Origin of the sequence: Paenibacillus taichungensis (genome assembly GCF_013359905.1) — a bacterium.
GTDB lineage: Bacteria > Bacillota > Bacilli > Paenibacillales > Paenibacillaceae > Paenibacillus > Paenibacillus taichungensis.
The window spans coordinates 173015-230685 of the sequence record NZ_JABMCC010000121.1; the positions used below are offsets into that span (position 1 = coordinate 173015).

Genomic DNA, 57671 nt, shown 5'->3' on the forward strand with positions numbered 1-57671 from the left:
CATTGATCTGAAGCCAAACGCCAAGCTGATCGGTGGATTAAGTCTGGAAGGCAAGATTGAAACGCTACGCAAGGAGAAAGCGACGGTCGTTCCCACGCTGGCGGTCATGCGAGATCAGGATACGGCATATGTGATGCTGGATCAGGGCAACGGGCAATATGTACAGCAGACGATTCAAACAGGCATCGAGACAGATGACAAGACTGAAGTATTGAATGGCTTGAAACCAGGAGATATTGTTGTGCTTCCATAAAAAAATAGCATGAGAATATGCTATGTCAATTAGCTCATCACGGGAGAAAAGCCCGCGATGAGCCTTGTTTATGGCTTGGGGAGGCACAACTCAGAATTCCTGCCTGATTTATGGAATTAAATATAATAATTTTTAATAAATTCAATTTACAGTAATATTTACATGGGTTATAATCGATTCATAAGGAGGTGGACACGCGATGTGAGGTTTGTATCGAGAGTAAGCCTTTTTTTAAATCTCTAAAAGTAAGCGCTTACTTCATTTAAGTCTGAGCAATGCCTTGAAAGCCGTTCACCAAAGATCACCCGCACACACCTACAGATGTTATTCCCCTTGCTTTGTCACTTAACCTCAGTGTAAGACACCATTTCTGATTCTTGTTTCACACCTTATTGTTGTTGACCTGGCTTGACCCAACTGAACTACATTCATGGAGGTGAAGTTCCTACAGCTCATCCATACGTTCTCTACCGTGCATAGCATCTTGCCGACACAGAGGATCAGACATGAGTATATACCCAATCCAAGTACAGGAAAGGTGGAACCCTAATGACAAGATCGAAAACCTTATCGAAAGGCGGAAAGGTGCTTCGCAGAAGTGTAAAACAAATGCTGGCAGCAACGCTGCTCGCGGCGGGAATCTTCCCGGGCATGGCTCCAGGAGTGAGTCAGGCGGCTGAAGCGCATGTGGATAATCCTTTTGTCGGAGCTACAGCGTATTTAAACCAGGATTATTCCGCTCTCGTGGATACGTCCATTGCTCTCACCAGTGATGCTTCATTAAAAGCCAAAATGGAAACGGTCAAATCCTATCCAACGGCAGTCTGGATCGACCGTATTGCCGCCATTAATGGTGGAACAGACAATGCCGGACGCAAAAGTGTGGAGCAGCATCTGGATGCCGCCTTGGCACAAAAGAAGGCAGGTACTCCAATTACCGCTTCTTTCGTTATCTACAACTTGCCTGGGCGGGATTGTCATGCGCTTGCATCCAATGGTGAACTTCCACTAACACAGGCGGCACTGCAGACGTATGAAAATGATTATATCAATGTAATCGCCGATATTTTTGCAAAGCCCAAGTATCAGGACATTCGTATCATCGCCATTATTGAGCCGGACAGTCTGCCCAATCTGGTAACTAATCTCAGTACACCAGCTTGTGCCCAGGCGAGTTCAACAGGCATCTATGAAGCTGGCGTGAAATACGCCTTGGAAAAGCTGCATGCCATTCCGAATGTGTACAACTACCTGGATATTGGTCACTCCGGCTGGCTTGGTTGGGATAACAACCGTACAGGCGCAATCTCGCTGTATACCAGCGTTGTCCAAGGAACAGCAGCAGGTCTGAGCAGCGCGGATGGCTTCATTACGAACACGGCGAACAGCACACCGCTGAATGAACCGAATCTGCCTAATCCGGATCTGAACATCGGCGGACAACCGATCAAGTCTTCCAAGTTTTATGAGTGGAATCCTTACTTCGACGAAACCGATTTCACTGCGGCACTGTATAGCGGATTTGTACAAGCTGGCTGGCCAGCCAGCACAGGCTTCCTTATTGATACCAGCCGTAATGGATGGGGCGGGGTGAACCGTCCAACGTCTGCTACAGGCAGTGATATTAACACGTACGTGAATTCCGGGCGTGTGGATAAGCGTGATCACCGGGGGAACTGGTGTAATAACAGTGGAGCAGGTATAGGTGAAGCACCTAAAGCAGCACCAGGACCAGCCCATCTGGATGCCTATGTATGGGTCAAACCTCCAGGGGAGTCTGATGGCTCCAGCTCGGAAATTCCGAACAACGAAGGCAAAGGTTTCGACCGGATGTGTGATCCAACGTTTACAACTCGTGATGGTGTATTGACGGGTGCGCTACCTAATGCACCAGTGTCAGGTCACTGGTTCCATGACCAATTCGTCATGTTGGTGCAAAACTCATTCCCTGTTCTTCCTGCCAGCAATGGTGGAGGGGGTGGAACGACAGCTCCAGCGGCTCCGGCAACACTGTCTGCGACAGCAGGTAACGCACAGGTTTCCCTGAGCTGGACAGCCTCCACAGATGCGAACAGTTATAACGTGAAGCGGGCGTTGAGTGCATCGGGTCCATTCACTACGGTTGCTGCGGGCGTGACCGGCACATCGTATGCCAACACAGGTCTGACCAATGGAACAACCTATTATTATGTAGTTAGTGCCGTGAACGCTGCGGGTGAGAGTGTGAATTCGGCAGTACAAAGTGCTGTGCCGGTTGCAGGCGTAACCGCTCCTGCCGCACCAACAGCTCTGACAGCTACGGCAGGTAATGCGCAAATCAGCTTGTCCTGGGCGGCTTCGCCAGGAGCAATAGGTTATAACGTGAAACGGGCGTTGAGTGCATCAGGTCCATTCACTATGGTTGCTGCCAATGTGAGCGGCACATCTTACATCAATACGGGTCTGACCAATGGAACGACCTATCATTATGTGGTTAGTGCCGTGAACGCTGCCGGGGAAAGTGTCAATTCTGCCACAGCTTCTGCAACACCACAAAGTGTAGTTGTTCCGACCAGTGATCTGGTTCTGCAATATCGTGCGGGAGATACCAACGCGGCAGATAACCAAATCAAACCGTATTTCAACATCAAAAACGTAGGTAACACGGCTGTAAATCTGAGTGATCTGAAAATCCGTTATTACTTCTCCAAAGAAGGTACCGCAGCGATGGACTCTGCAATTGACTGGGCTCAGGTCGGTGGTGATAACATCCAGCGCACGTTCACCGATTCCTATGTGGAGCTGAGCTTTACTTCTGGAGCAGGTGCGATCCAGGCAGGCGGACAGTCGGGGGATATCCAGCTCCGCATGTACAAAACGGACTGGAGCAACTTTGATGAAACGAATGATTATTCCTACGATCCAACCAAAACATCCTATCAGGACTGGAACAAGGTGACCCTCTACAAAGGCGGTACCCTGGTCTGGGGCATTGAGCCTTAAAAGGAGCGAATACGTAACAGGGACGTTTCCCAGTCATGAACATGACTGGGAAACGTCCCTTTTTTCAATTTTTACGAATGGAGTGTATCTTATTTCGTGAAATGGAGCTGCTGCAGTGTTTTAACGAATCGTATACACGTTATTACCAGGTTTTCGCCCTGTGTTCATTCTGTTTTCGCTGGTTTTTACCAGATAACGTACCGGAGTTCGTTAGTTTTTCTAATGCCAGCTAATCTTCGGAATAAGGTGTGCTCGTTTCAATAGAGTCCTGAACAACACTGAATATTGATCGTTTTGGACGGATATTTGCCTATGTCACAGCAGGTGGGATGTCTATAATAATACCCGATGGGCAGGATGAAGCTGCTCTGATGGAGAGAGATTGGAAGGGGGACAGAGTCAAAGAAGTCTGTTCAGGAGAGTTATTCATTTATATTATTGTAAGCGCATTCAGTTAAATTTGAAGGATATGAACGTCTGTATGGATTGACGGATGTCGCCTCGATCCAAGCACAGCCATAAGCATCACCCATTCTGTCTCAAGGAGAGTGAAGGTCGATGAAATCCAAAATAACAGCGCCGATACATAAGGGATCGGTTTCAGGTATGCACTCCAATCGCAGGAAGGTGCGTATGCCACTTGCAGCCAAAATGCTGTCTTCGGCACTAAGCGTTGCTTTGCTCGTTGCGGGAACAGCGGGTGCGAGCGGAGCAGCAGCTTCCAGTGAGAACAGCGCGGCAGAGGCCAGCGTGCAGTCACATAAGGGGGGGAGTTCTTTGAAAGACATTCAGCTTGAGTATCTTGATCGCGGTCTGGTTGCGGCGTCTACTTCCGAGGGTGTTTTTCTCAGTTGGAGGTTGCTTGGTGACGAGGCTACAGGGTATAGCGATAAAGGTCTGACAGGCACGGATTTCAACGTATATCGTGATGGCAAGAAGATTGCTACGGTCACCGACAGCACCAACTATGTTGATGCCTCAGGCAAATCGTCGTCCCGTTATGAAGTGGCAGCAGTAAGCAATAAGGGCAAGGAGAGCAAACGCAGTGCAACTGTCAAACCTTGGGCGAACGGCTACGTCGATATTCCTTTGCAAAAACCGGTCGATGGTGTGACGCCAGTGGGAGAAGCCTACTCGTATTCTGCGAATGACATGAGTGTGGGTGATGTGGATGGGGACGGTCAGTATGAGTTTTTTGTAAAATGGGACCCTTCTAATTCCAAGGATGTCTCGCAAAAAGGCTACACCGGTAAAACTTACGTGGATTGTTACACGCTGGACGGACAATTGTTGTACCGGATCGATCTCGGGGTTAACATCCGTTCGGGTGCTCATTATACACAAATGCTCGTTTATGATTTTGACGGGGATGGTAAGGCTGAGTTGATGTTCAAGACCGCACCGGGAACCAAGATTATCAATTATAACAAAAAAGGAAAGGTCACTTCCGAGAAATACATCACCCTTCCGAAGCAGGATCGCAAGGCAGGATACTCCAACGAAGATGATTACCGTTTAAGTGCAGATGGTTACTATGATCATGTCGTGGATATGTTCAAAAACTGGCATAAACATGAAGAGGTCGTGAAGGGCAACTGGCCTGCTACATTGGAGGAAGCTTTTGGGATTGAGAAAAAGTATAGTTATCCATTGTCTCAGAAGGATGCTGAGAGGTTGGCCGATTACTTCATCGATGTGTATGCACCAAGCCGCAGTGACAAGAATGAGCTGCGCAAGTTCGAAGGTTTTATCGTGGATGGACCTGAGTATGTAACGGTGTTCGAAGGAGAGTCAGGCAAAGAGCTGGAGACCATTCCTTATGAACCGGGACGGCAGGATGATGGGTTGATGTGGGGCGATTACGCAATGGCGCGTATTGAAACAGCGAACCGGGTAGATCGTTTCCTGGCAGGCGTGGCATATCTGGATGGAAAGAAACCGTCTGCGATCTTTGCACGCGGATACTACACACGTTCGACCATGGTGGCCTACAACTGGGATGGCAAAAAGCTCAAACGTGAATGGAAAGTCGACAGTGGCTGGACACCGATGAAGAACCCGTTCAATGACGGTCCGCATGGTGTGGACGGTACAGATCCGGTGTATGGCTCAATTACAACGCAAGGCGCACATTATTTCAGTGTCGCTGATGTGGATGGAGACGGTAAACAGGAGATTGTTTACGGCTCCGCCACGATTGATCATGATGGCAGTGTGCTGTATAGCTCCAAGGACCTGATGCCTGCGGAAAGTGCTGCTCCGGGAACGATTGCACGTCTGGGCCATGGGGATGCGCTTCATGTAGCGGATATCGATCCGGATCGTCCAGGGCTGGAGATCTTCATGGTGCATGAGGGTGGCCCTTGGGCGCCATATGGATATTCCCTGCGGGATGCGAAGACCGGGGAAGTGATCTATGGCGGGTATACGGGCAAAGATACCGGACGCGGCATGATCGGTGATGTGGACCCGACTCGCCGCGGCTTGGAGACATGGGCTGTGGGACTGTGGACAGCCAGCGGTGAGAAAATAAGCGATAAAGCTCCTGGCACGAATATGAATATACGCTGGGCCGGCGATATGACAACTCAGATTGTGGACGGTGCCATCGATGTCACACCTACGATTAAAGATTGGAATCGAGGCACGCTGCTGACCGCGACCGGAACGTTGACTAACAATTATACCAAAGGTACGCCATCTCTCGTTGCGGATATCTTCGGGGATTGGCGGGAAGAGATGCTGGTGAGAACTGAGGACAGCTCGGCGATCCGCATCTACCTGAGCACCGAGAAGACTGACCGAAAACTGTACACGCTGATGCACGATGCGATGTATCGTGTCGGCATTGCTGGACAGAACAGTGGATACAATCAGCCGTCCTACCCATCCTTCTACATGGCATCGGATATCGATTGGTCGAAAGTTACGCTGCCCAAGTTCCACACGCCCAAGTCGGGTAAGGGTGAAAAGTGAGAAGTAATAGGCGATAGGTTTTCAAAAGTACTATTTCTTTATAGGAAGTGTTTACTATTGTATTAAAGTGAAGCTCTGGAGTAACCTCAGTGCGTTTAGCGTACGGGAGGTTACCCGGAGTTTTTTGATATGGCTAAACGAAGCAACATACGGCTTCATCCTTCCAAATGTGATATGGATGCAAAATCTTGAATGGTGTACTTCCCGTTTCCATAAATCAATGTGGTGATGGAGCATTCGGGAATCAACTGACTTTGCATCGCGATAAAATCAGGATGCCAGACGTTAAGTTCATGCTCTGGGAATGTGTTTACGAGAAAATCTGTAATTAACCCTCCATGAGTAACGAGAACGATATAGCTGTCTGGTGGCTCTACACTCGTCAATTCCGTTATTAAAAAGGCCAAACGTTCGCCTGCTTGCTTAGAGGAATCACCTACGGATGGGAGATAGTCTGGATCACTTGTGCATCGGTCCCACATCGCGATGAATTCTTCAAAGGTTTGTTCAGGCAGGTCACCCCAGTTGGCGCGTTCCCGCAGACGCGAGTTTTCAGTCACTGTAATGTTTGTTTGGAGAGCAATATGCGCCGCAGTGTCGATCGCTCTTTGAAGTGGGCTTGTAATGATTTTGGTGACAGGTACGTTAGCTAAATGAAGTGCTGTTGATTTAGCTTGTACTACTCCCTCGGATGTGATGGGAACATCACCGATGCACTTTTCTTTTAATGCATGCCTCACCAAAAAAAATGTAGTTTTCATAGTCTCAAGACCTCCTGGCTATAGATTGGATGAAAATAAAATAAATTAGAATAATATCTAATTATATTATTATCTAATTTAAAATCGCAATGTTTTTTCTTTTGCACGGGTGAAATACATCACCCAGACTTGCTACAATGGAGAAAAGTGAGGATCGTTGCAGCAACGGAGGTGCAGGCATTGGAAGCAAAACATTGGACAGGCAGTCTGTTTCAGGAGAAACTGCGTACTGAGGACTATGGACCGCGTTTCTACGCGTATTATTACAAGCAATGGGACAACTACCAGATGTCCTATCATGATCATGATTCCACGGAGATCATGTACATTATTTCGGGAATGTGCCGGGTCGATGTACAGATGCAGGATGGCAGCTCGGAACAGGCAGTATTGAAAAAAGGGCAGTTCATTCTGCTGGACGCGGGGGTTCCACACCGTCTGCTGGTGAAGGATGGCGTACCGTGCCGCATGCTCAATGTGGAATTTGGAGTTGCCCGTTCGGAGCCAGGGCATCCATCCATTCGCCAGCTCGCGCTGGAAGAGGAAGAAGTCCATGCTTTTCTATCCCATGCCTCGCCTTATCTGGTTTTGCCTGACCCGGAAGAGGTGTACCACATTATGAAAAGCCTGGTGCTGGAGCTGGATCAGCGTGGACTGATGGAGCAGGGACGATCTTCTGCACCCATGCGGATCATTCCGCCGGAGGAACGCTCGCATCATCGCGAAGCCCGTGATCTGAAGTCGCCTGAGCAAGGTACGCTGGTACGCACGTTGTTTATCCAACTGCTGGTTCGGGTCGCAAGACTACGCGGGGAAATCAACCGAAGTGCGCTGGATCAGACAGAGCTGTACGTAAAACGGACGATTGAATTTATGCATCACAATATGGATCGCAATATTAAAATGAAGGATATCGCAGCAGCGGTGAATCTGCATCCAGGCTATTTGCACCGTATTTTTCGCCAGCAGACGAAGCGCACGCCTACCGATTATCTCACGATGCTCCGAATGGAAAAGGCGAAGATGCTGCTGCAGCAGACCAATATTCCAATCTCTGAAATTTCCGATTACGTGGGCGTGGGGAGCAGACAATATTTTCATATGTTATTCAAGAAATATACAGGCCGAACTCCGGTTGAATGTCGTTCTTCAATGGAACGACATGTCAGTCATTATCCCGCTGAAGAATAAATCGTGCAGTTTATCTGGAAAGTACGGCGGTTGAAGCAAAAGTGAGGATTTTTGACAACCTCGCTGCGAAGAGGTCATGATTTTGATAACGCTTCCTTACAACCCGTTGCTACAATGATTTCATGAAGTGAGATCATTAACCGGGGCGAATATACTCGGATTACGGGAGGAACTGTGCATGTCGTTTAAAGTGGCATTTATCGGGGCGGGCAGTATCGGATTTACACGGGGGTTGCTGCGGGATTTGCTCGCGGTACCGGAATTCAACAATATTGAGATAGCGTTCTGTGATATCAATCAGCACAATCTGGACATGGTTACCGAGCTGTGTCAGCGCGATATTCGCGAGAATGGACTGAATATTCAGATTCAGCCGACAACAGACCGGAGAGAAGCGCTCAAGGATGCGAAGTATGTGCTGTGTACAATCCGTGTGGGCGGGTTGGAAGCTTTTGCAACCGATGTAGATATTCCGCTCAAATATGGGGTAGATCAATGTGTCGGCGATACATTGTGTGCAGGTGGGATTATGTATGGACAGCGTGGAATTGCCGAAATGCTCGACATCTGTAAAGATATTCGTGAACAGAGCACACCGGATGTGCTGCTCCTCAATTATTCCAACCCGATGGCTATGCTGACATGGGCCTGCAACAAGTATGGCGGTGTTCGCACGATTGGACTATGTCACGGGGTACAGCATGGGCATCACCAGATTGCGGAAGCGTTTGGACTGAAAATGAATGAAGTGGATATCGTATGTGCCGGAATTAATCATCAGACCTGGTACATCAAAGCATCCCATGAAGGTAAAGACCTTACGGGTGATTTGCTCGAAGCCTTCGAGAAACATCCAGAGTATAGCCGTACCGAGAAAGTGCGGATTGATATGCTGCGCCGATTTGGTTATTACAGTACGGAATCGAATGGTCACCTTAGCGAATATGTGCCTTGGTATCGCAAACGTCCGGAAGAGATCAAGGACTGGATTGATCTGGACAGCTGGATTAACGGCGAGACGGGCGGGTATCTGCGTGTATGTACAGAGGGAAGAAATTGGTTTGAGACTGATTTCCCGAATTGGATGAAGGATGAGCCAATGCAATTTGCCCCGGAAAAACGAGGCGGAGAACATGGTTCCTACATTATAGAAGGGCTGGAAACGGGACGCGTATACCGCGGACACTTCAATACCGTCAATAACGGTGTGATCTCCAACCTGCCTGATGATGCGATCATCGAAGCACCGGGATATGTGGACCGTAACGGCATTTCGATGCCACATGTAGGCGACCTGCCACTCGGCCCGGCTGCCGTGTGTAATGTGAGCATTTCCGTACAACGACTTGCGGTGGAAGCTGCGGTACATGGTGACGACAAACTATTGCGTCAGGCGTTCATGATGGACCCACTCGTGGGTGCCGTATGTAATCCAAAAGAAATCTGGCAAATGGTCGACGAGATGCTGGTCGCCCAAGCCGAATGGTTGCCACAATATGGTGATGCGATTGCCGCGGCAGAAGCAAGACTTGCTGCAGGCAACCTGATTCCAACGAAGGAATATGAAGGTGCTGCACGTCTCAAAGTGAAAACCGTTGAGGAGATGCAGCAGGATCGCGATGCCGCCAACAAAAATGCGGGCGAATCGGATAAAGGGAAAGATCGCGAGAAAGTGCAGCAATAGAACAAAATGAGTAGGGCCTCTCCAAAATTGGAGGGGCCTTGTTTGGGTCTATTTTTTTTCGACACCACGGATTACGAAGGCAAAAGAGGTATCACCCAAGGAAACCTGCGAATTTTTTGGGGAAGACCAGCCGACAAAGGCTCCATAATAATGAGTACCTTTTTCCTGTGCAAACTGGAATGATCCTTCTCGCAAAGAGATGGGACGTGCCTCCCCGTTCACATATTCAACCAGAGTGAACTCGTTAGGTGGTACATCCGTACTCAAGTGAATAGATATGTTCTCGCCCACCAAAACCGAGACAGGTACTTTACCTTCAAGCAATTCCACATCACCCGCATAGTCAGCACACATACCTCCCCAGCAATAACTGCCCTGTATAGCAGGAATAGAGATGCCGCTTTCGCTCTGGATAGTTGGCGTAGGCAGTTCTTGAGGTAAGTTGGACTCCACTTCCTGAGCGTTCTCCTCTAGTGAACCCACTTCGGTTTCCTTTGTATTGGGCGATGGGAAAGAGGGAGGTTCGTTTGTGCCGTTGCTTGGAGTAGGATTACAGCCGGATAATATCAGCAAAGTTGTAAGGAACACGAGTGAAGCCAACGTTCTCACAGTAATGAAGATTTTTATTTTATCCACCTCCCTAATATCTTCCAGACGAAGAACAAGAGAAGAATGTTGCTCATTGTCATAAGCTTGTACAGAACTGAAGACGCCTCAGGAACCTGGGGAGTGGGATATATCGGTGCGTAAGAAGCTGGTAGAGCCTATGAAAGTGAAAGCAGCTTTTTCACAAATTGTTGACAATTAAGCTGGTTCTAAGATAAGGAAAAGGTAAGAGGCTCGACTCTTCTCCTATGCTATGTTATTATAAGACTCTGATAACGTGGTAACGAACTAAAGCGTTTGGGTTTTGGTTATAGACATGGAGGGGTTAGAGAGATGAGAAAACAAGCGATATTTCTATTATTGATCAGCATATGCATGATTGTTGTTGCGGGATGTTCCAGCTCGGGAAGCAAAGATGATAATGCCATTATTGTTGGGATAGATGATAAATTTGCTCCAATGGGCTTCCGGGATGACAAGAATGAAATTGTTGGTTTTGATATTGATTATGCCAGAGCGGCAGCGGAGAAAATGGGTAAAGAAATTACGTTCCAGCCCATTGATTGGTCTTCCAAAGAATCGGAGCTGAACAGCGGCCGAATCGACCTGATCTGGAACGGGTACACGATTACGGATGAGCGGAAAGATAAAGTGCTGTTCACGAAGCCGTATCTGGAGAACAGCCAGGTTGCAGTCACACTCGCGGACTCACCGATTACGAAGCTGGATGAACTGGATGGCAAAAATGTAGGATTGCAGGCCTTGTCCTCTGCGGCAGATGCACTCGCGGCAAGTCCTCTGAAGGATAAAGTGAATGCTTCCGAATTCCCGGACAATGTACTGGCCCTTACCGATCTCAAGACGAAACGTTTGGATGCTGTCATCATCGACGAAGTGGTCGCGAGATATTACATGTCCAAGGAAGAGGGAACGTTCAAACTGCTGGATGAATCCCTTGCTCCGGAACAATACGGCATTGGTGTGAAAAAAGGCAATGAAGAACTGCTGAATCAGCTGCAAAAAGTGTTGGATGAGCTGAATGCCGATGGCACAGCAGCCGAGATTTCCACCAAATGGTTTGGTGAAGATGAAGTTTTGAAATAGGATCAGGCCACTTGCCTGACATATGTAGTAAACAACATGACCCCGGATTCCAAAAAGGAGCAAGTCTCCTGCGGAATGCGGGGTTAACAGATTAGAGGAGCCGATTGCGATGAGCTGGGAGTATTTATTGGGCATCATGAAGCCCATGCTTGAAGGGGCACAGACCACGATCTTTTTATTTTTGTTGGCCATTATAGTGTCAGTACCACTTGGATTTGGAGTAACCTTATTGATGAAAAGCCGATTCAAGCCGTTGGCATGGATCGCTCATACGTACGTATATGTGATGCGGGGAACGCCGCTGATGCTTCAGCTGTTGTTCTTTTGCTTCGGTCTGCCGCTGCTTCCAGGCGTAGGGGAGTATCTTGTATTTGACCGTTTCACGGCGGCAGCACTAGCTTTTATTTTGAATTATGGTGCCTATTTTGCCGAGATTTTCAGAGGTGGATTGCTCTCGATTGATAAAGGACAACATGAAGCTGCACAGGTACTGGGCCTAAGCAAATGGCAGACAATGACGAAAGTCATCATCCCGCAGATGATCCGGGTTGTACTGCCTGCGACGGCGAACGAGTCCATTACGTTAATTAAAGATACGGCGTTGCTGTATGCAGTTGCTGTACCCGAGTTGCTGCATTATGCGCAGGCCGCAGTAAACCGGGATTTCCGTCTGACACCGTTTCTGATTGCAGGTATTATTTATTTGTTGCTGACCATGGTACTCACCTTGTTCTTCAAGGCACTGGAGAAACGTTATACATTTGAGTAAACGCGCACGGAACAGAAGTTAATGAAGTTATCCAATCTCATCAATTAAAGGACTGTCTGCATATGACACATATTATAGAAGTGAATCAATTAAGAAAATCATTCGGTACACTTGATGTGCTGAAGCAGGTATCGTTCAACGTGGAGCCTGGTGAAGTCATTGCCGTAATCGGGCCTTCCGGTTCGGGTAAAAGTACGATGCTGCGCAGCCTGATTCATCTTGAGGATATTTCGGGTGGCACCATTCGTATCCAAGGCCAGGCGCTGGCTGAGAACGGATCGTATGCAGGTGCCGCGGATATTCGGAAGATCACGGATCGCATGGGCATGGTCTTTCAGCACTTCAACCTGTTTCCGCATTTGACGGTACAGGCGAATTTGGAACTGGCACCGAAGACGTTGAAAAAAGAAAGCTCAGCGATCATCCGGCAGCGCAGTTTGGAATTCCTCGGTAAAGTAGGGCTGTCTGACAAGGCGGATGCTTATCCCGCTAACCTGTCCGGTGGACAGAAACAGCGCGTAGCGATTGCACGCGCACTGATGATGCAACCCGAAATTCTGCTGTTCGACGAGCCGACCTCGGCACTCGATCCCGAGCTGACCGGAGAAGTGCTGCGTGTCATCAAGCAGCTGGCACAGGAGAATATGACGATGATGATCGTCACCCATGAGATGAGCTTTGCCCGCGATGTCGCTGACCGCGTCTTCTTCATGGATAACGGCGAAATCGCCGAGGCGGGTCCGCCGGAGCAGATCTTTGGCAATGCCAAGCTGGAGCGCACGCGCACGTTCTTGCAGCGGGTGGAAGTGGAAGGGTAAGCAAACATAGAAATTTTTATAATACGTGATGTTACATCCAAATGTAGCATCACGTATTTTTTTGACTAAGTTTCATTCAAGAGATGTAACCGTCAAATAGCCAATTTCCTTCTGGGGAACGGACAAAAGAGAACTCATATGCGATATTTCCTTCCGAACCCTTTGTCGTGATGTATTTGGCTATGAACAGCATGAAGTGGTCCGCATCCTTTTGGTCATAACCTCTAAATTCGAATTCATCCCACTGTATGCCTTTAAGGAAATCGACTTCATAGGAGTGGCCTGCATTATAAATAATCATGGTACTGCTGTTTTTGGAAATAACTACATTGGGGGAAGATACCGACTCAATATACGCAATATCACCAGACTCCATGGCATCGATCAGTTTAAACGTCATGTTTAGAGTTTCTCTTAAATTGTTTCTGAGCTCCTCGCTATGTACGTTCTCTTGAAGTTGAATGATCTGTTCCTGAAGACGAGCGTTTTCTTCACGTAGTTCCTTGATAGTTTGGATATTTTCCTCATGAAGCTCTACCGACTTCAAAGCATCGGACGATTTATCCGTTTCACTACAACCCGTCATCAGAAAAGTAAGCGACAATAGAAAAGGCGCAAATTTATACATAATAAACCTCCTTATCCTTAAAATAGAATATCATAATTCCTGTGTTCTTAAATGCTTCGTGTTTCCGGACAAATAAGTAAATAAATATAATAAAATCGGAATATTTACAAATAATGGAGCATGTTTTTCCAGTTAATCAAGTATAATAAGACTACTTAATAAACAGGGAGGATTTACCTTTGAATCAACGTCACAATGATGTGGACCGTTATTATAGCGATCCGCTTCCGCCACCACCTTATGTAGTACCAAAAACCAATAGCAAGTCTATTGCAGCTCTTGTCTTGGGGATTTTGTCGCTCACCATACCATACTTGGGATTTTTTATTGGTATCGTAGCTATCATATTTGCGTCGCTGGCACTGAAAGAACTCAGAATTCGTATGGAACAAGGGAAAGGTTTGGCCATTGCGGGTCTCGTCTGTGGAATTATTGGGACGGCTCTCTATGCTATTCTCATTATACTTGTCCTGCTATTTACAGTTGTGGTAAGTACCAATGTTACTTCTACATACTAAGTGTTTGAGCAGTTTACTACCTCTTTTTCTTCATGATCAAAAAAAGCAAGGCCGTGTATAAGCAAACACCCGCTGTTGTTGTGGCGGGGACGTTGCTTGTAACACGCCTTGCTTTTTATTTTTCCATCCCTACACGCGAAGCACTGCCTCACTATTTACTTCTTCTACCTCATTTGTGCGATGCATCATGAAATAGGTAAAGGTAGCTGCCAGACCAATCACCGCAAAGATACACAGAATTCCGATCTGATCCCATGCCACATTGAACTGTCCACTCGAAATAACAGCTTTATACCCGGTTACCGAATAAGTCATCGGCAGCCATGGATTGAAACCTTTCAGCCAATTCGGAATGAGCTCCAACGGGAACGTACCTGCACTGGTGGTCAATTGGAAGATTAACATGAGGATCGCCAGGAAGCGGCCGGGATTCTCCAACCAAGTAACCAGAGCCTGAATGATGTACATGAAGGTCAGGCTGGTAACGAAACTGAATAAAAGGAACAAAGGCACGCTTTGAACTTCCAGTCCCAAGCCAGACAAGACAAGCCAGGAAGCGAGCAGGGACTGCACGGCACTCATGATCGTGAAAGCCAGCGTTCTGCTCACAAAACGATTCCAGCCACTCGCATCGGTAACCGAGCTGCTGCGAGTTGGTACAACCAGCGTTGCAATCAATGCCCCGACAAACAGTCCCAATGACAGGAAGTATGGCGAAAATCCTGTACCATAGTTGGGCACTTCATTGTGTTTATGTTCATCCACCTGAACAGGCTCTGCATACATCGTTACGAGCTCATCCGTCTTTTTCACACTACCTGTTTGATCGGCGGCATCATTCAGTTTGGTGGCTAGCTCACCAGAGCCGTCGCTCAACTTGGCAGTACCTTCTTTTAAATCTCCTGCGCCGTTATCCAGCTTGCGGGAACCGTCGGCAATGGTGGTGATCCCATCTGAAAGTTGGTTCAACCCATCAACCAGTTTTCCTGCACCTGCGTTTAATTGACTCGAACCCTCTGAAAGTTTGGCTCCGCCAGCGGCAGCTTCAGACAACTTGGCGTTGAACTGCTGCAGGCCAGTCGCAAGCTGCACCTGTCCAGCGGATAATTGCGTTGCTCCTTCCAGAAGCTGCTGCTCACCCTGCACTAACTGGCTGCTGCCTTGATGCAGCTGCTGTTGAGCAGCTTGCAGGTTTTGGCTGCCCTCAAGCAATTGCTGTCCACCTTGATATACCTGTTCGCTACCAGCGGCAACAGCCTGGCTTGCTGCCAGCAACTGTTGTACAGCCGGGTTAGCAGCTAACTCTGGACTGGCTTCAGCTAATTGGGCAAGACCTTGCGCAACGGCCTTGGCACCTTCACTTACTTTGCCACTGCCTCCGACTGAAGTCTGCAATCCAGCGGTCAGCTTGGCACTGCCTTCCTCGGTTGCAGCCAGTCCAGCATCCAATTTTGCGACTCCTTCCTGAGCAGATTGAATCCCAGCCTGTAACTTTTTGCCGCCAGCTTCAGCCTGTGCTGCTCCGTCACCAAGCTTCGTACCTGCTACCGCCAATTGGGACAAACCCTTGGAAAGGGAGCCGGCTCCTGTATGAAGCTCATCAATACCCTGAGCTAAGGTGTTCGTGCCTTCTTTTAACGGGGTAATGCCTGTTTCGAGTTTGTTGGTTCCATCGGCCAGTTTGGATAGGTTCTCTTTCAGCTTGGAGGCACCTTCATCCAGCTTAACCGCACCCTCGTTGATCTGACCTGCGCCGTCTCCGGCATCTGCCAAACCGCTAGAGATTTTCTCTACCTGATCCAGCAGGGTTTCCGTATATGATTCCGTCACTTTCGCAGAGACTTTAGATCTGATCTGTTTGACCGCTGTCCCGCCAATCTGACCCGCAAGGAAGTTGTATCCTTCATTGGGTTCATAGATAAGCTCTGCCGGTTGTGGGTGGTCATCCATCAGAGTGGTTGCTTTCTCGGAAAAATCCTCCGGAATAACAATCGTCATGTAAAATGTGTTGTCTTCCATGCCTTGCTCGGCTTCTTCTCGGGTCACAAATTGCCAGTTGAAGTCATCACTTTTTTTCAATTCATCGACCAGATTCTGTCCGACTTCCAGCGAATTGTCATTGTAGGTTGCCCCCTGATCCGTGTTGACCACGGCAACAGGCAGTTCATTCATTTTGCCATAAGGGTCCCAGAACGCATTGAGGAACAGACCGCTATACAGTACCGGAATGAACAGCACCACGAGAATCGGAATAAATACTTTTGGTTTCTTGAAGGCAGATTTCAAATCCTGCCCAAATACAGTGAATGATTTCATCATGTTCTCTCCCCATCATTACGCTACTCTGTTGCTATATCTATCTCTAATTGATAAAGGATTCATATTTACATCTTTCTTTATGTAGGGGATAATCCACTTTTGAGAAAGAGGCCCACGAAATCCTTGATCTGATCCTTGTGCAGCGAAGGATGCGCTTTGTTCCAATCAGAAGTTAAGGTGACATACAGCTTCAGCAGGACAAAAGAGACCAGTCTGGGATCGTCCTCCCGAATCTGCTCTAGTTCCATAGCGCGCTGAACTTGACGTTCTAAATATTCGAGAATGGCTGTCTCTACTTTCTGCAAACCCTCTTTCGCCTGAGGCGTGCCGAACTCGTTCACCTCCTGAAACAGCTTGATTAACAACTCATGTTCCTCTCTATACTCCAGCAAAGCGTCCATGCTCTGGTGTACGTTCTCAAGAAATGGTTTGTCGTCCTGCACAGTTTGCTCTGTAATCCGCTTCATATCAGTAATGATCGAGTGGAGGATCTCTCCGAACAGTTCTTCCTTGTTCTCGAAAAAAGTATAGATCGTACCTTTGCCCACATTAGCCAGTCTTGCAACTTGCTCCATTGTAGTGGCTTTGTATCCAAACAACGCGAACGATTTCTCAGCAGAGTCCATGACCTGCTGCCTTCGATCGATAGTTTTCATGGCATATGCACCTCCTGATCGTATGCAAAATAAAAGACAACTCAGAGTTGACCGGATTACTCATTTGGTCAATTGGTCGTAAACAAATGTATCATTGAATGGGGAGGAAGGAAGTGATGTTTGTCATAAGCCCATCCGAAATATTAGCCCTCCACCATCATCCCCACCTAAAGAAAACACAAGTGAACGAAAAGACAGTCCATTGTTGCTCTCTCACAGGAACGCTAAGATGAAGTTGTTGAAGCGTTTACATTATATGGTGAAGGGAGCTTAACTCGGATGCCAGAAATTACGATCAGGCTGTATGAAGGCAGGACGGATGAGCAAAAGCAGGAGATAGTGGAGGTGTTCACACGCGAGCTCTCGCGTATTATCGACCGGGAGCCAGATTATATTTCCGTTGAATTCAATGAAATCCCATGGGATGAGAACGTTCCTGATAATTTGAAAGCCATGCAATCACAGAAGCAAGGAGGGGAGAAGACGTGAAGCCGGCGGATATTGCGCCGCCAAGCCGGGGAACAGCCAGACTTAACTCGTCTGGTCTGGGCACTCGGCTCGGAGATGCGGGACGTTATCTGTGGCGATACCGGATACTATATCTGCTCTCCGTACCGGGCATTCTGTATTTTTTCCTTTTCAAATATGTGCCTCTGTTCGGCTCGATCATTGCTTTTCAGAACTACAACATTTTCAAAGGCATTACCGGAAGTGATTGGGTAGGCCTGGAGCATTTCCAGAAGATGTTCAGCCATTATGACTTTTTGCGAATTCTCAATAACACACTTCTGCTCGGACTATATGATCTGGTGATTGCATTCCCGGTACCGATCTTACTGGCCATTCTGCTGAATGAAGTGCGGATGATTGTGTTTAAGCGTTTGCTGCAAACGATTGTATACATGCCTCACTTTCTGTCCTGGGTCGTCATTAGTGGTATCTTCATGGGTATTTTCTCGATGGATGCCGGGGTGGTGAACAAGGCACTTGGATTTCTGGGCATGCAACCGATCTACTTTCTTGGAGAAGACTCGTACATTCGTTCCATTCTGATCGGTTCCGGGATCTGGCGTGACTCCGGTTACGGAACGATTATTTTCCTGGCTGCCATTGCGGGAATTAATCCCGATCTGTATGAGGCGGCAGAGGTGGATGGAGCCGGACGTTTGAAGCAAATATGGTCGATTACCCTGCCATCCTTACTGCCGACGATTATGATCCTGCTGCTGCTGCACATCGGAAAGTTCCTTGATCTGGGCTTTGAGCGTGTGTTCGTATTCCTGAATCCGCTCAATCTGGAATCCGGCGAAATTCTCGATACGTATATTTACAAAGCTGGCCTGCTCTCACAGCAATACAGCTATACAACGGCTATCGGGTTGTTCAAGTCGGTCGTGGGTTTGATGCTTGTTCTACTCGGTAATTTCTTCAGCAAAAAAACAACCGGCGAAAGCCTGTATTAGGAGGCGAGATAGATGCGTACCCCCAGTGTCCGTTACCGTATATTCCGCATTGGAAATCTCGTTTTTCTTACGCTGCTCTCGTTGACGATGATTCTGCCTTTCATTAATGTGTTGGCTCAATCTCTTAGCAGCTCGGAAGCGATCATGGGCGGAAAGGTCAGCTTCTGGCCTGTTGCTTTTACCTGGATCAATTATGAATATGTATTCGGCGATGCTTCGTTCTGGCGGGCATTTGCGGTATCGGTTGGGGTGACGCTGTTCGGGACGCTGGTCAATCTCGCTGCAACGGCATCGCTGGCGTATCCCGTTTCCCGTCCAGAGTACAAGGGGCGCTCCCTGGTTGTCATGTTTGTCCTGGTGACCGTTGTGTTCTCGGCGCCACTCATTCCGAACTTCATCTTGATGAAAGAACTGCATCTGGTCAACAACCCGCTGGTTCTGATTGTGCCAGGAGCGATTAATGCCTTTAACTTTTTCGTCATGCGCTCTTTCTTTGCACAGCTGCCGGGTGAACTGATCGACGCTGCCCGCATCGATGGCTGTGGGGAATTCGGCATCATCTGGCGTATCGTCATCCCATTGTCCAAACCAGCCATGGCATCACTCGGCATTTTCTATGCGGTGGGCCACTGGAATGCCTATTCCACCGCGCTTTATTATCTGAATGATCCGGCCTGGTGGCCGATCCAGGTAACACTCAAGAAGCTGTTTGAGAGTGACGATATTTCCGTCGATCCAGGTTCTGCCGTCTATAGCACCCTTGCACATACATCGCCGGAAGGCATCAAAATGGCAACCATTATCATCGCCACCTTGCCGATCATTATCATTTACCCTTTCCTGCAAAAGCATTTTGTAAAAGGAATCATGGTCGGCTCCGTCAAATCTTAAGTACAAGAAGCATACAGATCTGACGGAAACGGGGGAATGGCGATGTTCAGAATCTTGATTACGGACGATGAACCGATGATTCGGATGGGTCTGGCAAAAATGATCAAGCAAGCGGGGCTGTTCGACTGTGAGATACGACAGGCAGCGCATGGGGAAGAGGCCCTCCAGGTGGTAGAGGCCTTTCGGCCACACATCCTGTTTACGGATATCCGCATGCCGACGATGGATGGTATTGAGCTGTGCCGACGTTTATCAGAGCAAGGAAGTACGATGCGCATTATTGTGGTTTCCGGTTATTCGGACTTTGAATATGCAAGAGCTTGTATGGATTATGGGGTAAAGCGATATCTGCTGAAGCCTGTGGGACGACAGGAGCTGCATGAACTGCTGCTCAAATTGCTGGCAACCGAAGAAGATAAACCTACGGTTTCCCTTGTACCCGTGAGGGAGCTGAATGATTGGGCGATGCGTCTGGAAGAGGCTATATGGGAGCTGAGACAGTCCGATGTCACGGAGCTGCTCGCAGCATGGTCTGGTCGCTATCCGGCATATTCGTTAATGCCTGAGCAGACAGCGGAGCTTTTTCAGGAATTGCTGGAATTGATTGTAGCCCGGATGAACGCACGTGGCAACGGAATGATGAGTACATCCTGCGAGATTAATGAAAGCGCTTCCTCAAAAGAGTGCTTCGAGGCTTTGGGTAACGAGATCCACATGTTAATGAAGACGATCAAGGAAAAGCGCAGTGGCAAGCGCAAACATCCGGTGGAAGAAGCAAAAGCCTATCTGGAGAAGCACTTGCGCCGCGAAGTCTCGCTGGACGAGATTGCTGCCAAGCTGGGCCTTAACCCGTCCTACTTTAGCCAGCTGTTCAAGCAGACGACAGGCCAGACCTTTATCCAATACCGGATACGCAGCAAAATGGAACTGGCCAAACGCATGCTGGAACAGCCGGGCAACCGGATTACGGATATTTCCTACGAAGTGGGATATGCGGACCATCCCCATTTTACGAAAACATTCAAGAAAATTACCGGACTGACACCGTCCGAATACCGCAGCAAGTTGGGCATTGAATGATGAAGCGCAGCCTGTCCATCCGCCTGTTCTTTCATTTTGCCGTCGTGATTACGTTGTCTCTGTCCGCCATTGGCTTGTTTACCTATACCTATGCCTCGACTGAAATGAATGATCAGCTTGCGGACAACATCGCCCAAACGATGCGCAATACGGCGTACCAGACTGATCTGTATTTGCAAAATTATGATCGTGCAACCTACTCCATCCTCTCGAATGGAAGTGTGAAGCACTTTCTCGATATGAATTCGGAGGACAGTTATGCCTATTACGAGTACAGCCGTCAGATTAAGACGAACGTGTTCCCGCCTGTTTTTATGTTATACCCACAGATCAAGTTCCTATATGTTATTGGGGAAAACGGGCGTGTTGTCATTGATGACAACCAGAATTCAGCCGGCATACCGGATATCGACACAGCACAGCAGTATAAGGAGTTGCTGGCTGCAACCCCTGCAAATGGCGAATCGACATTGCTTACCCGCAGTATTCGCAGTGGACAGAGTGCCAATGTGATTACGATTGCTCGCCGGATTAGAGGGGTGTCCTCCTATACGCCTAACGGAGTACTGGCGATGGAAGTAAATGTGCTGGAGCTTGACAAAATATGGGGAGAACTCGACCTCGGTCAAGGTGGGTATCAGTATGTGATGGATCAGAACGGAACTGTAATCTACACACCCGGGGATGAAGAGGCGCAGACAGCGATGCCGTCCAATACTGTGAACAGGCTTATGCACATGAAGGCAGGATCACTGGAACAGAACACGGATGGCACCAAACGGCTGCTCATATCGGAGCTTTCGGCATATTCGGGATGGCGCTTTGTCGCTTCCGTGCCGCTGTCGGAGCTGCAAAGACCGATTGCAACGATCCGTTCGGCGACCTTATGGGTTGGTGCAGGGACCTTGCTCGCTGCGCTTGTCGTGGCCTATCGGATCGGAGCATCTCAAGTGGAGCCCATTCGTGTGCTGATGAACGGAATGAGACAGACGGAGAAGGGAATCTGGAACAAGGTGGAGATGAAGGAAAGGCGCGATGAAATTGGTGTGCTGATCCGCAGCTATAATCTGATGGTCAGCCGCCTGTCGGACATGATTGAGAGTGTATACGAGTCGGAGCTGCGCCGCCAGAAGTCGGAAATCGAGCTTCAGCAGGAGGCGCTGGAACGGCACCGTGCGGAATTTCAGGCGCTTCAGTTGCAGATCAATCCGCATTTTCTCTACAACACCCTGGAAACGATTAAATGTTATGCCGTCGTACAGGACTCCGAAGAAATTGCACAGATGGTGGAATCGATGGCTCATATGCTCCGTTATTCCATTCAGACCAATCTGGAGGAAATTACGGTTGCCAATGAGTTGAAGCATGTGCTGGCCTACCTTTCCATCATGAAACATCGCATGGATCGGGAGCTTGAAGTTGAGGTCATCATTGCACCGGATCTGTTGTTGGAAAAAATGGTTCGACTCACTCTTCAGCCACTGGTCGAAAATGTGCTACAACACGCATTTCCACGAGGCATGGAGCCCGGTCACTTTATCCGTATCGATGCTCGGCGCCTGGAAGATCGCTTTCTTGTCATCGTCCAGGATAACGGTATGGGCATGAGCGAGGAACGCCTGGAGAAGCTGCGTGACCGTCTGGAATTGAATCGTCTGGCAGGCGAAGATTCCGATGATGTATACCATCGCGGAGGCATCGGACTCATGAATGTTCATCGCCGGATTCAGCTGGTATTTGGAGAAACATATGGCTTGATGATTGAGAGTGAGCAAGGCTTGGGAACGACCATTACGATGGCGCTTCCCGCAGATCAGCATAGCAAGCGGATTTAATTAAATCTATAACAGGGAGGAAGATAGAACATGAATATCAACTTGCAGAACAAAATTGCGCTGGTTACCGGCTCCAGCGGAGGAATTGGTGCTGCCATTGCTGGGGCTTTGGCACGTTGCGGAGCAAAGGTGGCTGTGAATGGCCTGCATAATATGGATCGGGCGGAGGAGGTCGTGGCCGCCATCCGTAATGCTGGCGGTGAAGCAGCTGCATTTCAGGCAGATGTGACCGATACGAATGCCATAGAATCGATGGTTGGGGATATCACACTCCGCTTCGGCGGTCCGATTGATCTGTTAATTAATAATGCAGGGCATCTGGTGGAACGGAGCCCCATTGAAACGATGAGCGAGGAGCTTTACAGCCGGATTATGGATGTCAATCTGAAGAGCGCCGTATTTGTATCCAAAGCGGTCATTCCTGGCATGAGGGCGGCTGGAGGCGGCCGAATTATCAATCTGACCTCGGTAGCGGCTCATAATGGAGGCGGCCCGGGTGCAGCTATTTACGCAGCCTCCAAGGCGGCCGTCATTGCGTTAACCAAAGGGCTTGCCAAAGAACTGGCTCCAGGCGGGATTACGGTCAATGCCCTTTCACCGGGCTTCATTGGGCAAACGGCATTCCATGCTACGTTCACCTCGGCGGAAGGCCGAACTTCTGCCGTAAGCAGCATTCCGCTTGGACGGGAAGGGACACCCGATGATGTCGCAGGAGCGGCGCTGTACCTGTGTTCCGAGCTGGGTTCTTTTATAACCGGAGAAACGATTGAAATCAATGGCGGAATGTACATGCGTTGATGCAACACCATTGCGATAAGGAGGGGACGATACGATGGAAGTGAAGCGGAAGCTTGCAGAAAGACCGTTGTACCAACCAATCAGCGGGCCGTTCCATGTGGACTACGCTCCTGATGAACATACCGTTCTGGCAGAAAATCCGCCGAGATTTACCTGGATGGCGGCGCAGCAAGAGGATGAGAATGCTTATCTGCTGCAGGTGTCGGTGGGGCCTTCTTTTGAGGAAGAAGAGACGATGACCTTTGCGCCGCTCCCGTATAACTTTTTCACGCCTGACCGGGTGTTTGAACCTGGGGAGTATTATTGGCGATATGCGCTGCTTGTAGATCAACCAGTGCAGCAAGATAGCGAAGCCAAAGCGGACGCTGTGCTGGGTAAGCAGCAGGAAATGTCGGTATGGAGTGAGGTGAGGCGGTTTACGGTGCCAGCGGGATTGCCCGAGACACCGTTACCTTCTCGAGCTCAGCGGTATGTTGCCACGGACACGTCTCACCCTCGGCTATGGCTCGGAGAGAGTGGGCTAAGGGCACTTGCGGATGGCATTGCATCAGATGCTACATATTGCGGCTGGGATGTGTTTATGGAGAAATCTGTGGAACCGTGGGCCAACCGCGAGATGATCAGCGAACCGATGCCTTACCCGGAGAACAAACGTGTCGCTCCGCTCTGGAGGCAAATGTACATTGACTGTCAGGAAACGTTATATGCGATTCGTCATCTCAGCATCGCTGGGCGGGTGCTACGTGACGAACGGTTGCTTGGAGCAGCCAAAACCTGGCTATTGCATGTGGCGGCTTGGGATACGGAGGGAACGACCTCCCGTGATTATAACGATGAGGCGGCTTTTCGGGTCGCCGCCGCGCTCGCTTGGGGCTATGATTGGCTGCATGATGAGTTGACCAGTGATGAGCAAGAGGTGGTAAGGCGCAGCTTGCTGCGGCGGACAGAACAGGTGGCCCAGCATGTGATGGTTCGCTCGAAAATCCATCATGTGCCTTATGACAGCCATGCCGTGCGTTCATTATCCTCCGTGCTTGTGCCCTGCTGTATGGCCTTGTTGCATGAGGAGCAGCAGGCTGCAGAGTGGCTGGATTATGCGATCGATTATTATGCCTGTCTGTACTCCCCTTGGGGAGGAAGTGATGGAGGTTGGGCCGAAGGTCCAATGTATTGGACAACAGGCATGGCCTATGTGACCGAAGCGATGAATTTGTTGCGAAACTATGCGGGCATCGACTTCTTCCGTCGGCCGTTCTTCCAGCGTACCGGGGATTTTCCACTCTATGTGTACCCGCCCGATGCTCGTCGCGCCAGCTTTGGAGATCAGTCTACGCTGGGTGACCCGGTAAACTTGAAAACAGGCTATCTTGTCCGCCAACTGGCAGGTGTTACAGGCAACCGCTGGTACCAGTGGTACTTTGAGCGTGTTCGCCAATCCGATCCGGGGACAGAGGGAGCTTTTTATAACTACGGTTGGTGGGACTTTAACTTTGACGACCTGGTATACCGCCACGATTATCCGCAGGTGGAGGAAGAGTCGCCTGTAGACATCGAGCCACTTAAGTGGTTCCGTGATGTGGGGTGGGTAGCCATGCATCACCGGATGGACGATCCGGATGAGCATGTTATGCTGCTGCTCAAATCGAGCCGTTATGGCTCCATCAGCCACAGTCATGCGGATCAAAACAGTTTCACCCTACATGCATTCGGTGAGCCGCTCGCGGCGGATACGGGCTATTATATCGCGCACGGCAGCTCCTTTCACCGGGAATGGCGCAGGCAGACACGCTCCAAAAACAACCTGCTGATTGGTGGAACAGGTCAGTATGCTGAGAACAACAAGGTGCTGAATATGGCCGCAACTGGGCAGATCGAAGAGGCCTATTGGCGGGACGGCGATGGCTATGTGCGCGCGGTAGCGACCGATGCCTATGCCAGCACCGTGCCCCATGTGAAGCGTGTTATACGGGAGATTCATTTTCTGCAATCATCCTATTTCGTCATTGTGGACCACATTGACCTGGAGAAGCCGGACAGCGTTCAATGGCTATTCCATGCACTGCACCCGCTACAGCTGAAAGGGCAGAGCTTCCGTCTGAACGGTAATAAGGCGGGGCTTGAGGGCACGTTTGTATATGCATCCTCCGGTGAGTTGTCGCTCAGCCAGACGGATCAATTCGCAGAGGTGGACCCGAAAGAGTACGAAGGGCTGGAAAGACATTATCATCTGAGCGCAGAAACGCGCCCTGCTTCAAGCCATAGAATTGTAACGCTGCTGGTACCATATAAGATCGAGGAGCCGAAGTATGTCCCCTATTTCATTGATGACCAGGATCACGGCATCCATCTCTATTTTACCGACAACGGTGTAACGAAGAAGATCGAGGTATCCAAGACGTACTAGATAAGATGAGCTGAATATTTACACAATAACGAAGAGTGCAGAACCCATCTGAAGAAGCGAAGCGTTCGCCTTTATCCCCGGATTTTTCCCTCTGAAAAGGGAATCAAAAAAATTTGGGGATAACAGCGATCGGAAGAGGGTACTGCAATCGCAGTGGATGAGTGTAAAGTTTGTACGTTCAATTTATATAGTGCTATATGACTGGATGCTGTGGAGCGCTGAGTGCTGACCTAAAGAAAACGCAATCTCATCTAAAACATCCCCATTGTTGCAGGCGGTGGGGATGTTTTAACATCTATTTGAAAGCGCTTCATCAACGAGTGGTACCTAAATCAGGATGAAAAGAGGGGTAGCATGAAAAAGTGGATGGTCTCAGGCATGGCGCTATTGCTGGCGGCAGCTGTCATGACGGGGTGCAACAAAGGCAGCGGAGCGGCATCCGGTGAGGGCGGGGGAGACGGCAAAACAAAATTCTCCATTTCACTACGTACGCTGGCGTATACGTATGTGGAGAAGTCACCCGACATTAACAAGGATCAATGGGTGAAGAAACTCGAGGATCTGACCAATACCGATCTGAAAATTGTCCTGGTGCCCCATAAGGAATATGAACAGAAAATGGTTCAGATGTTTGCCACCAATGATATTCCTGACGTGGTGCAGGGTGACGGCGGCGTCAACGGCAAAGAGATGGCCGGCTCGGTCGAAGCTGGAGTATTTCAGCCGCTGGATGAACTGCTGCAGCAGTACGGGCAAGATTTGCTCAAAGCCGTACCGAAGGAAGCCTGGGACCAGGTAACTCATGACGGCCATATCTATGCCATCCCCGAATATTTATCCAATCCATCCCGCCGGGCAACCTGGATTCGCAAGGATCTGCTGGATCAAACGGGACTGCCGGTGCCTACTACGGTTGAGGAAACGATGGACGTCTTGCGCGCCTTCAAGAAGCTCGGCGTGGAGAATCCATATATGGGGCGTGAGGATTTCAAATATGCAGATACCTTTTTCGGTGCCTATGACGTACAGCAATTCCTGTCCATGATGGAGCAGCAGGGCGACCTGGTTGTACCGAAGTTCATGGATAACGAGAATATGCAGCAAGCCCTCACTGTCTATAAGACGATGTACGAGGAAGGGCTGATCAACAAAGAGTTCGCGACCATCAATTCCACCGTATTCAAAAACACGATTCTCTCTGGCAAGGCGGGCATGTGGTCCATGAACGCCAACGAACTGATCCAATGGGAGAAGCAGATTAAAGCGTCGGTTCCCGATGCGAAAATCGAGATTATTCCTTCCCCTGTCGGCCCCGACGGAAAGGGCGGTTATTATTTGTACGGTCCGGTGACACGTGCCTACTTTATTAATAAGGATGCGGCTGATCCGGCTTCCATTATCCGTTTCTTTAACTGGATGGTGTCTGACGAAGCCGAAAAGTTTTTCACATACGGCACAGAAGGAGAGACCTATACAGAGGATAATGGCGTGATTTCATACACAGCGCCAACAGACTCTGCTGGTGTGGACGAAGAGCGTTACCGTCAGTCGTTCTTATGGTTCGTACAGGACACAACGTACAATAAAGGCTCGTTATCGCTGACAGAGGAAGGCAGAAAGCTGATGAATATTTACGATACCATCTTAGCCAAAGAAGGTCGGGATGGCATCAACTTTGATCCGCGTTTGGAAGCTTTTGTACAGAATCCCGATATTGCTCCCAATTCGGATACACCTCCTCAAGTATTGCTCACACACATGATCAAGATGGTTTATGGTAAGGAGCCAATTTCCGATTGGCCGAAAGTGGTAGAAGAATGGAAATCCAAGGGCGGCGATCGGGCAATCGAGGAAGCCACGGAGAAATTTAAAAAAGGTGAAGGCGTGTCGGCACCGCGTCGCTAACTAAGCGGGATGGAACCAGTGTAGTGAGTCAGCTGAATACGGAGGGGATACAAGTGAATGACGTGTTCAAAACGTGGAAGAAGCGTGTTGTACTTGTTGCCATGTCTGTCATACTCATTAGCGGTATTACCGTTCCCGTGCATGAAGTCCGGGCGATGGAAGACGCTGATCCTAGCTCTATTTTCAATGCTACACAGGAAGAAAATATCCCAGATCCGGAGGGCCCAGAGCTGGAGATTTACGCGGAAAACTTTGATGATCCGGACAATTTTGGCTCTACAGGCGGAATTGCATTGAGAGCTCCCTGGCTGCAGGAAGGGGGAGGTGGAAGTAAGGCCAAAACATCGTCTTCCACAACCGCCCCCTCGTTGCCCAACATGATCAAGATTGACGGAACAGATGCACTTGCGCTGCCACTTGATCTGACTGGATACGGAAATATTCGGCTGAGCTACTACACACGTGCGTCGTCCTATATAAGCGGAAGCATCATTATCGAATGGTCGAAGGATGGAGGCAGTTCCTGGGCAACGCTGGAGACATTTGAACTTCCTCCGGGTACTCCTGACGTGAAGAACAAGGAAGGGAATACGCTAAAAAGCTGGACGCTGGGTTCGGAAGCGAACAATAACAGCACAGTGAAAATTCGTTTTCGAACAGGAGATGCCATGCAGGCCAACATGTATATCGACAATGTTGCCATTTACGGTCAGGCTATTCCCGGTATAACGCCTGCCCCATCCCCAGTGCCGCCTGGAGAGGAGAATACTGAGTTTACGCCCCCACAAGGAGTGACTTTATACGAAGATGTGGAGATTGGCACGGCTGGTGGGCGAGCAATCTATTCATCCATTGCTGTTCCCGAGACAGCGGCAGCTGAACCGATGCCGGTCATGGTCTATATCCATGGAGGTGGATGGAATCACGGGGATCGAAAGCAAGCATTAAACTCCATATGCAATTATGTACTCAAACGCGGTTATATCGGTGTATCTCTGGACTACCGGCTGACGCCTGAGGCGCCGTTCCCTGCCCAGATTCAGGATGTAAAGCTCGCTATCCGATATTTGCGGGCCCATGCAGCCCAGTACAATCTGGACCCGAGTCGCATCGGCGTCTGGGGATCATCTGCGGGCGGCCATCTGGCTGCATTACTCGGCACAACAGGAGACATGGTCGCTGGTGACACTGTAGAGCTCGATACAGGGGTGACGGTAGATGTACCTGATCTTGAAGGTTCTGGCGGATGGCCTGAGTATTCCGACAAAGTGCAGGCGGTCGCCGACTGGTACGGACCCGCTGATTTTACGACGACATTTGCCAATAACTATAGCTCGGTCACAGCTCTGCTTGGCGGGCATCGTCCGTTCGATGTTCCGGAGCAGGCCAGACTTGCCATGCCGGGCACGTATGCTTCACCGGATGATCCACCGTTCTGGATTCGGCACGGTGATGCTGATGCCACCATTCCTTACACCGACAGTGTTACTTTCGCGGGACAGCTTCAATCTGCGGGTGTCCCGATTGTGGATATGAAAGTCGTACCAGGTCAGGGCCATGGATTTACAGGGACGGCTTCCGAGATTGCCAATGCGGAGGCATGGACCTTCTTTGATGAACATGTGAAGAACCGGATTGTTACGGAGCCCATTATTTTCAAAAGCAATCCCGAAGACACTTCGCCTGGAGCCGAAGAAGAGGGAGAAGAAAAACCGTTGATTGAAAAGGTCATCGCCAGCAAGCTGCCAAGCGACGATGCGGCGATTGACAGCAGCAAGCCTGATTTGAATTTCAATCAGGCTACGGGCTCCAGCACCGGATTACTAAGCATCTCTTCCACTTCGTCGACCAAGAAATATGTATATTTCAAATTTGATATGTCCGGAAATGAGCCCGAAGGAGATCGGTATCGACTACGGATTGCCGCCAAAAAAGGCACATCGAATATCGATACAGAGTTGTCTCTTTACGGTTTGGATGAAACAGACTGGAGCGAATCATCGTTAACCTGGTCGAATGCTCCGGTCCAAAGTCTCAGCGAAAGTTCGCTGCTTGGCAAATTCCAGGTCACGGCAGATCGTAATGGAAGCCCAGCCGTCTATGAAGTGGATGTAACCGATTATGTGAAGAGTCGTCCAGATGCGGGGCAGGTTGCATTTTTGCTCGCAGATGCGGAATCAACAGGTGTTTCCGTGAACGTATACACCAAGGAAGCCAACGGAACGAGCAATCCGCGTCCACAGTTATCGGTCATTGCTTTAATCGAAGAAGGCAGTGACACGCAGTCACCAGAATGGGAGCAGGGAGCTATACTTGAGATTCGCAACTGGGGAACGGATTTTACGGAACTGAGATGGCCAGCGGCCAGCGATGATACAGCTGTATCTGCCTACCGGATTTATCGGGATGGAGTTTTGCTGGCTGAACAAGGCAAACAGTCATTTCGTGACAGCGGACTTGCAGCCGGAACATCGTACACGTTTCAAGTGAGGGCGATTGATGAAGCCGGAAACGTCAGCAGTGCTTTATCAACCGATATAACCACCCTTGCCTTTCCGGTATCATCCTTGCCTGTTGCTTTCGTCTCGGCAAGCGGTAGCGATGGCAACCTGGCGACCAATACCATCGACAATAACAGTTATACACGCTGGTCTGTTGCCGGAGAGGGGCAATGGATCACGTTTGATCTGGGTCAGGCTCAGCAAGTGGGCTATGTTGGGATTGGTTTTTACAAAGGGGATGTCAGGAAGACCTTTTTTGAGGTAGAAACGTCTGTTGACGGGAATCATTGGACCCAGGTATTCAATGGCGAAAGCAGTGGGGATACAACAGAAATGCAGGCATTTGATATCCCGGACACTTCTGCACGTTATGTACGGATCACTGGGCATGGCAATTCTGATTCCAGTATTTATACAAGTCTGACCGATGTGCATCTGTATGCTCCTTATGCAGGGGGAGGAACGCCTGTTGCCCTGATTCCGTACATTGAGCCACAACCACCTGAAGGGACGGTGCCCTTTATCGCTCCAGGACTGACGGAGACAGATGGAACATCGCATACTATCCATTCTCCTCATGCTGTAACCGGACGTACGATTGATGTACGGGATTACGGAGCAGATCTGGCTGATAATACGAGTGATGATCGACCTGCAATACAGGCCGCCATTGATGAGGCTAACGTTGGTGATGAAGTGTTTTTGCCTAATGGAGTGTACAATTTGTTGTCCGGGCCGGATGGAACCACCAACCTGATGCTCAAATCCGGGGTGAACCTGAGAGGAGAGAGCAGTGGAGGAACCGTGCTCAAGACATCGCTGGATCAGGTGACGGGCAGCGCCGTCCTGAAAGCATCGGCTCAGCACAGCATTCTCGTATCCAACATGACCATAACATCATCCTGGTCTGGCAGCTACACAACCGATCACAAATCCAACAATCCCTCCGCAGGGGGGCCGGATAGCATGATCCACATCGCCAATTATGGTGAGGGACCATCGTATGACATTACGATCGACGGTGTAATTGTGGAGAAATTCAAACGAATGGCTATCCGCATCGAACACAGCCGAGATGTCGTTGTGAAGCATGCAACATTCCGTAATGCAACAGATCTGGGCCCTGGGGGTTCAGGCTACGGAATTTCCATTCAGGGAACGGCCAAGACCGATCGGCTCGGCTTTGACAATGATACGATATGGAATGTGGTGGAGAACAGTACGTTTGAGGGACCTTATCTCAGACATGGAGCGTTGATCCAGTTTGTTGCCCATAACAACGTGCTGCGTGGCAATACATTTAACGGAACAAAGCTGGATGCTATTGATCTTCATGGTGAACTGGAGTATTTGAATGAAATCTCAGGCAATTTCATTACCGATGTGCTGACAGGCGCAGGGATCGGACTTGGCAATACAGGGGGTTCAGCACCCAGCAACCACAGCAAGTCGGGCAAAGGGAACTACATTCATGACAACACGATCACAAACAGCCAAATCGGCATTTCGGTAACCATGGGCACCCCGGATACATTAATCGAGAATAATCTCATCGAGAGTACAACCACGATTGCCGATGCGGCAGGAATCAAAGTGCTGAACGGACCGGGTACAGTAATACGCGGCAATGTGATCCGTAACAATACTGCCAGCGGCTACTGGGGCGTGCGGCTTGAGCGCGACAAAGGCGATGCTGGAGCGGGCAATATTGGCGAAGGAAACCCCGAGAATGTGTTGATTGAAAATAACCGAATCGAAGGTAACACGAATGGAATCGGACTCTTTGCCGGAGTCGGCATTCGAATGAAGGCCAACATTCTTAACAATGTGAATGAGGACTACTACAAAGCAGCAGGTGTTACCGTTACCGAGCTATAAAGGATCAGAACAAGTAGCCTGGCAGGCGTCTATATAAGTTGAAGCTCAATTTTACACTTAAACGGAGAGTGCAGAACCAATTTGAAGAAGCGAAGCGTTCGCCTTTATCACCGGATTTTTTCCCTTGGACAAAGGGAATGATGAAAATCTGGGGATAAGAGCGATCGGAAAATGATACTGCAATCGGAGTGATAAGGTGTAACATTTATAGTTCAGCTTATGTAGCCTGATGGGCTACTTTTTGTTGTGAATCATTGATTTAAGATTCATTAAAGGTTTGTCCTCTACCATGGTTTCATAAGCCTAAGGTGCTTAACAGAAATCAAGAAGGAGGATTCATCATTTGAATAGTTTACTACGTAAAGTTGCAGTAACGGCCTTGTCCGTGACGATGGTAACAACATCTTCTTTTGCTTTGGTAGGAAGCCCAAACGCTGCGTTTGCCGCTGAGGATACGAGCAGTACAGGCGTCGCGCAAGCCTATGAATCGTTGTTCCAAACGGACAACGTCATTGATGTGAATGTTACGATTGATGATGCAGACTGGAAGAGCATGCTCGAAAGCCCGCTGGATAAGGATTATAAGAAGGTCAGTGTGGAAGTGGACGGCAACAAGCTGGATAACGTTGGTTTCTCCACCAAGGGTAATCTGACTTTGAAATCCGTAGCCTCGATGCAAGATTCCGACCGTTACAGCTTCAGACTGAAGTTCGATAAATACGACAAAACACAATCCCTGCTCGGTCTGGATAAAATGGTCCTGAACAACAACTACGCCGATCCATCGTACATGCGTGAAGTTCTTCATTATGAAGCGCTGCGCAGCATTGGCATGGATGTACCGATGACGAACTACGTAAATCTGTATATCAACGGCGAACTGGTTGGTTTCTATACCGGGGTCGAAGCAGTAGATGACAGTTACCTGGAACGCAATTACGGTGAAGATTATGAGGACGGTGTCCTCTACGATACGGATGAGAAGAGTTACCTGCAATATTTAGAAGGCAGTGACTACAGCACCATCACCGAAGATTTGGGTACGGACGAGAATAAAACCAAACTCAAAAACTTCATCAAAACGCTGAATGACATGCCTGAAGGCGAAAAAGGTGATATCGAGAGTGTGCTGGATGTGGATTCGGCACTGAAATATATCGCGGGCAACATGGTCTTTGGCAACTATGACAGCTATAGCGGCGACAAAGGGCATAACTACATGCTCTACGGCGATGCGGCTGGCAAATTCACAGTTGTACCTTGGGACTTTAACATGTCCTTTAATGGATACTCCGGTGGAGGAGGACGTGGAACAGCAGGATCAACGACGACCAACACCAACGCAACGAACGTATCTGTGGACGAGCCAGTACTGGGCATTAGCATGGAAAATGTACCGATGATCAACAACCTGCTGGCCGTGCCTGAGTATAAGGAAAAATACTTGAGCTACGTCAATGAGTTGACGGATTATATGGAAGGCATTCAGGACCGTATCACAGGTCTGGCTGATATCATTCGTCCATATGTAGAAGCAGATCCAACGAAATTCTACACAACTGAGCAGTTTGAATCCAACATTGCATACTCTGCCAACGCTGATGCAACAGGCGGTATGGGTGGCATGGGTGGTACACCACCAGAAGGATTCGAAGGCATGACACCACCAGAGGGCATGGAAGGTATGACGCCTCCGGAAGGTTTTGAAGGCATGACACCTCCCGATGGTACAACACCGCCGGATGGCACAACGGGAACAGGAACAACAGACAGCACAGGCAATACCCAGACACGTCCTGGCGGTAACTTTGGCGGAGGCGGAGGTATGGGCTCCATGGCAGCGGGATCGCTGACGACGTTTGCCCTGAACCGACTTGCCAATCTGCAAGAGCAGCTTGGACGTGAAGTAACACCTTTGCCTGAGACTTCCGAAGATACGGGCACGGATAACGGAACAGGAACAACAGAGAAAGCAATTACTGTATCCCTTGATGGAAAAGCGATTACGTTCCCGGATCAGGACCCGCTAGAGCAAAGTGGCCGGGTCATGGTACCCGTGAACGCCATCCTTGAAGCTTTGGGTGCAGAAGTAACATGGGACAAAACAGCGAAAACGGTAACAGCCGTTCTGAATGACCAGACGCTTGTGCTCCAGATCGGAAGCAGCACGGCAACGGTGAATGGTGAAACGCTCGAAATCGATGCACCAGCGATTATCAAGAATAGTCGCACACTTGTGCCGGTACGCTTCATCTCTGAAGGACTGGGACTGACCGTGGATTGGGATCAAACGGCTGGACAAGTCACACTTACATCTAAATAAGAAATTTCTCCGGTAGAGTAACGTTGTTCTATGGAGAACGAGAAAAGGGATTCGATGGTCAGATCGAATCCCTTTTTGGTACAATGAGGAAAAGGAGGGAACACATATGGCTCCCGATAAAACGAAACTCTTCCCTAATGATAATATTCGTACCGTTTGTTACATTCAAAATTTGCCGCCGCGCTCTAATGTGTTGATCGGTGATTATACGTATTATAGTGACAACAGTCGTCCACCCGAGCAATTTTATGACCGCATTCAGCATCATTATGATTTCCTGGGTGATCGTCTGGTGATCGGTAAATTCTGTGCAATTGCCGAAGGTGTGACATTCATTATGAATGGTGCCAATCATCGGATGGAGGGCATGACGACGTATCCCTTCAATATTTTTGGTGGTGGTTGGGAGAGAGTAACTCCTACGCTGGATCAGCTGCCTTTTAAGGGAGACACAGTATTGGGCAATGACGTCTGGATTGGACAAAATGTAACCATCATGCCGGGTGTCAAGATTGGAGACGGTGCCATCGTCGCTTCCAATGCGACAGTCACCAAGGACATCGAGCCTTACACCATTGTGGGTGGCAATCCAGCCAAACCAATCAAAAAGCGCTTCGACGACGAGATCATTGCTTTATTGCTGGAACTGAAATGGTGGGATCAGGATGAGGTGTGGTTGGACACATATTTGGAACGACTGGTCTCTACATACGATCCGCAGACATTGCGTGAGCTTCTGAAGAGCAGGTAGGTTGGTGTACGTGAATTGATATGTAAAAAACGAGACTATCGCTGGTTCCTTATGGAGCCAGTTTTTTTATTTTGAACTCCATTTGCTCATCATTATGACATTTCATGGAACCATGCATACCCACACTAAGCCCCTGGATGGAAGAAGTTAAGAGAGCCAATCCATCTATAGGTGGACTTAACTCCCGTTGAATTCGGCTACACTGAATGTAGATCAGAGAACACGTGGAGAAGGTGAGGAAAAAAACATGATGAATATTGATGATTGTAGCCGTCATTGTTCTATTGTTATCGCTAAGGGAGAAGGAAGTGAAGACATCCCGTTTATGGGTCTTGCCAGCGATCATTGCGTATTGGGTGCTGTCGAGCGTAGTAAATACACCATTAACAGTGGGCAACATTCTGTTATATATTGTTTTTCTCATTATAGGTTGTGGAATTGGTGCGTGGCGGGTACATCTGGAACAGCTTCGAATCCATCCAACTACAGGCAAAATGATGTCCAAGGGATCACTTGCCAGCAGCGTGCTTCTAATCGCAGTTATGGTGCTGAGACAGCTTGCCAGCCAATGGGATGTGCATCATACGGTGGTTTCACTGAGCAATGCTCTGTTGTTTCTACCTCTGGGAAGCATCGCTGCCCGGCGTTATTTTCTGTATGCCAAAGTCCAGCGCTTTCAAGGCAGAGGTGTATAATCGTTTCAAACTTTAGGATTGGAAAGGATGGCTATGCAGAACGATTCAAAATGGATGCAGATTCAAAAGGTGGTACTGGATCATACCGCAGATATTATTTTAACGTTGCTGCTGCTTTACAGTCTGATCGAGCCCTTCAAAGAATTGGCGTGGGCCGAGTTGGTTGCAGGATTGATCGTTAGGCTACCATACCTTATGTTGGTTTGGGTTCCACAGTCACTTCGAAATGAGCGGATGCGAACGTTAGGAATATTGGTGATTTGGATAGTAACGCTGCTCTATGCCCAGTTCTTCGAGGCCGAGTATCGCATATTTGAATTAACCTTCTATCTCATCGGATATACTGCGTTAAAATTGCCTATACATCGTTCTTCGTTGCTTGGATTCGTTATCATCATCGGGAATGCAGCGCTTCTCTATATGGATGAATACGAAGCCAATCAGATTCTGGTATATTCGATGGCTCATGCTGTAACTTATATTCTATGCTGGGCTGCGAGAATCAGGCGGGAAAGCAGACAGGACAGCAAACGACATTATGAGGAATTGCAGAAGGTGCACGCTGAACTGACACAGGCCCATCAGGAGCTTCAGGATACACATCAGGAGTTGGAGCAGGCTACCGTGCGATTGATGCAGTATGCCGTACTTGAAGAACGAAGTCGAATCTCGATGGATTTGCACGACAGTGTTGGCAACCGATTGACCTCCATTATTGTTCAGCTTCAGGCATTGCCATATATGATGAAGATGGATGCAGCGGAAGCCGACAAAGCGATGGGTACGGTGCTTGAAGTAGTCCGACAATGTCTCCAGGAGGTTCGAACTGTTGCTCATCAGATGGGCAGCAATGAAGCAGGCCTCGGGCTGGTCGCCTTGACGAGTCTGGTGAATGAGATACGGGAGATGGCAGGTTTCACGATCAAACTCACCCCCCAAGAGCAGACGAGTCATTGGACGCCAGAAACGTCTGAATTATTGTATCGTGTACTCCAGGAAGCGTTAACGAATATCATTCGTCATGCCCAGGCTTCGCAAGTGAAGGTGGACATCTTGGAGAAGGCGCACCAGCTACATATGATTGTGGAAGATAACGGAATGTATCGCAAAGAAAATCCGATCTCTCCCGGTTTCGGACTATCAAGTATGAGAGCAAGATGTGAAAGGGCAGGCGGTTCCTTATCCATTGATGCAGTCTATCCACATGGAATGAAGTTAACCCTGACTATTCCTCAAGATGTGAAGGAGATTATAGGAGGTGATGAACACTAATGGAGCAGGACATACAGGAAATACGTGTACTCCTCGTGGATGACCAGCATCTGGTCCGGCATGGCTTACGTTTTATTATTAATGCACAGCAGGATATGGAAGTGGTAGGCGAAGCGGGCGGGGGACATGAAGCAGTCCGTTTGGCAGCAGAGGTTCGTCCACATGTCGTATTGATGGATGTACAGATGGAAGCAGGAGACGGACTGGAAGCGACAGCGGAGCTAATGAAGATACTGCCTGACTGCAAAGTGGTCATCCTGACCACATTCGATCATGAGGACTATGTGTACAAAGGAATACGTGCCGGAGCTGTTGGTTATCTGCTCAAGGATGCGGCGCCGGATGAACTCGTTGATGCGGTTCGTGCTGCATACCGAGGGGAAGCCATTTACCGCACGGCGGTGGCAGCCAAGGTAATCAGTCTTGCCATTCGTTCAACCCCGAGTCATTCGGATTCAGTGAAGGAGACGGTAGCAAACGAACCATTGCCGGAACCGTTTACCGGACGGGAATTGGAGGTTTTGCAGCAGATGGCCTATGGATTACGAAATGAGGAGATTGCTCGCAAGCTTTTTATCGGAGAGAGTACGGTCAAGACGCATGTGCATCGTATTTTGCAAAAGATTCAGGTGGAAGACCGCACACAGGCGGTCGTCTTTGCCATTCGTAATGGATACGTCAAGTAAACCGTTCTTCTTGACCTTCTGTGGATCAGTAATCATTATTCGGTAAATAACCAGCTGCCCTATGCGGAGGTGGTTATTTCGTTTGTCCGCAAAAACAATGTCTCAAAATTGAGAAAAGAGATGGAATGTTTGGTGTGAGATAAGTCATAGAATAACTTTAAGTAAGCGCTTCCAATAACATCAATATGAATTCACGGAGGGGTTCAGAATGCGATTTAAAAGAGCTGCCACACCGCTCGTCGCTCTGTTCATGTCGGTCACATTGTTTGCCGGATGCCAAAGTGTTCAGCCACCATCAGTAAGCGAACCACAAGGGACGGTGGATACACCGACCACGACAACCCAGAACGAACCTGCACCACAGACCAACAAGGAAACTCCACGTAATGAGACCTTGTATATCAATGGGCTGCAATGGGGGCCGCCAACCAACTTTAATCTGTTGAGCGGAAATCCCGCATTTCCAGTGAATTACGGCAACTCCAGGGAACTGGTGTACGAGACACTGTTTATGGTGAACCAGCTGGACGGTGGTCTTGAACCTCTCTTAGGCAATTCGTATGAATGGACGGATGAAACCACGCTGCGCATTGAGTTGAATGCGGATGCGAAGTGGAGCGATGGAACGGCTTTTACAGCAGATGATGTTGTGTACACCTATGAATTGGGCAAAAAATACGATATCAACTGGAGCAGCTTCTGGACCTACATCAGTGAAGTGAAAGCGGATGGAGCGCAGGCCGTGGAAATTAAACTGAATCCTGATAACCCCAACAAGCTGACCGTACTGGACAGCATTGAACTCATTCCGATGCTGCCGAAGCATATCTGGGAAGAGATCGAGAAGAAGAACAATAATGATCTGACCGCGATTCGCAAAGAGGTTAATGATAATCCGGTGGGAACCGGAGCCTATAAGCTTCACTTTTACAACGACCAGAAAATTACGATTGTCCGTGACGACAACTACTGGGGACAGAAATTGTTCGGCAAGCTGCCTGCACCGAAGTACATCACCCACGTGATCTACAAGGATAATGCCGCAGGAGATCTGGCGTTCAAGAGTGGGCAAGTGGACGTCTCCCAGCAGTTTATCCCTCAAGTGTGGAAGATGTGGGAAGGCGGGGCTGCTGTCAAAACGTATCTGAAGGATGCGCCGTATTATCTGCCCGGTTCCATGCCAAGCATTTTCTTCAATCTGTCCAAAGCCGGACTCGATAACGCTGACGTTCGCCGTGCAATAGCCATGAGCATCAACTATGAAAAAATTTCGGAGCTGGCCATGAGCGGATATTCCGCACCAATGCAGCCTTCCCTGACCTTGAACTCGGACGCCGAGTCCAAATATATTGACCAAGATGCCATCAAGTCTTTGCAGTGGACGATGGATATTGAAGGAGCCAACGCTCTGCTCGACAAGATTGGAGCAACCAAAGGCAAAGACGGCATCCGTGTTCTTAACGGCACACGCCTCGGACCTTTCGAGGTTGAATGTCCTTACGGCTGGTCTGACTGGAACGCTGCCCTGGAGATCGTAGCACAGAGCGCCAAGGCCATAGGGATTGAAATTCGTACCAAATTCCCGGAATCCCCGGTATGGACCAATGATCTGCAAACCGGCAAATTCGATATCATCATGAACACACCTGCAGGCGGGGTCAGCCCAAGCCAGCCATGGAACCGCGCGATGACGATCATGTACTCCAAAGGGGTTGCCCCAATGGGTGAGATGGCATTCTGGAACTGGGGACGTTATCAAAATGACCGTGCAGACGCCATTATTGAAGAGATTCCATCTGTGTCTGACGAGGCGAAGCTGAAGTCACTGTATACCGAACTAAATACGATCTGGTTAAAAGATATCCCTTCCATTCCGCTGATGTACAGACCATGGGTGTTTGACACGGTGAACGAATCAGTCTGGAAAGGTTTCCCGACCGAAGGAGATGGAACCAACATTCCGCCGCAAATCTCGATGGACGGTGCAGGTATTAAGGCATTATATCAGATCCACAATTAAGGAACTCATATTGAATCAGGACATGATGAAGTGACACGCCACTTCAGACATAAGGCCCTTATCCGCTAAACTCGGGGGTGCTAAATCCTATGAATGCCTATTCCAGATATGTCGCCAAAAAAGTATTCTGGTACGGCCTGACCCTGGTCATCGCCATCGGACTGAATTTTATTTTGCCAAGACTAATTGAAGGTAACCCGGTGAGCATGATCGCTTCCAAAATGACGTCAGGGATGACCGACTCGGATTCCATCAAGCGGGTGTATGAGACATTTACGGTTGAATTCGGCATTGATCAGCCACTATGGACCCAATTCGGCATCTATTTGAAAAATCTTTTCACTGGCAATCTGGGCACGTCCTTTGGACTGTATCCGAAGCCTGTGACGGACATTCTGGCCTCCGCCGTCCCTTGGACGGTGGGGCTTCAACTTCCGGCCATCCTGGTCGGCTGGATCATTGGTAATTTGCTCGGTGCGATTGCAGCGTACCGGAAGGGTGTTTTTGATAAAGTGCTGTTTCCGGTAGCATTGTTTATCAATTCCATTCCTTTTTTTACTCTGGCTATTATTATGCTGTATGTCTTTGCGTTATCACTAAAATGGTTCCCTTTATCAGGCGGATATGACTTCCAGATGGTGCCACAGCTGAGCTTCGACTTCATCATGTCCGTGGTTCGTCACCATACCTTGCCGTTTCTCTCCATTGTGCTTGTGACCATTGGTGGTCAGGCCATTGGCATGCGGGAGATGTCCATCTATGAGCTGAATTCAGACTATGTGTTATACAGCAAACTGTTGGGTATTCGCGACGGCCGAATTGCGCGTTATGTGTTCCGTAACGCCATGCTGCCGCAAATTACGGGACTTGCGCTCTCCATCGGTACGATGGTCGGCGGATCACTCATCTGTGAGATTGTCTTCAGTTATCCGGGCATCGGCACATGGTTGTTCACGGCTATACGGCAGCTGGATTACCCACTAATCTCGGGGTGTACGCTGCTGATTGCCATTGCTGTATTGCTTGCGAATTTCACCATTGATGTCATCTACGGCTTCATTGACCCGCGCATCAAGGCCGCTCAAATGGAGGAACAGTGATATGAAGCATTCGATCTCTATTTTGCTGAAGTCACCCAAATTCATGATCGGTGCGGTGACTTTTGTCGGCATGCTGCTCTTGGTTACGATCTATCCGCTCATTAATCGCAGTGACCCCCTTGAGATGATTGCGATGGCGTTCCAGCCACCTGGGGATGGCCTGTTATTAGGATCGGACAATTTTGGACGGGACATCTTCCTTGAATTGATGTATGGCATCCAGACATCCGTACGTGTGGGGCTGATTGCAGGTGTGTTTGCGACCGTTATCGGTTTGGTTATGGGCCTGGTGTCGGGATACATCGGGGGAATGCTGGATAACTTTCTGACGGCGATCACCAATATTTTCATTGTTATTCCTTCGTTCATCATCCTGATCTTGATCTCGGTCAGCATTGATTCACGCAGTTCCCTGGTAACGGCGATCATTATCGGTATAACCAGCTGGCCTTGGACGGCCCGGGCTGTGCGAGCCCAGACGACATCTCTGCGCAGCCGGGATCATGTGCATATTGCGAAAATTTCGGGACACAGTACGCCGCGTATCATTATCCATGAGATTTTGCCGTATATCGCGTCTTATGTGGTGATGGCTTTTGTGCTCCAGACGGCATCGGGCATTCTGTCCGAAGCTTCCATCTCCATGCTGGGACTGGGGCCGTATAATACGATCTCGCTCGGCATTCTGATGAACTGGGCACTTGTGTTTGAAGCGCCGGTAGCAGGGGCGTGGTGGGCTTTCATTCCTGCGGCGCTGGCGATTGCCGTCATTACCTTCTCGCTTTATCTGATGAATACGGGCATGGACGAAATTTTCAATCCGAAAATAAGGAGCTAAGGCCATGAACCAACCTATACTTCAGGTCAGCGGTCTGAAAACCTATTACCGTACCCGGCTCAAGGAGAACGTCTTTGCCGTCGACGGGGTGGAGTTCGGACTGAAAGAGGGGCAGACGCTGGGCATTGCAGGTGAATCGGGCTGTGGAAAATCAACGCTGGCGCTCAGCCTGATGGGCTTTTATTTCCCGCCGCTTCATTATGGCAGTGGTTCGATCCGCATCAATGGTACCGATATTATGCAGCTGAACAAAGAACAGCTTCGTTCGCGCATTCTGGGCAAGGAAATTGCTTATATTCCGCAGGCAGCAATGAATGCACTGAACCCAACGCTGCGTATTATCAGGTTTATTGAAGATATCATGAAGGAGCATCGTCCGGAGATGAAACGGTCGGATGTGCGAAAGATGGCTACGGAGCGCTTCCAATCACTGAACCTGTCGCCGGATGTGCTGGATATGTATCCAAATGAATTGTCCGGCGGCATGAAGCAGCGAACGGTTATCGCTATCTCAACGATTCTGAATCCCAATGTGCTTATTGCGGATGAACCTACTTCGGCACTGGATGTAACCTCCCAGAAGGCGGTCATTCGTCTGTTGAAGGATTTGTTGAAGCGCAAAGTAATCAAATCACTGGTGTTCATCACACATGAGCTGCCGTTGCTGTACCATGTCACGGATGAAATTATGGTGATGTATGCCGGGGAGATTGTGGAACGAGGCACTGCAGAGCAGATGATTTTCAATCCGTTGCATCCGTACACTCGCAAGCTGATGGGTTCCATCATTGTTCCGGAAGAAGGTATGAAGGAGCATAAATTGGCGGCGATTCCCGGTGCGCCACCGAATCTGAAGAATGTGCCGGAAGGCTGCCGCTTTGCAGAGCGCTGTACACTGGTGACCGACGAGTGCCGCCAAGGGAAAATTGAGAACATTCAAGTCGATGGGCGCATATATCGCTGTCTTCTGACACCGGAGATGCTGGAGCAGATCAGGGAGCAGGAGCAGGACGGTCACTTTGAGCAGGAGAGCATTAACGAACATTCCCAGGAGACGAAACAAAATCAGGAGGAAAGCGGCTTAAACAAAGATGAAATTCAAGATGTTCGAACTGCCACAGATGATAGTTCAGACCAATGAAACGATTCTCTCTGGGTTTTAATGGGCTCGGATCAAGGCTCCCCGAAAGGAGTGAGGTAGTATGGCGATGGGCAAGGTACTGATCAGCGGCCGCCATCTGACCAAGGTGTACGGTACAGGCAATCGCAAAAAGGCAGCGGTGGACGATGTGAGCTTTGATTTTCATGAAGGGGAGATTATCTCCATTGTCGGAGAGAGCGGCAGTGGCAAGACGACACTCGCGAAAATGATCATGGGCTTGCTCAAAGAAACGGGTGGAGCGATCGAATACGATGGCAAGCCTAGACAACTGAAGCGGTATCGTGAGCGTAAAGCCTATTGGAAGGATATCCAGGCCATTTTCCAGGACCCGTTCTCTTCGTTCAACGTATTTCACCGGGTGGAAAAGCTGCTGGTAGACTGTATCAAACTTCAGGGATTGAAGCTGAACAAGGACGAGGAATATGCCAAAATGAAGGAAGCCTGTTCTTTCGTCAACTTGAAGTTCGAAGAGTTATATAACAAATATCCGTTTGAACTGTCCGGTGGACAGATGCAACGGCTCATGATTGCCCGCATTTTCATGCTGCATCCTAAGGTGTTGATCGCCGATGAACCGACGTCCATGGTGGATGCATGCTCGCGTTCAACGATTCTGGATATGCTGCTCAAGCTGCGCGACGAAAACCGCATGACCATTGTGTTTATTACGCACGACGTGGGTCTGGCTTATTATGTGAGCGACACGATCTGTATTATGGAGCATGGACGAATGGTGGAGGCGGGGAGAGCGGAGGAAGTTATTCACCATGCGGAGCATCCTTATACCAAACAATTAATCAATGACGTACCCAAAATTCATTCTCCCTGGGTGCTCGATTGACACAAATCAAGCCCTGGACCGTTTTGAGCGGAACAGGGCTTCTTATTGTCCAAGATGAAAGGTTCGTTTTAGCGAGTGGGTGGTTGTGGCGTCTGTGCAGACTCTGTTGATGGGGGTGTTGAATGGGTGTGATCTTCCGCGTTATTCTGGTTTGTCTGCTTGCCGGAATAAAAGTTAATGATATCATCAACCGTAGAAAACACGAAATTTACATCAAAATGTTCATTGTGTGTTTGAATAAAAACCTCTTTTCCAATCTTGTTGTTGCTGTTTAGTTTAAAGCTTCTTTCATGGTTAATCCTGCAGTGAATACGGGAACTTTACCTGCTGGAAGTTGAATTTCCTTACCAGTTCGACGGCTTTTCCCCATACGTGCTTCACGATTACGCACTTCGAATTTGCCGAATCCAACCAGTTGAACCTCTTTGCCTTCTTTTAATGCTTCCAAAATTGAATCCAGTACAACTGTTACGGCCTTTTCAGCGTTCTTTTTAGAGAATCCGCCGTTTTTGGCTACTTCTGTGATCAATTGTTCTTTATCCATTTGTCATACCTCGCTTTTCGTTTTTGGATGTAATAAAACAAAAAGCTGCCTTGTACAAGGCAGCTTTAATATAATTAAACTTTAGTAACGTTCTCAGCCTGTGGACCACGGTTACCTTGAGTTACTTCGAATTGGACGCGTTGTCCTTCATCCAATGTTTTGAAACCGTCGCCTTGAATTGCACTGAAATGAACGAATACGTCTGTTCCTTCTTCAGTTTCGATAAAGCCAAATCCTTTGTCCGCGTTAAACCATTTCACTGTACCTGTTTGCATGTAGTTCCTCCAAAAAATAAGTTTTTAAACGACCATTTTGAAAAGGCTAATTTTAGAAATCAACGCTAATCAGGTATATTCAACCCACAGACTTGATGTCCGCTAATGTATCGATTAATATGATAATACCATGTCCGCTAATATAAGTCAAGATTTGGAGGTTTTTTCTAATGGATAAGGTATCTGGTACTTCGGTACAAGGGGAAATGGTTGTTCAGGAATTCATACATATGCTTACGATCCAGGGAGAATTGACTCCTAAAACCTTGAAGGAATATGCGAGTGATTTGAAGCATTTTACCGAATGGTATAAAGGGAATGATTCTCGGGGTGTAGAGATTTCATTTCATATCGAAGAAGTGCATACACCGACTTTGGTCAGTTACCGCGAAGATTCACAAAAAGTAATGCAATTGAAGCCATCTACCATTAATCGCAGACTGATTACATTGAAGCGTTTTTTTAAGTGGGCTGCATCGGAATCCAGGATCAACAGTGATCCTTCCAAACCTTTGAAATTCATTCCGGAAGACAAGGTCAGCCCCCGCCGAATGACAACTGAGGAAGAACAATCATTCATATCTGCGGTCGAGGACGGCAACTCGCTTCGGGATCAGACCATCCTTACGCTCATGTATCATACCGGTATGCGAACGATGGAGATATGCAATCTCGCTCCCGATGATATTGAATTGGGCAAAAGAAGCGGGCAACTTACCGTACGGGCCGATAAACGAAACGGTCAACGGAAAATTCCGCTGAACATGACATGTATTGCTTTGTTGAAGATATACATGGCTGGCCTCGCACCGGGTAGTCCTTACCTGTTTCCTTCCGAGAAAACCAGTGATCGCTTAACGGAGAGGGCGCTGCGCCATTTGATCAAAAAGGTGATGACTACAGCCGGTCTGGAAGGGCTAAGTTCCCATGATCTGCGTCATCGGTTCGGATACGCTATGGCCGAGCATACACCACTGCATCAATTGGCAGAAATGATGGGACATATCAATCCGGATACCACGATGATTTATGTGAAGGGTTTAAATGCCAATCTATCTTTATCAGCAAAAGAGGATGGAGAAACGGAACCGGATTAAAGTACATGCAGAACTCTTTATAAGGGATTACGAATGGATAAGAGATCAATGCCCTGACCCACTTCAAGTGGATGAGGGCTGTTTGGTTATCCAAGAATGACTTACATTCCATTCAGGTTTGTTGTTTGCATTGATTTGCGATTCTAGTGTAATAATGGCATAGGTTCCATCATGCTTTTCCCAATAAAGTATTGCCTTTGTATGATCGGGATGTAAAAGCAAGGCAGGCATGATATCCCCGGTTTCCAGCATGGTTCTTCGTTCGTTACTATAAAAGGCAGTGATGAAGGAAGAGTGCTCTTGATTGGGAAGGGTGTTTAATGAATCCTCCAAACTGTAAAACAGTTTCCATTCAGTTATATTCTCATTTTCACTATTCTCATTCAGCGTGTTACGTATCGCCTCTATTCCTCCGCTCCATGATTTTGTTAACTTCTCCTGAAGTTCTTGAGGTTGGTTCTCCCAGCGTGAAGACCCGGTGGATGCTTCTAATCGATCGGTTCGAATCGTCTCCGTGATTGCACCACTGCAAATTAATATTGCGGCAATACCGGTCGTTATCATTACGGATTTCAAGTAATTCATCAGTTAATAGACTCCTATCCTATTTCATAGTTAACCACTTTCAATAATTTACCATATGTTTGTTTGTGAGCGCACATTATATCAATCTTATCATCTCAAAAGTAAGCGATTACATAATTAAATTTATATTGTATATTATGATGGCAACCTTGGATCATATCGACATATACATTATTGCTTGGGCTTATGGCCCCTTAAATAAAGGAGGAATCTGACGTGTACCGGGTATTGCTGGTGGATGATGAAGAGGATGTACGCGAAGGGTTGGTCGTAGAGGTAGATTGGGAAGCACTCGATCTGCGCATAGTTGGTCTGGCGGAGAATGGACGAGAAGCACTGGAGATGGCGGAACGAGTGGAGCCGGATATTGTGGTAACGGATATCAGCATGCCATTTATGGATGGACTTGAACTTGCCAAAAGGCTGAGGGAACGAAATCCGCTTGTGAAAGTGGTGATTTTGACTGGATATGATGAATTCGACTACGCCCGGCAAGCGGTCTCGCTGAGTGTGGATGAATATTTATTGAAGCCTTTCTCGGCGGGACATCTGACAGAACTGCTTACAAGATTGCGTGCGCAGATGGCGGCTGAAGTGGCCGAACGAGAGGATGTACAGCAGCTGCGCGACCATTATTATACAAGCCTGCCCTTGTTACAGGCGGACCTGATGGCCACTTTGCTGCATCGGCAAAAATCGCCGGAATATATCCATGGCAAAGCAAAGCAATGTGGACTGGATCTGCACGGTGAACGTTATGGTGTATCCGTATTAACTCTGCATATGGACGGAGAACAATCCGCGGATGCGGAGCTAAAGCAGTTCGCTGCGCTAAACATTGCCGCAGAGGTATGGACGGAACATGGGGCCGGACATGCTTTTATGCATCAGGAGACGATTGTGCTGCTCTATGTAGATCGGTGGGGTGGAGAAGATGCAGAGAAACGACAGCAGCAGGCGCTGGAAAATGTAATGCGCAGCATCAATCACTATCTGCGTATCCCTGCCACTGTTGGATCGGGCTCAATCGTGAACACACTGGCAGGTGTGAAGCATGCCTATGAGGATGCACTACTGGCACTGGATTATCGGCTTGTACCGGGGACTGATCCACTTATCTATATTGCAGATGTGGAACGGCAGACGGCGGGCAAATTGCGTTTTGACGAGTTGAAGCAGCAAACGCTGACACGTTGTCTGAAAGCGGGTACGCAGGCAGAGCTGGAGGACGCGCTAGAGATCATTTTCCGGGAAATTACGGTGGAGCATGGGCGAAGTGACATTCAACTGTATCTGATTGAAGTTTTAACAAACGTTTGGAAGGCAGCTCAGGCATCGGGCGAGGCCATGGAGGACATTTTTGGGGCAGGGTTCCAGTTGTATGCCGATTTGTTCCGTTTGCCTGGGTTGTCTGAGGCGCAAGGTAAGGTGAGCGAGGTTTGTCTGCTCGTTCAACATCGCATTGCCAGCGGAAGGCAGCATGTATACAAGGATATTGTGGAACAGGCATTGTTGTTTACCAAAGAACACTACGCTGATCCGGATCTGTCCATTCAGAAAGTATGTGGGCATCTGCATATCAGCTCGGGTTATTTTTGTGGCATTTTCAAAAAAGAAGTACAGCTTACCTTTCTGCAATATCTGATGCAGATCCGGATGGAGGCGGCCAAAGAGTTGCTTCGATCCACGGAGATGAAGTCGTTTGAGATTGCTGGTCAGGTAGGCTTCGCGGAACCGAATTATTTCAGTTTTTGCTTCAAAAAACATATCGGCGTCTCGCCCAAAGAATATCGCAAACAGACTGCACTAACAGCTAGTGAAGGCACAAGTCGATGAGAACGTTTGCCGGATGGATAAGATCCCTTTGGCTCAAGCTTCGGTCCAGGCTGCGTCCATCGAGAGTCAGCAGTATCCGCTTTATTATTACGTGGTCTTTCTCTGTCTTCATTGTATTGGTGCTGACCATCATGGCGATGCTGCTGCATGACAAATTCACGCAGGCCGCGGAGCGAAGTGCGGAGCTGACGACGAGGCAGATCGTGGATCAGGTCAGTTACAATCTGGAGGATTATGTCCGCAGCATGTCGCATCTGTATCGAGCCATCGAAGAACATATGCTGCGGGACGGTACGTGGGAAGGGGATCAGGTAGATAAACAGCTCGACACGCTGCTCAGCAGCCGTGAAGATATCATCTCCATTACTTTGTTGGATTCAACAGGGCATTTGCTCAAGAACAGACCTTCGGCTGAATTAAAACCGAGTGCACATGTAACACAGCAAGGGTGGTTTCAATCTGCACTCCGAGTACCGGATCACCTTAGTTTCTCGCTGCCTCATATCCAGAACATGTACACAGGCCCATACAAATGGGTCGTTTCCATGAGCAAAGGCATTACTGTACACCAAAATGGTCAGGATCGTCAGGTCATTCTGCTGGTGGATATCAACTTCAAACAAATGGACGAACTGAGCCGCCGGGTCAGTCTGGGGCAGCGGGGATACGTCTACATTATCGACGAAAGTGCGGGCAATATCGTCTACCATCCGCAGCAGCAATTAATGTACATGGGGCTCAAAAGTGAAAATATTGAACAGGCACTGGTTGCAACCGGCAGTTATGAAGATGAGGCGGATGGGCAGAAAAGGTTGAATGCGGTCAAGTCTGTCGCCAATATCGGATGGAAAATCGTAGGTGTGGCCTATCTGGATGAGATCATGACATCCCGCCAGGAGGTCAATGGATATCTGATTCGAGTACTGCTGGTTGTGCTGGTACTGGTCATCCTCGTCTCGCTATTCCTCTCTTCCAGTCTGACACGTCCGATCCGGCGGATGGAACGAAAGATGAAGGCCGTGGAGCGAGGGGATTTTAACGTGGAGCTTCCTATTGAGGGGCCACTGGAAGTGGAACGTTTATCCCGTCGTTTTAACCTGATGGTCTATAAAATCCGGACCTTGATGAATGAAATCATTCATGAACAGGAACAGAAGCGTCGGCTCGAACTGGAAGCTTTGCAGGCTCAGATCAATCCACATTTCCTATACAACACGTTGAATTCAGTAGTGCGTATGGTGGGCATGAGCCGGAATGAGGAAGTCATTACGATGATCACTTCGTTATCCCGATTGTTTCGCATCAGTCTTAGTCAAGGCAAAACGATTATTACGGTCAGGGAAGAACTGGAGCACGCCCACCATTACCTGACGATTCAGCAAATGCGGTTCAAGCGCAAATTCAATTTTATCATGAAGGCGGATGAAGATACGCTGGACAACCTGACACTTAAGCTGCTGCTTCAGCCACTCATTGAAAATGCGATCGTGCATGGCATTGAATATCATATGGACGAGGGATGTATTGAGATTCGTGTATACCGGGAGGACGACAAGCTGGTATTTCGTATTACGGATAATGGGGTCGGCATGACGGAAGAGCAGATGTCGAAACTTCTAATGGGCAGTCCTATCGTGAAAAGTGGTGCAGGATCAGGTGTAGCTGTACGCAATGTGCATGATCGAATTCAGCTCTATTATGGCGAAGCTTACGGTCTTGAATTTGAGAGTGAGCTGGAGGAAGGAACAACCGTCTGGATTCGGATTCCGATCCAATCGGAACGAGAGGAGGACGATGCTCATGAAAGCTAATAAGATCAATAGAACGGACTGGATGGGGCATCCCGTTATGAAAATAAACATCTGCCCTCGCGTGGAAGTCATACGGATGAGAGTTCTTCTCCTTCGTTATATGGCCATGACAGTAGCAATTTGTTGCCTGCTGTTATGTGTAGCGTGCGGTATGTCGAATGCTGATCCGGCGGGATCGCCGCCGCGTATTGCACTGATTACGCCAGCGGGAACCGGAGAACTCGCAGAAGCGATACGTCTTGGGGCCGAAGCGGCTGCCAAAGAAGCGGGAGCGGAACTAATTACGGTGGAGGCTTTTCCCTCGGAGGGGTTAACTTACGCCCCATCCAACCCTGACTTCACAGCAGGACAGGGAAAGGTCAAGCAAGAGCATTTGCAAAATGGGACTTATCCACTGAGCGAGCGTGAACAAGCTCAGGTGGATGCGGTATCACTGGCACTGGAGCAGGGAGCATCGGCCCTGTTGATCGATCCCTTGAGTGAGAAGACACTCAGCGACATCATTCAGAAGGCACAGACTAAAGATGCCAACGGAGTGATTATCCCCGTTATTTTGCTGAATGATGAATTTCCTGTAAAAGGCATAACAAGTGTTATCTCGATAGATAACGTTGAAGCTGGACGGCAGGCGGGTCAGGCCATGGCTGTGCTTCTGGGAGGGCAAGGACGTATAGCCCTGCTTGGTCCTGATCCTGTAAATCCTGTTCTGATTAACCGGGAATTAGGGATAAAGGAATCACTGGCCCAATACCCGGACATTCATGTGGAGGCCCAATCCATATGCAGCACCCGGGATGCTTGCTGGCAAGCGTCGAAGCAACTGCTTGACCAGCAGCAGGTGGACGGGTTGATTGCCCTTCAGGAACCTGCTTCTCTGGGGGCAGCGGATGAACTCAATCGACGTACGTCCGAGAACAATGGGAACAAGGTGAAGATTGTGGGATTTGGCAGTGAACAGCAGCAGTTAGAGCAGTTACAGGAAGGCAGAATTCAGCATTTGATTGTGCAAAATGGATTCAGTGCAGGTTATCTTGGTGTGAATCAGGCCGTTGCACGGTTGAACAACCAACAGGTGCAAGCCAGGGTAACACTGGAAACGAAGCTGGTCAGTACGGACAATATGTTTTGGATGGATAATCAGAAGTTGTTGTTTCCTTTTGTACAGTAAAGGTTCAATTGAGGAAGATTTCGATAAAACAGAGGAAGATATTGTATTCGAATTTATTGTAAACCCTTTCATAATAAAGACATCGGTAAAGCCGAATGAACTTGGGGGAGGTCATTAGGATATGAAGAAAACGTGGATGACATTGTTGCTTACAGCGTGTATGGTTGCGGCGGCGGGGTGCAGCAGTGGCGGAGACAGCGCGGGCGGAAGTACAGGAACAGATACCGGAGGTCAGACGGCCGCAGGAACGGAAACGCCGAAGATTGGCGTGGCGATCTATAAGTTCGATGACACGTTCATGACGGGTGTACGGAATGCAATGACCGCAGCAGCGGAAGGCAAAGCCACACTTGATATCGTGGATAGCCAGAACGCACAGCCGACCCAGAATGAGAAAGTCGATCTGTTTGTATCCAAGAAATACAACGCTATGGCTGTGAATCCGGTTGACCGGACCGCAGCTGGTGTCATTATTGACAAAGCCAAAGCGGCCAGCATTCCAGTTGTCTTTCTGAACCGTGAGCCGGTTGCCGAAGACATGAACAAGTGGGATAAAGTGTATTACGTTGGAGCTAAGGCGGAAGAGTCTGGCACGATCTCCGGTCAGCTCATTGTGGACTACTGGAAGGCTCACCCGGAAGCAGATAAAAACGGAGACGGCAAACTGCAATACGTCATGCTAAAAGGCGAGCCTGGCCACCAGGATGCAGAGCTGCGGACCAAATATTCTGTTCAGGCCATCCAGGATGCCGGAATTGAAGTGGAAGCATTGGCTGAAGACACGGCGATGTGGGATCGGGTCAAAGGCCAGGAGAAAATGCAGGCGTTCCTTGCCTCCCACGGAGACAAAATTGAAGCAGTATTGGCTAACAATGATGACATGGCACTTGGAGCCATTGAAGCGTTGAAAGCAGCCGGATACTTTAAAGACGGGAAAACGATGCCTGTTGTCGGCGTGGATGCAACGGCTCCGGCCATTCAGGCCCTACAGGACGGTACGATGCTGGGCACGGTGTTGAATGATGCCAAGAACCAAGGCGCAGCAACGGTTGCACTCGCTTCCGTACTCGCGAAAGGTGAGACACCAACGAAGGAAAATACGGGTTATGACATTACGGATGGCAAATATGTTTGGATTGCCTACAAAAAAATTACGAAAGACAACATTGCCGACGCCCAATAACAGCAGCAAACAGGGACGTCCGTCATGAGATGGCGTCCTTTTTTTGCCGGGTTTACGGAAGGGGAGGATGAAAGATGGAATCACCTTACCTGCTGGAGATGGACGGAATATCCAAAGCATTTCCGGGTGTGCAGGCACTAAGTCAGGTCACATTGAAGGTAAAGCCGGGTACGGTTCATGCGCTGATGGGAGAGAACGGAGCGGGCAAATCCACGCTGATGAAATGCCTATTCGGTATGTACCGCCCGGATGAAGGGACGATTCGGATGGACGGCAATGAGGTGGACATTCCGAGTTCGAAAGCGGCGCTTCAGCATGGCATATCGATGATTCATCAGGAGCTGAACCCGGTGCCACATCGTCCGGTGATGGAAAACATCTGGCTGGGACGCTTTCCAATGAGGGGGTTGTTGGTGGATGAGAAACGAATGTATGCCGATACACTGGCTCTGTTCAAGGACTTGAATCTGGACATTGATCCGAAGGCTCAGGCGGGGACTTTATCCGTTTCCAAAATACAGTCGATGGAAATCGCCAAAGCGGTCTCTTTTCAATCTAAAGTCATCGTGATGGATGAGCCAACATCCTCGCTCACGGGCAAGGAAGTGGACCAGCTCTTCGCCATTATTAATCAGCTGCGCAGTCGCGGGGTGTCTATTATCTACATTTCGCACAAGATGGAGGAAATTCTGACGATCTCGGATGAGGTCACGATTATGCGGGATGGTTTTGTGGTGGGTACCTGGGATGCTGCCGATTTAACGACCGATCTGATCATTACCCGCATGGTTGGACGTGACTTGGATGAACGCTTCCCGGAACGGACGAATGTACCTGGAGAAGTGATTTTGAAGGCAGAAGGCTTAACCTCCAGCCAGCCGAATTCGTTCCGTGATGTGACGTTTGAATTGAGGAAAGGCGAAGTGCTTGGCATCGGCGGCCTTGTTGGGGCACAGCGGACGGAATTGATCGAGTCATTGTTCGGCTTGCGCGGACTTGCTTCAGGGACGATCTCCATTCATGGACGCAAGGTGAAGATCAAGTCACCTGCCGCAGCAAAGCGTCATAACATTGCCCTGCTTACCGAGGAGCGAAGAGTCACAGGAATTTTTCCAGTGTTGTCTGTGTATGAAAATACGATTATTGCGAGTCTTGGACGTTACCGGAATCGGATTGGTCTGCTGGATGAGAAGAAAGGCCGAGATGAGGCACGCGAGCAAACTCAGAAGTTTAGAACTAAAACGCCTTCAGTTAACACGCTGATTCGAAACCTTTCTGGTGGTAATCAACAGAAGGTACTTCTGGCCAGATGGTTGTTGACTGACCCTGAAATTCTACTGCTCGATGAACCGACACGTGGGATTGATGTGGGTGCCAAATTTGAAATCTACACCATTATTACGGAACTGGCCCGGCAGGGCAAAAGCATTATTATGATCAGCTCGGAGATGCCCGAACTGCTGGGCATGTCGGATCGAATTATGGTCATGAGCGAAGGGCGGCTCACCGGAATCGTGGACGGTGCCGAGGCAACAGAGCAGGATATCATGAGGCTGGCCGCACAGCAGCGGATGGCTTAGTCAGGAGGGAACATATGAATACACAGGTTATCAATCAGGTGAAGCAGTATGTGGCGCAGCGCGCGATCTTTATTGTGCTGATCCTGCTCGTCATTGGCATTGCCATTGCCGATCCGCACTTTCTTGCTTTCTCTACACTTCGGGATATATTACAACAGTCCTCCACACGGGCTATCATTGCGCTGGGGGCGGCGTTTATCCTGGTAACGGGCGGGGTCGATTTGTCGGCAGGACGGGTCGTTGGTCTAACGGCTGTTGTCTCCGCATCCATGCTGCAAATCGACGAATATGCCAATCGGTTCTTTCCTGATCTGCCACATTTATGGGTGTGGGCGCCCATGGTCTTCGGGATTATTGCCGGATTGGCAGTAGGACTGGTGAATGGTATCATTGTAGCCAAATTACATGTTCCACCCTTTATCGCGACACTGGGTACGATGGTTGCGGTATATGGTCTGAACTCGATTTATTTTGATACAGAGCCCAATCAGTCACAACCCATTGGTGGATTGAGGCCCGATTTTACCGTTATTGGTTCTGGTTACATTGATCTTGGCGGTGGTTATTCCATTCCGTATATCGTATTGATTGCTGTAGCGGTTGCGCTGATCTGCTGGGTGGTCTTCAACAAGACCCGTCTCGGGAAGAACATGTATGCCATCGGTGGCAACATTCAGGCTGCGCATGTGTCCGGCATTCATGTGGCACGCAACCTGATTGCGTTGTATGCCATTGCAGGTGCCCTGTATGGATTGGGCGGTGTGCTGGAAGCCGCGCGTACGGGCGGGGCAACGAACAATTACGGTAACATGTATGAGCTGGATGCTATTGCGGCTTGTGTCGTGGGGGGCGTCTCCACAGCGGGTGGAATTGGTACGGTTCCCGGTGTTATGGCAGGGGTGTTGATCTTTGGAGTCATCAACTATGGTCTGACCTTTATCGGTGTAAGTCCTTACTGGCAGCTAATTATTAAAGGGTTGATTATTGTGGCTGCGGTGGCATTTGATATCCGCAAGTATATGGCGAAAAAATAGAAGTTTAGTAATGAAACATAAAGCCAGCTTCCTGAAATGACAGGGGAGCTGGCTTTATGCTTGTTTGCTCTTTTAATGAAATATAACCCATATTATACCGTAAAGTGGAAAGATCATAACGCTAAAGATCAGCATGAAACCACCGACCTTGTAGGCTACTTTTGTACCAAAGTGAGAATGGTATTTGCGTGCGATCAAAACGGAAGATAACCAAAAGATTATAGCTACCATAAAGGGAATGTGAAATCCTTGATGACCATCGCTATAGATAGGCAAGTTCAGTAGATTAAACAAATAGTGGCTGATTTGCACCTTTGCTGTGCCCCAGGAAAAATTAAAGGCAAACCCTATAGCAAGCACAAGCAAAGAAAGTGTCCCGATGCCCAAAGGTTTTCTTTGTTGTATCATGTTTATCCCTCCATAACCAGGGTGATATTCTATATAAACCCATTAAATGTATTGTAACACAGTAATGACCATTGTGATTGGAAGATTATTTCGTAATGTGCATTTCCTATAAACCGTTTGTCCTATTTTAATTATAAATTTATACATTCATGTGAATTTGACGAACCTCCAATAATCGACAACATCAGCTAATCATTATCGATATAATACATGTGAATAGGATCTTAGATGTGAGTATTGTCAAAGGGGGCGAGGCTGTTTGCTGAGTTACACGATGAAAATGGTTATTTTCCCGCTCGGATGTCTGCTTGTTATCCTGTCCTCTTATTTTCTAGGGCTTACTTCCCATCTCGCGTTAATGATATGTGCTGGTGTGTTATTTGTAGCAACTATATACAAGGAAAAACAGTATCCGGTATTGCGTAACATCCATTGGATTTTTCTTGGCATATTCCATTATTTCAGTGAACTTAACTGGTGTAATATGTTGTATTACCTGCTCATCATGTCGATGATTCAGGATAAACAGCGTGTTACGCAGACGTTACCCATTTCAATGTTGATTGTGTTTGAATATACTGTGATTCGGCTTTCGTATGTGACGATAGATACATATAATTTGCTGGTGTCCATGTTTGACATGTTAACTGCAATTGTCATTATCTTTTTGTATCATACCTTGATTAACAGCGAAGCAGAGAAGCGCAAACTTCGGGAGAAAAATGATTTTCTAACCCTCCATGATCCGCTCACCGGATTGCTAAACTACGAGGGATATATGAACGTACTGAAGGAAACGGCGGACGAGCAACGATCATTTTTGCTGATTATCATGAACATTCAGAATTTCAACGGGTTTGATCAAGAGGTCGATGACAATTGGAATCATGTAATCAAAGCGACAGGCGAGAGTGTTTCGAAACAGTTTGCAGATGCATATGGCGTATCTCGGTATGCGGGAGATCGGTATGCTGTCGTTTTGCCTGAAATACAAAATATCGAAGAACGCATGGTGTCACTGCTGTCCGGGGAGTTAAGGGGCTTACAAGTAAACTACAGCATTTCCCTATATCCGGGAATGTCCGAGACGTTGCAACACTTTATTACGGTAGCGGAGGACAGCTTTTTTCAGCAGCAGCGCAGCAAATGGTTGAAAAATGAAGAAGAGGTTTTCCGCTCGGAAAGACTACGGGCTGTAGGTGAACTTGCGGCTGGCATGGCTCATGAAATCCGTAATCCTCTCACTGCCATTCGAGGTTTCTTGCAGTTATCACGTGGACAGGCATTTAATATAGCACCGTGGTATGAGGTCATTATGGGTGAGGTAGCACGTGTAACGGATCTGACGGCCGAGTTTTTACAGTTTTCCAAACCACAGGCTAATCACATGAAGCCCGAACGAGTGGCCCATTGTCTTGAACGAGTCATGTCGTTAACCGAATCGGATGCAGCATCGCGAGGGCATCGGATTACACTTGAAATGACTGGTGAACCAGTTGTGGTCAACATGGATCGGGACAAGATCGTGCAGGTCCTGATTAATCTGATTCGTAATGCTTTTGAAGCAATGGAAGACCCGGGTGAAGTGCATATTGATCTGTTACATGATGGAGATAAAGCGATTATCTCGATTACCGATACGGGCAGCGGTATCCCGGAGAACTCACTGGCGACGATCTTTAATCCATTTTATACGACCAAGGAGGAAGGTACAGGACTTGGACTGGCACTCTGTCAGAAAATCGCTCAGGATCATCATGGGAGAATTACCGTTCGTAGTAAAATAGGTATTGGTTCAACATTCACCCTTCATTTACCTATGGGGCCATAATTCCAACAAAACAAAAACGCTTAACTGTTCCCCGTCAAGTAGACAGTTGAAAAATAAAAAATGGTTCGTTTAGAAACCTTAGCTCAGATAACGTGCTAAGGTTTCTTTTATGCTCCTCTGACGAGACTCCAAATATCGACAACATCAGCTAATCATAATCGATATAATACATGTGAATAGGATCCAAATGTGAGAATTATGTCAAAGGGGGCGATGCTATGTACCAAAAAACGATTCGTAATCGTTTTACATTAGACGGTATTGCTATACATAGTGGGAATTTGTCAGAGATTACTCTGCATTCTGCACAACCAAACACGGGTATTATTTTTAGAAGAGTGGATGTAGATCCATATGAAATTATTGAAGCTAAAATCGGTAATGTATCCAATACGGAACGTTGCACACAGCTTAAAAACAACCATGGATACTCTGTATCTATGGTTGAACATACGCTGTCTGCTGTTCGAGGGATGGGTATCGATAACGTGATTATTGATGTTAATGGTGAAGAATTACCCATTTTTGATGGCAGCTCTACAGGTATTGCAGCAAAGATTTTAGAAGTTGGCCATCTGCAGCAAGAAATTAAAAAAACATATCTCCATTTA

The 57671-nt window shown here is 48.5% G+C and carries 46 protein-coding genes (2 of these 46 running past the window's edge); 37 read left to right on the plus strand and 9 right to left on the minus strand.

Translation table 11 applies throughout. The annotated features are described in order from the left end of the window. The 3 genes from HP548_RS28485 to HP548_RS28495 all read left to right on the plus strand — a co-directional run. On the plus strand, positions 1-253 hold the final stretch of the coding sequence (locus HP548_RS28485; protein ID WP_175383547.1) for an efflux RND transporter periplasmic adaptor subunit. 857 nt of this gene lie to the left of the window's left edge; the window shows 253 of its 1110 coding nt (coding positions 858-1110); its start codon lies off the left edge, out of view; it ends in the stop codon at positions 251-253. A gap of 549 nt (positions 254-802) precedes the next feature. Further along, entirely contained in the window at positions 803-3235 is a 2433-nt protein-coding gene (locus HP548_RS28490) for a glycoside hydrolase family 6 protein (RefSeq protein WP_175383548.1), read from the plus strand. Between the two features lie 633 nt (positions 3236-3868). After that, positions 3869-6211 (plus strand): rhamnogalacturonan lyase, encoded by a 2343-nt coding sequence (locus HP548_RS28495; protein WP_175384000.1) that lies wholly within the window; start codon positions 3869-3871, stop codon positions 6209-6211. Positions 6212-6366: 155 nt separating this feature from the next. Here HP548_RS28495 and HP548_RS28500 read toward each other — a convergent pair whose 3' ends face one another. Next, the gene (locus HP548_RS28500) at positions 6367-6972 is read right to left on the minus strand and encodes a histidine phosphatase family protein (RefSeq protein WP_175383549.1); all 606 of its coding nucleotides are present in this window, start codon (positions 6970-6972) and stop codon (positions 6367-6369) included. A 180-nt stretch (positions 6973-7152) separates the two neighbouring features. Here HP548_RS28500 and HP548_RS28505 point away from each other — a divergent pair, with 180 nt between their 5' ends. Further along, a complete protein-coding gene (locus tag HP548_RS28505) occupies positions 7153-8163 on the plus strand; it encodes an AraC family transcriptional regulator (protein ID WP_175383550.1) in 1011 nt (336 codons plus the stop codon). 178 nt (positions 8164-8341) lie between these two features. After that, positions 8342-9847, plus strand: coding sequence for an alpha-glucosidase/alpha-galactosidase (melA, locus tag HP548_RS28510; protein ID WP_099855558.1), 1506 nt, complete (start codon positions 8342-8344; stop codon positions 9845-9847). Between the two features lie 48 nt (positions 9848-9895). On the opposite strand, the gene HP548_RS28515 is transcribed toward melA, so the two are convergent. Beyond that, on the minus strand, positions 9896-10456 hold the full coding sequence (locus HP548_RS28515) for a hypothetical protein (RefSeq protein ID WP_125477262.1): 561 nt from the start codon (positions 10454-10456) through the stop codon (positions 9896-9898). Positions 10457-10786: 330 nt separating this feature from the next. Between HP548_RS28515 and HP548_RS28520 the strand changes: the two genes are divergently transcribed. From HP548_RS28520 to HP548_RS28530, 3 genes are all read left to right on the plus strand, one after another. Then, positions 10787-11557 (plus strand): amino acid ABC transporter substrate-binding protein, encoded by a 771-nt coding sequence (locus tag HP548_RS28520; RefSeq protein ID WP_175383552.1) that lies wholly within the window; start codon positions 10787-10789, stop codon positions 11555-11557. A 109-nt stretch (positions 11558-11666) separates the two neighbouring features. After that, entirely contained in the window at positions 11667-12326 is a 660-nt protein-coding gene (locus tag HP548_RS28525; protein ID WP_076290291.1) for an amino acid ABC transporter permease, read from the plus strand. A gap of 62 nt (positions 12327-12388) precedes the next feature. Further along, positions 12389-13144 (plus strand): amino acid ABC transporter ATP-binding protein, encoded by a 756-nt coding sequence (locus HP548_RS28530; protein WP_175383553.1) that lies wholly within the window; start codon positions 12389-12391, stop codon positions 13142-13144. 76 nt (positions 13145-13220) lie between these two features. On the opposite strand, the gene HP548_RS28535 is transcribed toward HP548_RS28530, so the two are convergent. Next, positions 13221-13772: a mediator of RNA polymerase II transcription subunit 4 gene (locus HP548_RS28535; protein ID WP_175383554.1), complete on the minus strand. Its 552-nt coding sequence runs from the start codon at positions 13770-13772 to the stop codon at positions 13221-13223. Positions 13773-13951: 179 nt separating this feature from the next. On the opposite strand from HP548_RS28535, the gene HP548_RS28540 reads away from it, so the two are divergent. Next, complete coding sequence (locus tag HP548_RS28540; RefSeq protein ID WP_175383555.1) at positions 13952-14290, plus strand: DUF4190 domain-containing protein; 339 nt, start codon at positions 13952-13954, stop codon at positions 14288-14290. A gap of 129 nt (positions 14291-14419) precedes the next feature. Here HP548_RS28540 and HP548_RS28545 read toward each other — a convergent pair whose 3' ends face one another. Further along, the gene (locus HP548_RS28545; RefSeq protein WP_175383556.1) at positions 14420-16606 is read right to left on the minus strand and encodes a YhgE/Pip family protein; all 2187 of its coding nucleotides are present in this window, start codon (positions 16604-16606) and stop codon (positions 14420-14422) included. Positions 16607-16686: 80 nt separating this feature from the next. Beyond that, the gene (locus HP548_RS28550; protein WP_175383557.1) at positions 16687-17265 is read right to left on the minus strand and encodes a TetR/AcrR family transcriptional regulator; all 579 of its coding nucleotides are present in this window, start codon (positions 17263-17265) and stop codon (positions 16687-16689) included. 279 nt (positions 17266-17544) lie between these two features. Between HP548_RS28550 and HP548_RS28555 the strand changes: the two genes are divergently transcribed. The 19 genes from HP548_RS28555 to HP548_RS28645 all read left to right on the plus strand — a co-directional run bounded on the left by HP548_RS28555 (position 17545) and on the right by HP548_RS28645 (position 43708). Further along, a complete protein-coding gene (locus tag HP548_RS28555; protein WP_063567830.1) occupies positions 17545-17754 on the plus strand; it encodes a tautomerase family protein in 210 nt (69 codons plus the stop codon). 56 nt (positions 17755-17810) lie between these two features. Beyond that, positions 17811-18728, plus strand: a complete 918-nt coding sequence (locus HP548_RS28560) for an ABC transporter permease (RefSeq protein ID WP_063567852.1) — start codon at positions 17811-17813, stop codon at positions 18726-18728. Between the two features lie 12 nt (positions 18729-18740). Then, positions 18741-19619: a carbohydrate ABC transporter permease gene (locus HP548_RS28565; protein ID WP_063567831.1), complete on the plus strand. Its 879-nt coding sequence runs from the start codon at positions 18741-18743 to the stop codon at positions 19617-19619. A 42-nt stretch (positions 19620-19661) separates the two neighbouring features. Continuing rightward, positions 19662-20699 (plus strand): response regulator transcription factor, encoded by a 1038-nt coding sequence (locus HP548_RS28570; RefSeq protein WP_175383558.1) that lies wholly within the window; start codon positions 19662-19664, stop codon positions 20697-20699. After that, the gene (locus HP548_RS28575; protein WP_175383559.1) at positions 20696-22534 is read left to right on the plus strand and encodes a cache domain-containing sensor histidine kinase; all 1839 of its coding nucleotides are present in this window, start codon (positions 20696-20698) and stop codon (positions 22532-22534) included. Before HP548_RS28570 ends, HP548_RS28575 begins: the two co-directional genes overlap by 4 nt. Positions 22535-22564: 30 nt before the next feature. Beyond that, a complete protein-coding gene (locus HP548_RS28580; protein WP_175383560.1) occupies positions 22565-23332 on the plus strand; it encodes an SDR family NAD(P)-dependent oxidoreductase in 768 nt (255 codons plus the stop codon). Between the two features lie 34 nt (positions 23333-23366). Beyond that, positions 23367-25736 carry a DUF4962 domain-containing protein gene (locus HP548_RS28585; protein ID WP_175383561.1) on the plus strand — a complete coding sequence of 790 codons (2370 nt, stop codon included), beginning with the start codon at positions 23367-23369 and terminating at the stop codon, positions 25734-25736. A 354-nt stretch (positions 25737-26090) separates the two neighbouring features. Continuing rightward, positions 26091-27641 (plus strand): extracellular solute-binding protein, encoded by a 1551-nt coding sequence (locus tag HP548_RS28590; protein WP_175383562.1) that lies wholly within the window; start codon positions 26091-26093, stop codon positions 27639-27641. Positions 27642-27664: 23 nt separating this feature from the next. Beyond that, the gene (locus HP548_RS28595; RefSeq protein WP_343054947.1) at positions 27665-32020 is read left to right on the plus strand and encodes an alpha/beta hydrolase fold domain-containing protein; all 4356 of its coding nucleotides are present in this window, start codon (positions 27665-27667) and stop codon (positions 32018-32020) included. A 343-nt stretch (positions 32021-32363) separates the two neighbouring features. Next, a complete protein-coding gene (locus HP548_RS28600) occupies positions 32364-34343 on the plus strand; it encodes a CotH kinase family protein (protein ID WP_175383563.1) in 1980 nt (659 codons plus the stop codon). Positions 34344-34449: 106 nt separating this feature from the next. Continuing rightward, a complete protein-coding gene (locus tag HP548_RS28605; protein ID WP_175383564.1) occupies positions 34450-35094 on the plus strand; it encodes a Vat family streptogramin A O-acetyltransferase in 645 nt (214 codons plus the stop codon). Between the two features lie 260 nt (positions 35095-35354). Then, positions 35355-35789: a hypothetical protein gene (locus tag HP548_RS28610; protein ID WP_175383565.1), complete on the plus strand. Its 435-nt coding sequence runs from the start codon at positions 35355-35357 to the stop codon at positions 35787-35789. A gap of 54 nt (positions 35790-35843) precedes the next feature. After that, a complete protein-coding gene (locus HP548_RS28615; protein WP_175383566.1) occupies positions 35844-37061 on the plus strand; it encodes a sensor histidine kinase in 1218 nt (405 codons plus the stop codon). Then, on the plus strand, positions 37061-37747 hold the full coding sequence (locus HP548_RS28620) for a response regulator transcription factor (protein ID WP_099855587.1): 687 nt from the start codon (positions 37061-37063) through the stop codon (positions 37745-37747). The genes HP548_RS28615 and HP548_RS28620 overlap by 1 nt, the downstream gene beginning before the upstream one ends. 208 nt (positions 37748-37955) lie before the next feature. After that, positions 37956-39767, plus strand: coding sequence for an ABC transporter substrate-binding protein (locus tag HP548_RS28625; protein ID WP_099855589.1), 1812 nt, complete (start codon positions 37956-37958; stop codon positions 39765-39767). 89 nt (positions 39768-39856) lie between these two features. Next, entirely contained in the window at positions 39857-40867 is a 1011-nt protein-coding gene (locus tag HP548_RS28630) for an ABC transporter permease (RefSeq protein ID WP_063567843.1), read from the plus strand. 1 nt (position 40868) lies between these two features. Continuing rightward, a complete protein-coding gene (locus HP548_RS28635) occupies positions 40869-41705 on the plus strand; it encodes an ABC transporter permease (protein WP_063567844.1) in 837 nt (278 codons plus the stop codon). Positions 41706-41709: 4 nt separating this feature from the next. Then, positions 41710-42846: an ABC transporter ATP-binding protein gene (locus HP548_RS28640; protein ID WP_175383567.1), complete on the plus strand. Its 1137-nt coding sequence runs from the start codon at positions 41710-41712 to the stop codon at positions 42844-42846. Between the two features lie 61 nt (positions 42847-42907). Next, complete coding sequence (locus HP548_RS28645; protein ID WP_062320810.1) at positions 42908-43708, plus strand: ABC transporter ATP-binding protein; 801 nt, start codon at positions 42908-42910, stop codon at positions 43706-43708. A gap of 271 nt (positions 43709-43979) precedes the next feature. Here HP548_RS28645 and HP548_RS28650 read toward each other — a convergent pair whose 3' ends face one another. Both HP548_RS28650 and HP548_RS28655 read right to left on the minus strand, forming a co-directional pair. Beyond that, entirely contained in the window at positions 43980-44252 is a 273-nt protein-coding gene (locus HP548_RS28650) for an HU family DNA-binding protein (protein ID WP_053783990.1), read from the minus strand. 74 nt (positions 44253-44326) lie between these two features. Then, a complete protein-coding gene (locus HP548_RS28655; RefSeq protein WP_062320808.1) occupies positions 44327-44527 on the minus strand; it encodes a cold-shock protein in 201 nt (66 codons plus the stop codon). Positions 44528-44697: 170 nt separating this feature from the next. Between HP548_RS28655 and HP548_RS28660 the strand changes: the two genes are divergently transcribed. Next, entirely contained in the window at positions 44698-45624 is a 927-nt protein-coding gene (locus tag HP548_RS28660) for a tyrosine-type recombinase/integrase (RefSeq protein ID WP_175383568.1), read from the plus strand. Positions 45625-45687: 63 nt separating this feature from the next. Here HP548_RS28660 and HP548_RS28665 read toward each other — a convergent pair whose 3' ends face one another. Then, positions 45688-46209 carry a hypothetical protein gene (locus HP548_RS28665; RefSeq protein ID WP_175383569.1) on the minus strand — a complete coding sequence of 174 codons (522 nt, stop codon included), beginning with the start codon at positions 46207-46209 and terminating at the stop codon, positions 45688-45690. 216 nt (positions 46210-46425) lie between these two features. Between HP548_RS28665 and HP548_RS28670 the strand changes: the two genes are divergently transcribed. The 6 genes from HP548_RS28670 (at position 46426) to mglC (ending at position 54821) form a co-directional block, all read left to right on the plus strand. Beyond that, positions 46426-48045 carry a response regulator gene (locus HP548_RS28670; protein WP_076290273.1) on the plus strand — a complete coding sequence of 540 codons (1620 nt, stop codon included), beginning with the start codon at positions 46426-46428 and terminating at the stop codon, positions 48043-48045. Then, positions 48042-49856, plus strand: coding sequence for a cache domain-containing sensor histidine kinase (locus HP548_RS28675; protein WP_175383570.1), 1815 nt, complete (start codon positions 48042-48044; stop codon positions 49854-49856). Before HP548_RS28670 ends, HP548_RS28675 begins: the two co-directional genes overlap by 4 nt. After that, positions 49846-51024 carry a sugar ABC transporter substrate-binding protein gene (locus HP548_RS28680; protein WP_175383571.1) on the plus strand — a complete coding sequence of 393 codons (1179 nt, stop codon included), beginning with the start codon at positions 49846-49848 and terminating at the stop codon, positions 51022-51024. Before HP548_RS28675 ends, HP548_RS28680 begins: the two co-directional genes overlap by 11 nt. Before the next feature lie 121 nt (positions 51025-51145). Continuing rightward, on the plus strand, positions 51146-52207 hold the full coding sequence (locus HP548_RS28685) for a galactose ABC transporter substrate-binding protein (protein WP_076290272.1): 1062 nt from the start codon (positions 51146-51148) through the stop codon (positions 52205-52207). 74 nt (positions 52208-52281) lie between these two features. Next, a complete protein-coding gene (locus HP548_RS28690; protein WP_163756080.1) occupies positions 52282-53787 on the plus strand; it encodes a sugar ABC transporter ATP-binding protein in 1506 nt (501 codons plus the stop codon). 14 nt (positions 53788-53801) lie between these two features. After that, entirely contained in the window at positions 53802-54821 is a 1020-nt protein-coding gene (mglC, locus tag HP548_RS28695) for a galactose/methyl galactoside ABC transporter permease MglC (RefSeq protein WP_076290270.1), read from the plus strand. Between the two features lie 72 nt (positions 54822-54893). Here mglC and HP548_RS28700 read toward each other — a convergent pair whose 3' ends face one another. Next, complete coding sequence (locus tag HP548_RS28700) at positions 54894-55229, minus strand: hypothetical protein (protein ID WP_076290269.1); 336 nt, start codon at positions 55227-55229, stop codon at positions 54894-54896. Between the two features lie 274 nt (positions 55230-55503). On the opposite strand from HP548_RS28700, the gene HP548_RS28705 reads away from it, so the two are divergent. Then, positions 55504-57060, plus strand: a complete 1557-nt coding sequence (locus HP548_RS28705; RefSeq protein ID WP_246318258.1) for an ATP-binding protein — start codon at positions 55504-55506, stop codon at positions 57058-57060. A gap of 218 nt (positions 57061-57278) precedes the next feature. After that, a protein-coding gene (gene lpxC / locus HP548_RS28710; RefSeq protein WP_175383572.1) for a UDP-3-O-acyl-N-acetylglucosamine deacetylase crosses the window boundary here: on the plus strand, positions 57279-57671 show its start. The gene runs 438 nt beyond the window's last position; only the first 393 of its 831 coding nucleotides appear in the window; the start codon lies at positions 57279-57281; its stop codon lies off the right edge, out of view.

What these genes read in the sequence shown, in the direction of transcription:
- HP548_RS28615 (WP_175383566.1), top strand. Translation starts at nt 35,844, where the DNA reads ATGCAGATTCAAAAGGTGGTACTGGATCATACCGCAGATATTATTTTA.
- HP548_RS28665 (WP_175383569.1), bottom strand. Translation starts at nt 46,209, where the DNA reads ATGAATTACTTGAAATCCGTAATGATAACGACCGGTATTGCCGCAATA.
- HP548_RS28705 (WP_246318258.1), top strand. Translation starts at nt 55,504, where the DNA reads ATGAAAATGGTTATTTTCCCGCTCGGATGTCTGCTTGTTATCCTGTCC.
- HP548_RS28545 (WP_175383556.1), bottom strand. Translation starts at nt 16,606, where the DNA reads ATGAAATCATTCACTGTATTTGGGCAGGATTTGAAATCTGCCTTCAAG.
- HP548_RS28640 (WP_175383567.1), top strand. Translation starts at nt 41,710, where the DNA reads ATGAACCAACCTATACTTCAGGTCAGCGGTCTGAAAACCTATTACCGT.
- HP548_RS28680 (WP_175383571.1), top strand. Translation starts at nt 49,846, where the DNA reads ATGAAAGCTAATAAGATCAATAGAACGGACTGGATGGGGCATCCCGTT.
- HP548_RS28490 (WP_175383548.1), top strand. Translation starts at nt 803, where the DNA reads ATGACAAGATCGAAAACCTTATCGAAAGGCGGAAAGGTGCTTCGCAGA.
- HP548_RS28575 (WP_175383559.1), top strand. Translation starts at nt 20,696, where the DNA reads ATGATGAAGCGCAGCCTGTCCATCCGCCTGTTCTTTCATTTTGCCGTC.
- HP548_RS28660 (WP_175383568.1), top strand. Translation starts at nt 44,698, where the DNA reads ATGGATAAGGTATCTGGTACTTCGGTACAAGGGGAAATGGTTGTTCAG.
- HP548_RS28630 (WP_063567843.1), top strand. Translation starts at nt 39,857, where the DNA reads ATGAATGCCTATTCCAGATATGTCGCCAAAAAAGTATTCTGGTACGGC.
- HP548_RS28650 (WP_053783990.1), bottom strand. Translation starts at nt 44,252, where the DNA reads ATGGATAAAGAACAATTGATCACAGAAGTAGCCAAAAACGGCGGATTC.
- HP548_RS28585 (WP_175383561.1), top strand. Translation starts at nt 23,367, where the DNA reads ATGGAAGTGAAGCGGAAGCTTGCAGAAAGACCGTTGTACCAACCAATC.
- HP548_RS28690 (WP_163756080.1), top strand. Translation starts at nt 52,282, where the DNA reads ATGGAATCACCTTACCTGCTGGAGATGGACGGAATATCCAAAGCATTT.
- HP548_RS28625 (WP_099855589.1), top strand. Translation starts at nt 37,956, where the DNA reads ATGCGATTTAAAAGAGCTGCCACACCGCTCGTCGCTCTGTTCATGTCG.
- HP548_RS28645 (WP_062320810.1), top strand. Translation starts at nt 42,908, where the DNA reads ATGGCGATGGGCAAGGTACTGATCAGCGGCCGCCATCTGACCAAGGTG.
- HP548_RS28565 (WP_063567831.1), top strand. Translation starts at nt 18,741, where the DNA reads ATGCGTACCCCCAGTGTCCGTTACCGTATATTCCGCATTGGAAATCTC.
- HP548_RS28655 (WP_062320808.1), bottom strand. Translation starts at nt 44,527, where the DNA reads ATGCAAACAGGTACAGTGAAATGGTTTAACGCGGACAAAGGATTTGGC.
- HP548_RS28525 (WP_076290291.1), top strand. Translation starts at nt 11,667, where the DNA reads ATGAGCTGGGAGTATTTATTGGGCATCATGAAGCCCATGCTTGAAGGG.
- HP548_RS28495 (WP_175384000.1), top strand. Translation starts at nt 3,869, where the DNA reads ATGCCACTTGCAGCCAAAATGCTGTCTTCGGCACTAAGCGTTGCTTTG.
- HP548_RS28675 (WP_175383570.1), top strand. Translation starts at nt 48,042, where the DNA reads ATGAGAACGTTTGCCGGATGGATAAGATCCCTTTGGCTCAAGCTTCGG.
- HP548_RS28500 (WP_175383549.1), bottom strand. Translation starts at nt 6,972, where the DNA reads ATGAAAACTACATTTTTTTTGGTGAGGCATGCATTAAAAGAAAAGTGC.
- HP548_RS28570 (WP_175383558.1), top strand. Translation starts at nt 19,662, where the DNA reads ATGTTCAGAATCTTGATTACGGACGATGAACCGATGATTCGGATGGGT.
- HP548_RS28580 (WP_175383560.1), top strand. Translation starts at nt 22,565, where the DNA reads ATGAATATCAACTTGCAGAACAAAATTGCGCTGGTTACCGGCTCCAGC.
- HP548_RS28590 (WP_175383562.1), top strand. Translation starts at nt 26,091, where the DNA reads ATGAAAAAGTGGATGGTCTCAGGCATGGCGCTATTGCTGGCGGCAGCT.
- HP548_RS28535 (WP_175383554.1), bottom strand. Translation starts at nt 13,772, where the DNA reads ATGTATAAATTTGCGCCTTTTCTATTGTCGCTTACTTTTCTGATGACG.
- HP548_RS28530 (WP_175383553.1), top strand. Translation starts at nt 12,389, where the DNA reads ATGACACATATTATAGAAGTGAATCAATTAAGAAAATCATTCGGTACA.
- mglC (WP_076290270.1), top strand. Translation starts at nt 53,802, where the DNA reads ATGAATACACAGGTTATCAATCAGGTGAAGCAGTATGTGGCGCAGCGC.
- HP548_RS28605 (WP_175383564.1), top strand. Translation starts at nt 34,450, where the DNA reads ATGGCTCCCGATAAAACGAAACTCTTCCCTAATGATAATATTCGTACC.
- HP548_RS28520 (WP_175383552.1), top strand. Translation starts at nt 10,787, where the DNA reads ATGAGAAAACAAGCGATATTTCTATTATTGATCAGCATATGCATGATT.
- HP548_RS28635 (WP_063567844.1), top strand. Translation starts at nt 40,869, where the DNA reads ATGAAGCATTCGATCTCTATTTTGCTGAAGTCACCCAAATTCATGATC.
- HP548_RS28550 (WP_175383557.1), bottom strand. Translation starts at nt 17,265, where the DNA reads ATGAAAACTATCGATCGAAGGCAGCAGGTCATGGACTCTGCTGAGAAA.
- HP548_RS28610 (WP_175383565.1), top strand. Translation starts at nt 35,355, where the DNA reads ATGATTGTAGCCGTCATTGTTCTATTGTTATCGCTAAGGGAGAAGGAA.
- melA (WP_099855558.1), top strand. Translation starts at nt 8,342, where the DNA reads ATGTCGTTTAAAGTGGCATTTATCGGGGCGGGCAGTATCGGATTTACA.
- HP548_RS28555 (WP_063567830.1), top strand. Translation starts at nt 17,545, where the DNA reads ATGCCAGAAATTACGATCAGGCTGTATGAAGGCAGGACGGATGAGCAA.
- HP548_RS28700 (WP_076290269.1), bottom strand. Translation starts at nt 55,229, where the DNA reads ATGATACAACAAAGAAAACCTTTGGGCATCGGGACACTTTCTTTGCTT.
- HP548_RS28620 (WP_099855587.1), top strand. Translation starts at nt 37,061, where the DNA reads ATGGAGCAGGACATACAGGAAATACGTGTACTCCTCGTGGATGACCAG.
- HP548_RS28685 (WP_076290272.1), top strand. Translation starts at nt 51,146, where the DNA reads ATGAAGAAAACGTGGATGACATTGTTGCTTACAGCGTGTATGGTTGCG.